The 57,671-nt window shown below is 42.5% G+C and carries 49 protein-coding genes, 3 tRNA genes and 1 pseudogene (2 of these 53 running past the window's edge); 27 read left to right on the top strand and 26 right to left on the bottom strand.

The features are described 5' to 3' along the window. The 6 genes from K1T76_RS02080 to K1T76_RS02055 form a co-directional block, all read right to left on the bottom strand. On the bottom strand, positions 1 to 1,706 hold the 5' portion of the coding sequence (locus tag K1T76_RS02080; RefSeq protein WP_230243981.1) for an ATP-dependent helicase. Its footprint begins 283 nt before the window's first position; the window shows 1,706 of its 1,989 coding nt (coding positions 1-1,706); it begins with the start codon at positions 1,704 to 1,706; its stop codon lies off the left edge, out of view. Positions 1,707 to 1,864: 158 nt separating this feature from the next. Then, positions 1,865 to 2,620: a hypothetical protein gene (locus tag K1T76_RS02075; RefSeq protein ID WP_230243980.1), complete on the bottom strand. Its 756-nt coding sequence runs from the start codon at positions 2,618 to 2,620 to the stop codon at positions 1,865 to 1,867. A gap of 174 nt (positions 2,621 to 2,794) precedes the next feature. Next, positions 2,795 to 5,434, bottom strand: a complete 2,640-nt coding sequence (gene topA / locus K1T76_RS02070; protein ID WP_230243979.1) for a type I DNA topoisomerase — start codon at positions 5,432 to 5,434, stop codon at positions 2,795 to 2,797. A gap of 33 nt (positions 5,435 to 5,467) precedes the next feature. Next, entirely contained in the window at positions 5,468 to 5,917 is a 450-nt protein-coding gene (locus K1T76_RS02065; protein WP_070155373.1) for an ammonium transporter, read from the bottom strand. Positions 5,918 to 6,178: 261 nt separating this feature from the next. After that, complete coding sequence (locus K1T76_RS02060) at positions 6,179 to 7,144, bottom strand: hypothetical protein (protein ID WP_230243978.1); 966 nt, start codon at positions 7,142 to 7,144, stop codon at positions 6,179 to 6,181. 127 nt (positions 7,145 to 7,271) lie between these two features. Continuing rightward, positions 7,272 to 7,514: a SlyX family protein gene (locus tag K1T76_RS02055; protein ID WP_230243977.1), complete on the bottom strand. Its 243-nt coding sequence runs from the start codon at positions 7,512 to 7,514 to the stop codon at positions 7,272 to 7,274. Positions 7,515 to 7,549: 35 nt separating this feature from the next. On the opposite strand from K1T76_RS02055, the gene K1T76_RS02050 reads away from it, so the two are divergent. From K1T76_RS02050 to K1T76_RS02040, 3 genes are all read left to right on the top strand, one after another. Beyond that, entirely contained in the window at positions 7,550 to 9,457 is a 1,908-nt protein-coding gene (locus K1T76_RS02050; protein ID WP_230243976.1) for an ATP-binding cassette domain-containing protein, read from the top strand. A gap of 168 nt (positions 9,458 to 9,625) precedes the next feature. Continuing rightward, positions 9,626 to 10,561 (top strand): LpxL/LpxP family acyltransferase, encoded by a 936-nt coding sequence (locus tag K1T76_RS02045; protein ID WP_230243975.1) that lies wholly within the window; start codon positions 9,626 to 9,628, stop codon positions 10,559 to 10,561. A 24-nt stretch (positions 10,562 to 10,585) separates the two neighbouring features. Beyond that, on the top strand, positions 10,586 to 11,698 hold the full coding sequence (locus K1T76_RS02040; RefSeq protein ID WP_230243974.1) for a glycosyltransferase family 4 protein: 1,113 nt from the start codon (positions 10,586 to 10,588) through the stop codon (positions 11,696 to 11,698). Between the two features lie 337 nt (positions 11,699 to 12,035). On the opposite strand, the gene K1T76_RS02035 is transcribed toward K1T76_RS02040, so the two are convergent. After that, positions 12,036 to 13,163 carry an endonuclease/exonuclease/phosphatase family protein gene (locus tag K1T76_RS02035; RefSeq protein WP_230243973.1) on the bottom strand — a complete coding sequence of 376 codons (1,128 nt, stop codon included), beginning with the start codon at positions 13,161 to 13,163 and terminating at the stop codon, positions 12,036 to 12,038. 189 nt (positions 13,164 to 13,352) lie between these two features. On the opposite strand from K1T76_RS02035, the gene asd reads away from it, so the two are divergent. The 5 genes from asd (at position 13,353) to truA (ending at position 19,268) form a co-directional block, all read left to right on the top strand. Continuing rightward, complete coding sequence (gene asd, locus K1T76_RS02030) at positions 13,353 to 14,471, top strand: aspartate-semialdehyde dehydrogenase (RefSeq protein ID WP_004976115.1); 1,119 nt, start codon at positions 13,353 to 13,355, stop codon at positions 14,469 to 14,471. A gap of 169 nt (positions 14,472 to 14,640) precedes the next feature. Next, positions 14,641 to 16,059, top strand: a complete 1,419-nt coding sequence (locus tag K1T76_RS02025) for a type IV pilus assembly protein FimV (protein ID WP_026438080.1) — start codon at positions 14,641 to 14,643, stop codon at positions 16,057 to 16,059. 66 nt (positions 16,060 to 16,125) lie between these two features. Next, positions 16,126 to 17,430 (top strand): fimbrial protein FimV, encoded by a 1,305-nt coding sequence (locus K1T76_RS02020; RefSeq protein WP_230243972.1) that lies wholly within the window; start codon positions 16,126 to 16,128, stop codon positions 17,428 to 17,430. A gap of 47 nt (positions 17,431 to 17,477) precedes the next feature. Next, entirely contained in the window at positions 17,478 to 18,458 is a 981-nt protein-coding gene (locus K1T76_RS02015) for an asparaginase (protein ID WP_230243971.1), read from the top strand. Positions 18,459 to 18,470: 12 nt separating this feature from the next. Then, on the top strand, positions 18,471 to 19,268 hold the full coding sequence (gene truA, locus K1T76_RS02010) for a tRNA pseudouridine(38-40) synthase TruA (RefSeq protein ID WP_230243970.1): 798 nt from the start codon (positions 18,471 to 18,473) through the stop codon (positions 19,266 to 19,268). 114 nt (positions 19,269 to 19,382) lie between these two features. Here truA and K1T76_RS02005 read toward each other — a convergent pair whose 3' ends face one another. Next, the gene (locus tag K1T76_RS02005; protein ID WP_230243969.1) at positions 19,383 to 20,390 is read right to left on the bottom strand and encodes an AraC family transcriptional regulator; all 1,008 of its coding nucleotides are present in this window, start codon (positions 20,388 to 20,390) and stop codon (positions 19,383 to 19,385) included. 230 nt (positions 20,391 to 20,620) lie between these two features. Between K1T76_RS02005 and infA the strand changes: the two genes are divergently transcribed. Together infA and K1T76_RS01995 are read left to right on the top strand one after the other, a co-directional pair. Beyond that, positions 20,621 to 20,842, top strand: a complete 222-nt coding sequence (gene infA / locus K1T76_RS02000) for a translation initiation factor IF-1 (protein WP_001284370.1) — start codon at positions 20,621 to 20,623, stop codon at positions 20,840 to 20,842. A gap of 160 nt (positions 20,843 to 21,002) precedes the next feature. Next, entirely contained in the window at positions 21,003 to 21,473 is a 471-nt protein-coding gene (locus tag K1T76_RS01995; protein ID WP_230243968.1) for a hypothetical protein, read from the top strand. Here K1T76_RS01995 and tnpC read toward each other — a convergent pair. From tnpC to leuC, 7 genes are all read right to left on the bottom strand, one after another. Continuing rightward, entirely contained in the window at positions 21,384 to 23,051 is a 1,668-nt protein-coding gene (tnpC, locus tag K1T76_RS01990; RefSeq protein ID WP_230243967.1) for an IS66 family transposase, read from the bottom strand. The genes K1T76_RS01995 and tnpC overlap by 90 nt on opposite strands. Positions 23,052 to 23,125: 74 nt before the next feature. After that, positions 23,126 to 23,461: an IS66 family insertion sequence element accessory protein TnpB gene (gene tnpB / locus K1T76_RS01985; RefSeq protein ID WP_004828548.1), complete on the bottom strand. Its 336-nt coding sequence runs from the start codon at positions 23,459 to 23,461 to the stop codon at positions 23,126 to 23,128. Then, positions 23,458 to 23,841: an IS66-like element accessory protein TnpA gene (gene tnpA, locus K1T76_RS01980; protein WP_004828545.1), complete on the bottom strand. Its 384-nt coding sequence runs from the start codon at positions 23,839 to 23,841 to the stop codon at positions 23,458 to 23,460. The genes tnpB and tnpA overlap by 4 nt, the downstream gene beginning before the upstream one ends. A 260-nt stretch (positions 23,842 to 24,101) precedes the next feature. After that, the gene (gene leuB / locus K1T76_RS01975; protein ID WP_019836004.1) at positions 24,102 to 25,181 is read right to left on the bottom strand and encodes a 3-isopropylmalate dehydrogenase; all 1,080 of its coding nucleotides are present in this window, start codon (positions 25,179 to 25,181) and stop codon (positions 24,102 to 24,104) included. Positions 25,182 to 25,220: 39 nt separating this feature from the next. Next, the gene (locus K1T76_RS01970) at positions 25,221 to 25,784 is read right to left on the bottom strand and encodes a hypothetical protein (protein WP_019836005.1); all 564 of its coding nucleotides are present in this window, start codon (positions 25,782 to 25,784) and stop codon (positions 25,221 to 25,223) included. A 102-nt stretch (positions 25,785 to 25,886) separates the two neighbouring features. Then, a complete protein-coding gene (leuD, locus tag K1T76_RS01965) occupies positions 25,887 to 26,537 on the bottom strand; it encodes a 3-isopropylmalate dehydratase small subunit (protein ID WP_019836006.1) in 651 nt (216 codons plus the stop codon). 97 nt (positions 26,538 to 26,634) lie between these two features. After that, positions 26,635 to 28,083, bottom strand: a complete 1,449-nt coding sequence (leuC, locus tag K1T76_RS01960; RefSeq protein WP_019836007.1) for a 3-isopropylmalate dehydratase large subunit — start codon at positions 28,081 to 28,083, stop codon at positions 26,635 to 26,637. A gap of 629 nt (positions 28,084 to 28,712) precedes the next feature. Between leuC and K1T76_RS01955 the strand changes: the two genes are divergently transcribed. Then, the gene (locus K1T76_RS01955; RefSeq protein WP_019836008.1) at positions 28,713 to 28,949 is read left to right on the top strand and encodes a DUF2061 domain-containing protein; all 237 of its coding nucleotides are present in this window, start codon (positions 28,713 to 28,715) and stop codon (positions 28,947 to 28,949) included. Positions 28,950 to 29,155: 206 nt separating this feature from the next. After that, positions 29,156 to 30,016, top strand: a complete 861-nt coding sequence (locus K1T76_RS01950; RefSeq protein ID WP_019836009.1) for a LysR family transcriptional regulator — start codon at positions 29,156 to 29,158, stop codon at positions 30,014 to 30,016. Positions 30,017 to 30,106: 90 nt separating this feature from the next. On the opposite strand, the gene K1T76_RS01945 is transcribed toward K1T76_RS01950, so the two are convergent. After that, entirely contained in the window at positions 30,107 to 30,352 is a 246-nt protein-coding gene (locus K1T76_RS01945) for a DUF2789 domain-containing protein (protein ID WP_070155340.1), read from the bottom strand. A 148-nt stretch (positions 30,353 to 30,500) separates the two neighbouring features. After that, the gene (locus tag K1T76_RS01940) at positions 30,501 to 31,151 is read right to left on the bottom strand and encodes an HAD family hydrolase (protein WP_230243966.1); all 651 of its coding nucleotides are present in this window, start codon (positions 31,149 to 31,151) and stop codon (positions 30,501 to 30,503) included. 183 nt (positions 31,152 to 31,334) lie between these two features. Between K1T76_RS01940 and K1T76_RS01935 the strand changes: the two genes are divergently transcribed. Further along, on the top strand, positions 31,335 to 31,817 hold the full coding sequence (locus K1T76_RS01935; RefSeq protein ID WP_004976084.1) for an RNA pyrophosphohydrolase: 483 nt from the start codon (positions 31,335 to 31,337) through the stop codon (positions 31,815 to 31,817). A 99-nt stretch (positions 31,818 to 31,916) separates the two neighbouring features. Continuing rightward, positions 31,917 to 34,214, top strand: a complete 2,298-nt coding sequence (ptsP, locus tag K1T76_RS01930; RefSeq protein ID WP_230243965.1) for a phosphoenolpyruvate--protein phosphotransferase — start codon at positions 31,917 to 31,919, stop codon at positions 34,212 to 34,214. Positions 34,215 to 34,229: 15 nt separating this feature from the next. On the opposite strand, the gene K1T76_RS01925 is transcribed toward ptsP, so the two are convergent. After that, positions 34,230 to 34,421, bottom strand: coding sequence for a DUF7230 family protein (locus tag K1T76_RS01925; protein WP_004976081.1), 192 nt, complete (start codon positions 34,419 to 34,421; stop codon positions 34,230 to 34,232). 807 nt (positions 34,422 to 35,228) lie between these two features. Between K1T76_RS01925 and K1T76_RS01920 the strand changes: the two genes are divergently transcribed. After that, the gene (locus K1T76_RS01920) at positions 35,229 to 36,749 is read left to right on the top strand and encodes a catalase (protein WP_230243964.1); all 1,521 of its coding nucleotides are present in this window, start codon (positions 35,229 to 35,231) and stop codon (positions 36,747 to 36,749) included. 162 nt (positions 36,750 to 36,911) lie between these two features. Here the strand turns inward: K1T76_RS01920 and K1T76_RS01915 are convergent, their stop codons facing one another. Next, the gene (locus K1T76_RS01915) at positions 36,912 to 37,964 is read right to left on the bottom strand and encodes an MBL fold metallo-hydrolase (RefSeq protein WP_230243963.1); all 1,053 of its coding nucleotides are present in this window, start codon (positions 37,962 to 37,964) and stop codon (positions 36,912 to 36,914) included. Between the two features lie 195 nt (positions 37,965 to 38,159). Next, positions 38,160 to 38,350 (bottom strand): annotated as a pseudogene (locus K1T76_RS15085) (hypothetical protein); the annotation flags it as partial. 398 nt (positions 38,351 to 38,748) lie between these two features. On the opposite strand from K1T76_RS15085, the gene hcaR reads away from it, so the two are divergent. Then, positions 38,749 to 39,651, top strand: a complete 903-nt coding sequence (gene hcaR / locus K1T76_RS01910) for a DNA-binding transcriptional regulator HcaR (RefSeq protein WP_070155332.1) — start codon at positions 38,749 to 38,751, stop codon at positions 39,649 to 39,651. Positions 39,652 to 40,050: 399 nt separating this feature from the next. Here the strand turns inward: hcaR and K1T76_RS01905 are convergent, their stop codons facing one another. Further along, the gene (locus K1T76_RS01905) at positions 40,051 to 40,719 is read right to left on the bottom strand and encodes an HAD-IA family hydrolase (RefSeq protein WP_019836016.1); all 669 of its coding nucleotides are present in this window, start codon (positions 40,717 to 40,719) and stop codon (positions 40,051 to 40,053) included. A 367-nt stretch (positions 40,720 to 41,086) separates the two neighbouring features. Next, positions 41,087 to 42,049 (bottom strand): RluA family pseudouridine synthase, encoded by a 963-nt coding sequence (locus K1T76_RS01900; protein WP_230243962.1) that lies wholly within the window; start codon positions 42,047 to 42,049, stop codon positions 41,087 to 41,089. A 761-nt stretch (positions 42,050 to 42,810) separates the two neighbouring features. On the opposite strand from K1T76_RS01900, the gene K1T76_RS01895 reads away from it, so the two are divergent. The 5 genes from K1T76_RS01895 to K1T76_RS01875 all read left to right on the top strand — a co-directional run bounded on the left by K1T76_RS01895 (position 42,811) and on the right by K1T76_RS01875 (position 48,863). Next, positions 42,811 to 46,245 (top strand): Rne/Rng family ribonuclease, encoded by a 3,435-nt coding sequence (locus K1T76_RS01895; protein WP_230243961.1) that lies wholly within the window; start codon positions 42,811 to 42,813, stop codon positions 46,243 to 46,245. Positions 46,246 to 46,503: 258 nt separating this feature from the next. Further along, positions 46,504 to 48,345, top strand: coding sequence for a long-chain-acyl-CoA synthetase (locus tag K1T76_RS01890; protein ID WP_230243960.1), 1,842 nt, complete (start codon positions 46,504 to 46,506; stop codon positions 48,343 to 48,345). 194 nt (positions 48,346 to 48,539) lie between these two features. Then, positions 48,540 to 48,615: transfer RNA gene (locus tag K1T76_RS01885), tRNA-Lys, on the top strand. A 21-nt stretch (positions 48,616 to 48,636) separates the two neighbouring features. Continuing rightward, positions 48,637 to 48,712: transfer RNA gene (locus tag K1T76_RS01880), tRNA-Lys, on the top strand. Positions 48,713 to 48,787: 75 nt separating this feature from the next. Next, positions 48,788 to 48,863 (top strand) — tRNA-Lys (locus tag K1T76_RS01875). A 259-nt stretch (positions 48,864 to 49,122) separates the two neighbouring features. On the opposite strand, the gene K1T76_RS01870 is transcribed toward K1T76_RS01875, so the two are convergent. After that, a complete protein-coding gene (locus tag K1T76_RS01870; protein ID WP_230243959.1) occupies positions 49,123 to 49,650 on the bottom strand; it encodes a hypothetical protein in 528 nt (175 codons plus the stop codon). Between the two features lie 355 nt (positions 49,651 to 50,005). Between K1T76_RS01870 and K1T76_RS01865 the strand changes: the two genes are divergently transcribed. Beyond that, on the top strand, positions 50,006 to 50,272 hold the full coding sequence (locus K1T76_RS01865; RefSeq protein ID WP_230243958.1) for a PspC domain-containing protein: 267 nt from the start codon (positions 50,006 to 50,008) through the stop codon (positions 50,270 to 50,272). Between the two features lie 235 nt (positions 50,273 to 50,507). Here K1T76_RS01865 and K1T76_RS01860 read toward each other — a convergent pair whose 3' ends face one another. Beyond that, the gene (locus tag K1T76_RS01860) at positions 50,508 to 51,611 is read right to left on the bottom strand and encodes an HPP family protein (protein WP_230243957.1); all 1,104 of its coding nucleotides are present in this window, start codon (positions 51,609 to 51,611) and stop codon (positions 50,508 to 50,510) included. A gap of 201 nt (positions 51,612 to 51,812) precedes the next feature. On the opposite strand from K1T76_RS01860, the gene glyQ reads away from it, so the two are divergent. The 5 genes from glyQ (at position 51,813) to K1T76_RS01835 (ending at position 57,210) form a co-directional block, all read left to right on the top strand. After that, complete coding sequence (gene glyQ, locus K1T76_RS01855) at positions 51,813 to 52,799, top strand: glycine--tRNA ligase subunit alpha (RefSeq protein ID WP_070154438.1); 987 nt, start codon at positions 51,813 to 51,815, stop codon at positions 52,797 to 52,799. Then, positions 52,799 to 54,868, top strand: coding sequence for a glycine--tRNA ligase subunit beta (gene glyS, locus K1T76_RS01850; protein ID WP_230243956.1), 2,070 nt, complete (start codon positions 52,799 to 52,801; stop codon positions 54,866 to 54,868). The genes glyQ and glyS overlap by 1 nt, the downstream gene beginning before the upstream one ends. A gap of 71 nt (positions 54,869 to 54,939) precedes the next feature. Beyond that, positions 54,940 to 55,890: a COG2958 family protein gene (locus tag K1T76_RS01845; protein WP_019836029.1), complete on the top strand. Its 951-nt coding sequence runs from the start codon at positions 54,940 to 54,942 to the stop codon at positions 55,888 to 55,890. 73 nt (positions 55,891 to 55,963) lie between these two features. After that, the gene (locus tag K1T76_RS01840; protein WP_230243955.1) at positions 55,964 to 56,353 is read left to right on the top strand and encodes a hypothetical protein; all 390 of its coding nucleotides are present in this window, start codon (positions 55,964 to 55,966) and stop codon (positions 56,351 to 56,353) included. 341 nt (positions 56,354 to 56,694) lie between these two features. Next, a complete protein-coding gene (locus tag K1T76_RS01835; RefSeq protein ID WP_019836031.1) occupies positions 56,695 to 57,210 on the top strand; it encodes a hypothetical protein in 516 nt (171 codons plus the stop codon). A gap of 65 nt (positions 57,211 to 57,275) precedes the next feature. Here the strand turns inward: K1T76_RS01835 and K1T76_RS01830 are convergent, their stop codons facing one another. Continuing rightward, positions 57,276 to 57,476 (bottom strand): hypothetical protein, encoded by a 201-nt coding sequence (locus tag K1T76_RS01830; protein ID WP_019836032.1) that lies wholly within the window; start codon positions 57,474 to 57,476, stop codon positions 57,276 to 57,278. Positions 57,477 to 57,594: 118 nt separating this feature from the next. Next, positions 57,595 to 57,671 carry the 3' end of a hypothetical protein gene (locus K1T76_RS01825; RefSeq protein WP_230243954.1) on the bottom strand. It continues 1,192 nt past the right edge of the window, so the window shows 77 of its 1,269 coding nt (coding positions 1,193-1,269); the start codon falls outside the window, past its right edge — the gene reads right to left on this strand; it ends in the stop codon at positions 57,595 to 57,597.

Below are 57,671 nucleotides of genomic sequence, written 5' to 3'. Positions count from 1 at the left end.
CGTGCATGTGGATACTGACCTGCAGTCACATTCGCCACATAACAGACTTTTTGCTCGGTGCCTTTGGCAGAATGGATGGTGATTAAAGTGACCACATCGGTATCGGACTGGCGTTCAATTTCAGAAATAGACACAGGATCGAGTACGTATTCTTCTAAAAACTCACTTAACTGCGCATGCTTGCCTGCCAATTGTTGCACCAACTGAAAATCACCCTGACGACGGTTCCAATCTTTTTTGTAGTTCTCTGCCAATTGTTCCTGAATCGCTTCTATGCCTAATCCGACACAAGCCGCAACTTCATGTCGCAATACATCCATTTGCTTCATGATCAATAAAGTTTTTTCTGGCAAGCGTCCAAATTTTTCCAGCTTTTCAATCACCTTATCTATTGTAGGTTCGAGTAACAATTGCTGTGCCAATTTACTCGCACCGACATCACCCACGCCATTCCATAAAGTGAGAAAACGCATCCATGCAATATCATCTAAAGGATTGGCAATAACCCGCAATAAACTGAGCAAGTCTTTCACATGCGCGGTTTCCAAGAGCTTCATGCCACCAATAAAACGATACGGCACACTTGCCGCAATACACGCGGCTTCAATATGTCGTGCTGCAAAACTCGAACGCACCAAAACCATGTGATCTGACCACGGCGCGCCTTGTAAGAAATGTCGCTCTTTAATATCAATCGCAATCCATTTGGCTTCATCAAATTCATTCGGGAAAATATGCATTTTGGGCTTGATGCCATCGCCACGATGCGCCTGCAAATGCTTGTTATAGCGAATTTCACTTTGATCTAATAGCCAGTTAGATAAGTCTAAAATTTCCTGTGTAGAACGGTAATTTTGCTCTAATTTAAAAATTTGGGCGTTGGGTACACGCTCTGTAAAATGATGAATATTTTCAAAATCTGCACCACGGAAACCATAAATCGACTGTGCATCATCGCCCACACAAAACAGACTAACCCGATCTTTTAAGGGTTCAAGCAAAGCCCATTGCAAAGGATTGGTGTCCTGCATTTCATCGACCAAAAGATGCTGACAAATTGACGCGACATAATCGACCAGACCTTCAGACTGTGCCAATGCCGATGCCACCACAGCCAAAATATCGTCATAATCGAGAAAGCCTCGTGCGCGTTTACGGCTTTCATATTCCTGCATAATTTCAGCAATTTGGTCTTTCATTGCCAAATATTCAGGCTGTTGTTTTTCTAATGCCACACTCAATTTTTGGCGGGTATTTCGCGCAAAAGAATATAAGTCACATAATTCTTGAGGCTTGGGTAACTGACTTGGGTTTTTCTTATCATCTTTGCCACGAATTAAACGGAACATCATTAACTGATCATCACGATCAATAATTGAAAACTGCTCTAAGCCAAATGCTTTAGGGATACGGCGCAGCAAATACATACAAAAAGTATGAAAGGTCGAAGCACGTAAGCCTTTGGCTTGCTCACCCAATGCCAACTCCACCCGAGCGACAATTTCACTCGCCGCACGACGAGTAAAAGTCAAAATTTGAATTTGATTGGCTGGAATACCTTGATCAATTAAATACGCTGCACGTGCCACAATGGTTTTGGTTTTGCCACAGCCTGCCCCTGCCAAAACCAGACTATGTTGATGTGCTGTGGTGGCTGCTTGTTTTTGTTGGGGGTTCAATTCATCAATTAGGCTGGCTAAACTCATAGTGACTCATCGTGCTGGGTGGATGAATAGTTTAACAGATCGGTTTAGGAATAAACCCATGAATATAAATGGCTCAATTCATACTCAAGTCATGCTCAAGCACATACTTTTACACAAGTTATATTGTGGAGATGTGGATAAGTGCATGCTTATCCACATTATTTCCAACCCAACTCTATGGCAGTGATTTCGTTAATACGTGTTTGTTGTAGCGATTCTGGCATTTTACTTTTGCTTTGCGAAAGTGGCACATAACCCGCCATTAGTTCAGCCTGTCGTTGTGGATATAACGGTTGCTGATTTGGGTCTGCATAACCAATCGGATAAATCGGCTGACCTGTGCTCAAATCATATTTATCTGTGGCACCAAAAGTATGCAGTAATTCATGCACCATCACCATGGTATTGCGCTCACTGTGCGCAGCAGAAGCAAATAAATTCACCGAGCCAATTTTGCCTTTTTGCAAAGCGGTGGAATGTTTCAAAATTTGAGTTTGACTCGGATCATAATAATTCAGGTACAGTGTCACTGTTGCAGCACCATCACTGCTTTGTCGTTGCTGCCAAGCGTAAAAGCGGAACTTTAAACTCCAAAGTACGGTGCTCAGTAGGGATGCCTGCTCAGGCACTTTTGGTGGCAACTGCTTTAATTCTCGACCCTGTTTGAAATAGAGCGCAATGGGTTGCCCACGGTACTGCAAAGAAGCTTGTTTCAGATAGTCCTGAGCAGAATTTAAATTATTGATATTTAATGTATTGATATAGTTTTGGGTATTTGATCGTCCATCGGCATTGATTGGATGTAACAATACGATGATGGGCTTATTCCAGTCTTGGTTCTGATCACGACAAGCATTGACTGCAACGACCAGTAAAACCAGCAATAAGCATAAAATTCGGATTTTTTTCCACATACTTTAAATATCTTTAGGCAATCACTTTACCGAGTTTAATCTTATTATCTTTAAACTCGCCCCCCCACATCGGATTAAGATTCACAAAACCTCTCTGTTTTTTATTTTTTCACATTTCAAATTATATGATTTAAAAAAATGCTGACCGAAGCCAGCATTTTGTAATTTGGATAATTAAGCCTCAACCCATTTACCATCTTTGTAAACCAATGACCATTTGGTTTGTTTGCCTTCAGGCGTTTCCGAACCAATATATTGCGCTTGATTCTTACGGCTGAATTTCACCAATGTTGGATTACCCTCTGGGTCTGTATCGGGTGCTTGCAAAATAAACTGATATTTCGGATCAAGCTGTTCTGCAACTGTACGCAATTCCGCGACTTTCGGCGCACGGGTTTCACGGACTTTCGGAAACTTGCTGGCTGCCAAGAACAAACCTGCTGCACCATCACGCAACACAAAGAAATCATCGTGTTTGGTTGAGCGTAAATGTTCCATTTTAATTGGATCAACACGCGGTGGCGCAGGCTGACCATTCTTGAGTACTTTACGTGTATTTTCACAACTGGTGCAGGCAAAATAAGGGCCAAAGCGACCTGTTTTCAACTGCATTTCACCATCACACTTGTCGCACGGAATGGTTGGGCCATCATAGCCTTTAATTTTGAACTCGCCTTCCTCTAGCTCAAAACCTGCACAGTCTGGGTTATTCCCGCAAATATGCAGTTTACGACCACCATCAATCACGTAACTATCCATAGCCGTTTCGCAAATTGGGCAGCGTTTTTTAGACATCAAATCTGCAGTTTCAGCGGCATCATCATCCGACAATGCGGCAAGCGACTCGACAGGAGTCAGGTTCAAAGTTCCCTTGCAACGTTCTTTTGGTGGCAAATTATAGCCTGAACATCCCAAGAATACCCCTGTTGTACCTGTACGAATCTGCATTGGACGTGAACATTCTTTACAATGCACTGCATCAACTTCTACAGGGAGATTACGGCGCATGCCTTGTTCGCCCTGTGCATTGGTCAAACGCTGTTTGAAGTCACCATAAAAACTGTTGAGTAAGTCTTTCCAGTCACGTTCACCATCTGCAACCCTATCTAGCTGACCTTCCAAGTCTGCTGTAAAGTCGTAGTTCATCAGATTATTAAAACTTTCATCCAGGCGGTCTGTAACAATCTCGCCCATTTTTTCGGCATAAAGACGACGGTTTTCTAGTTTGACATAACCACGGTCTTGAATGGTCGAAATAATCGCAGCATAGGTCGAAGGACGCCCAATGCCTTTTTTCTCAAGCTCTTTAACCAAGGAAGCTTCAGTAAAACGCGCAGGTGGTTTGGTAAAGTGTTGCGATGGATCAAGCTTTACTAATTTAAGAATTTCACCGACTTTAACTGCTGGCAGTAATACATCATCATCCGATTTGTTTTGCCCACGCACTTTGGTGAAACCATCAAAAACCAGCGTACGACCTTTGGCTTTTAACTCAACACCATTGGCATCCACTAAAATGGTCGATGACAAATATTCGGCTGGTGTCATTTGACAGGCCACGAATTGACGCCAAATCAGATCATATAAACGCTGTGCATCGCGCTCTACACCCACTAAATTGTCGCCTTTAAGTGCAACATTAGATGGACGAATCGCTTCGTGCGCTTCTTGTGCACCTGCTTTATTGCCATATCGATTTGGTTTAGCAGGTAGGTATTTTTGACCAAACTCCGCTTCAATATGTGTACGCACCATATTGACCGCGTCATCACTCAGAAAGGTCGAGTCAGTACGCATATAGGTGATAAAACCTGCTTCATACAAACGCTGTGCCAGCATCATGGTTTTCTTGACTGAAAAACCAAGACGGGTACTCGCTGCCTGTTGCAGTGTTGACGTGATATACGGGGCGCTTGGGTTGACTTTGGTCGGCTTATCTTCACGTGCAGATACGGTGTATTGCGCATCTTTAATCAAGTTCAGTAAAGCATCAGTTTCAGCTTTATTACGTAACTTGAGGGTTTTACCCGCTTGTTTAACTGCTTCTAGGCGAATGTCATCTTTTGCTGATTTAGTATCTGCAAAGACTTGCCAGTATTCTTCAGGTACAAAGGCACGAATTTCACGTTCACGTTCCACTACTAGCTTAACTGCAACTGACTGCACACGTCCTGCCGATAAACCACGGGCAATTTTTTCCCAAAGCAGTGGCGAAATCATAAAACCCACCACGCGGTCTAAGAATCGGCGCGCCTGTTGGGCATTGACTTTGTTGGTATCTAAACGCGCAGGATGCTTAAAGGCTTCTTGAATCGCATTTTTGGTAATTTCGTTAAACACCACACGTTGATAACGTGAGTCATCTCCACCAATGACTTCTTTTAAGTGCCACGCAATCGCTTCCCCTTCACGGTCCAAGTCCGTTGCGAGATAGACTTCATCGACCTGCGATGCCAGTTTTTTTAATTCCGCGACAACATTTTCCTTGCCTGGCAGCACTTCATAATGTGCTTTCCAGTCATGTTCAGGATCAACCCCCATACGGTTGACTAATGCTTGTTGAGCTTTTTCAGCTTTCTGAGCCTCGGTCAGTTTGGTTCGGGTGGCGGTTTTCTTTTCTGTGGTTTTTGCGCTACCACTGGTTGGTAAATCACGAACGTGACCAACCGAAGACTTCACAATGTAGTCCGAACCAAGATATTTATTGATTGTTTTCGCTTTTGCAGGCGACTCCACAATCACTAAGGCACGTTTGTGACCAGCTTCAGATTTGGCTGCAGTGCTTTTGGATGTGGACCGAGGAGCGTTCGCCATAAGTAACCGTATTTCCTATTTAATGGTTTAAAATTAACGTTCAGCCAAGCTATGTAAAAAAGCTTTCATCTCATCTAATTGAGTTGCGCGAAGATCTGCTTCTTCATTCCAATAGATTCCTACACAGTTTGCCTGCATATCAATAGCATAAATACCCTTTAATGCAATGGGTAAATCTTGGAATTTATCATCACCATGTAGCAGCTCTAGCTTTTGATCTTTCACCAAAGCACGCATTAATGGTAAACGTGCATCGGCAATGAGTACGCTGTAATACGCCACCATACTGGCACGTGATTCCGTAGCTTTGGGGATTTTCGTCCAATCAGGTGCAACCACCAAACGTGGATGTAGTCCCATTTTTCGGGCTTTTTCACGCATCAATCCCAAAGCTTTTTCTCTTGGGCTAACGCGCAAACCAAAAATAGAGCCCATCACAAAGATGATGATGGCAACGGCAACCCAAATTCCAGTATTTTCCATAGTACAACCTTTCTATTCTTATATTAGAGTTGCATAAGCACAATATAAAACGCAAGATTAAAATAAGCTGTGATTTATTTATTTCAACTGTTTTAGTCTATCTGCCTACAAACAGCTTAAAATTGTCTTACGTGAAAAGGCATCATTTTCAAAACGTTAAATAGTTGATAAATGATGAATTAAATCAGTCGCATCGATAAAAAACTATCTTGCAGATGGGTTTTAAATCGACTCATGCCATTAATCGAAAAATTCTAAAACTTAGCTTAAAAACATTTCATGACTATATAGAACTTCATGTCCATTCCAATAAATATAGCCTTTTTCAATCAGTTCTTTGAGCAATAAACGAATATCAGATTTTGGAAATAACTGTTCCAGTAAATCACGCAATTCATAAATATCTTTCGGCTTTTCACCTTTTAGCTCACGTAATTTTTTGGCGACTTCCCATTGCACAGGATCAATTTGGCTAAAGTTTTTATATAAACTGTGCTGAGGATGTACCTCTGCAGCTTCAGTTTGCGCCGCGATTGTAGAAGTGACTGTCGCCTCTTGTGCAAATTCTTCCACAGCATCCAAGTCAAGTTGAACCCACTGTTTCAGCACTTTTTTACGAAAGCAAATTTGTTCATCCACCCGCTTTACAATTTTCAGGCTCATCAACATGCCAACCACATGCTGCACTTTGTCTGCCTCAAGTTGCAAAATATTGGCAATCGAGTTTTTTAAAGCTTCTAAGTTGGTTGGCTTGCCTGACATTTTTGCCAACGCATCACAATACTTTTTTACCAACAGCAATTCAGGTTTGCTACGGATTGCCGTTGGACTGGGTAAACGATTTTTGCTTTTTCCAGATTGCGTTTCAGGCTGAATATGAATCAGGTGACAAGCAATTTCAGATGCTTGCAACATTTCCATTAAAATTTGAATACTGTCAGCCGCAGAAATCACTTCAACGTGTGTTTCTGGCTCTAACAGTGCCATCAGTTGCCCCACCACCACCGCATATTCAAACTCTTTAAACTCTGCGCGCGGACTTTCTAAAATCATAAGCTGCCCCGTACTGATCCAACCAGCGAACTCGGTTAGATCCTGCAAGTTATATTCAAATTTTCCTGCACAATTAAACAAATACACACTCGGATGATGTTCAATAATTTCTCGCAACAAAGTCGCGGTAGGCAGATTATTTTCAAGGTCAAGTAATACAACTTTAGAGGACATAAACTTTAGCGAACACAATAGGGTTTAAAGGATTCAGGCACAGCAGCCGAGCATTACAGCGGGAAGTACAGCAAAGGTCAAATTAAATTCAGTACTGAAACCAATATCTTTGATTAAGTACGGTTGATTAATAGTGTGGCGGGCGATTGGTCATTGGGTCAAATGTTGCAATCCCATCCGACAAATCTGCCGACTCCACCCGCTGATATAACAACTGCATTTGTTTCTTTAAATCAGCAATTTCCAAACTTTGATGAACCACTTGTTCATTCAATTGCTCAACTAAATCGTCCAAAAATGCAATTCGCACTTGCAAATCTTCAATGGGTGCGGAAAATGACGCCTGATCATCTATACTTTGTTTAGTCATTTCAAATCCTCATTTGAGATTTTTTAGGAAACACTATGGCCTATATTACTTTAAGGGATGTCCAACTTGCATTTGGTGGACCTGCCTTGCTCGACGGCGCGAATTTTAACCTAGAACGTGGCGAACGAGTGTGTTTGATTGGCCGTAACGGAGAAGGTAAGTCTACTCTACTTAAACTGATTGAAGGAAGTTTACTGCCCGATGCAGGTGAAGTGTCCATTCAAAATGGCATCACGATTGCCATGTTGGCGCAAGATGTACCCATGGATTCAGGCAAAGTCGCCGATATTGTGGCCGATGGTGCAGGTGAAGCTGCTGCAGTATTAAAAGCCTATCACGAAGCCAGCGATGCCTGTGTATTGGGCGATATGGATGCCTGTGACCGTATGGGGAACCTGCAACACAAGCTAGATCAGCTAGATGGCTGGGCACTGGAAAATAAGGTCAATGCCATTTTAAGCAAAATGGGACTTGATCCAAATGCCGACTTAGCCGATTTATCCGGGGGACGTAAACGTCGTGTATTGTTGGCACGTGCCCTGCTCACCCAACCTGACGTGTTGTTGCTGGATGAGCCGACCAACCACTTAGATGTGGAAAGTATTGAATGGCTAGAAAAATTCTTACTCGATCAAAATAATTTAACGCTGCTGTTTATTTCGCATGACCGTGCTTTTGTCGATAGTATCGCCACCCGCATTGTCGAGTTAGATCGTGGTGTATTACGCAGCTACGAAGGTAACTATTCACGTTATTTAGATTTAAAAGCGCAGCAATTAGAAGCTGAAGAAAAACAAAATGCGCTGTTTGATAAAAAACTAGCCGAAGAAGAAGCATGGATTCGTCAAGGCATTAAAGCACGTCGTACCCGCAACGAAGGACGTGTGCGTGCTTTAAAAGCCTTACGCGAAGAATCCAAAGCGCGTCGCTTCCAACAAGGCAAAGTCAATATGGCAACGCAAGAAGCCAATCGCTCAGGTAAACTGGTCTTTGATATTGAACATTTACAAGTGGCCTTTGGCAATCAAGCTCCAATTATTAAAGACTTTTCTACACTGGTATTACGTGGCGACCGTATTGGTTTAGTTGGCGATAACGGTGTCGGTAAAACCACTCTGATTAAAGCCATTTTAGGTGAAATTGAACATGGTGGCTCTGTCAAAACAGGCACACAACTGGAAATTGCCTATTTTGACCAATTACGTAACGTCTTAGATTTGGAAAAGTCAGTCAAAGATAACGTATCTGAAGGTTCAGACTTTGTTGATGTGAACGGACAACGTCGTCATATCTATAGTTATTTGCAAGACTTTTTATTCTCACCAGAACGTGCGCGCACGCCAGTTAAAGCCTTGTCTGGCGGAGAACGCAACCGTATTTTACTGGCCAAATTATTACTCAAACCATCTAACCTGATTGTGATGGATGAGCCGACCAACGACTTAGATATGGTCACTTTAGAATTGCTTGAGGAAATGCTCAGCGACTATAAAGGCACCTTATTGCTGATTTCACACGACCGTGCCTTTATGGACAATGTGGTGACTTCGACTTGGGTATTTGATGGTAAAGGCAATATTGATGAATATATTGGTGGCTATCAGGACTATTTACAGCAGCGTCCAGACCAAACTGTAGTTGATCAAAAAAGTGATGTCAAAAAAGCCGTTGCCAAAGCCGAGGCTGCAGCTGCCGCGCCACAAGCGAAAAAAGTCAAATTGAGCTACAAAGATCAACGTGCTTTAGAACAGCTGCCTGGTGAAATTGAAGCACTGGAACAGGAACAAACCGAATTGGCTGAAAAACTGGCGGATGGCTCTTGGTTTGTAACAGATGCCGATGCAGCCACCAAAGCTTCACAGCGTTTAGCAGAAATTGATGAAGAGTTGCTGGAAAAACTGGAGCGTTGGGACGAACTGGAAAACTTGGCGAATGGTAACTAAGCATATTGGCTTAAGTGATTGTTCCTAACTTTTTAAGCACAGGGCATATTCCTTACACCAAAGCTTTGCAAAAATCGTTTTAAGCATCTTTCCCATTGGACGGATGCTTTTAAATTTTAAAATCGGTTCGTGCTAAACTGCAACGATACAACACTTTACACGGTCATTATGAGTCAACACACTGAATATCAACCAGGCGAATTTCAATGGTCTTTCCTGTTGCCAAAATATTGGGGCAGTTGGATTGGTATTGTCTGCCTAATGATTTTAGCCATTTTACCGTGGGCAATTCAGTATCGTCTGGCACAGTTTTTAGGCAATCTTGCCTTTAACAGCATGAAATCTCGTCGTGTAACAACATTACGCAATTTGGAAGTATGTTTTCCAGAGTGGAGTGAGGCTGAAATTCAAGAGAATGCTCGACAAGTCTTTGTCGATCAGATGCTCGGCGTATTTGAAACCTTAAATGCGTGGTACTGTCCACAGTGGTTTAAAGGACGTACTCAGGTTGAAGGTTTAGAACATATTCAGCAAGCCCAAGCAGCTGGACGTGGAGTTTTATTGTTAGGCACACATTCTACTCTGCTAGATGCAGGCGGCTATGTCTGTGCACAATATTTTGACCCCGATGTGGTCTATCGTCCACAAAATAATCCTTTACTGGACATGCTGATTTACCGTTGTCGCGCCACCATTTACGGTCATCAAATTGACCACGATGACATGCGTGGTTTAATCCGTCACTTAAAAAATGGTCGTGCCATTTGGTATAGTCCAGATCAGGACTTTGGTTTAAAACAAGGTGTTATGGCACAGTTTTTTGGCGTCCCTGCAGCGACAGTTACGGCGCATCGTCGTTTACTTAAAATGACCAAGGCCGCAGCAATTCCGTTATATTTCTACCGTACAGGTGAGCTTTCCAACCCGCAATATAAAGTCTTGATTGAACCTGAACTGCTAGATTTTCCAAGCGCAGATGAAGTCGCAGATGCAACGCGTACCAATTTCATTATTGAGCAGCAATTACGGATCGCCCCTACCCAATATATGTGGTTTCATCGTCGGTTTAAGAGCCGCCCCGAAGGTTATGATAATATTTACTAATCTGCACGGTAGAAGGAAAGACTCATGAAAGTCATGCAGTTATTACCCGAATTAAACAGTGGTGGTGTAGAACGCGGTACGCTCGAAATCGCCCGAGCTTTAGTCGCTCAAGGGCATACGTCATTGGTGGTGTCGAATGGCGGACGGATGGTCAACCAACTTGAGGCTGAAGGTTCCACCCATTTAAAGTTAGCCATCCACAAAAAATCATTATCAAGCTTGTGGCAAATCCGTCCTTTACGCCAACTGATTATGCAACATCAACCTGATATTGTGCATGTACGTTCCCGCGTACCTGCATGGCTGACTCATTTTGCCCTAAAAGGGATGCCAGCCGAAAAGCGCCCACACTTAATTTCAACGGTACATGGTTTTTATTCAGTTAACCGTTACAGTCAAATTATGACTCAAGCGGAAAAAGTGATTGCAGTTTCTGACAGTGTGGTCAAATACATTCGTGATCATTATCAAAACTGCCCACCAGAAGATATTGTCCGCATTTATCGTGGGATTGACCCTGCTGCATTTCCGCATGGGTATCAACCTTCGGCACAATGGATTCAACATACCTATCAAGATTTCCCAGAACTTGAACATAAGTTTTTAATTTGTTTGCCGGGACGTATCACCCGCTTAAAAGGTCATGAAACATTGATTGATCTGATTGCGAAATTAAAAACCCAGCATCCCCAGGTTCATGCTGTAGTAGTAGGTGGTGCAGATGTTAAAAAAGCAGCTTATTTACAGGAACTGGAACGTAATATTCAGGATAAACATTTGACCGAAGCGATAACCTTTGTTGGACACCGTTCTGACATTCGTGAGTGGCTTGCGTTTAGCGATATTGTACTTTCACTTTCCAATCAGGCAGAAACCTTTGGACGCACTGCGCTTGAGGCTTTATCGGTAGGAACACCTGTGATTGGCTGGAACCGTGGTGGTGTGGCTGAAATTCTGTCACAACTGTATCCGCAAGGACTCATCGCGGTAGATGACCAAGTCGCTTTATTCAATGCAGCACAATTGCATCTGGAAACACCGCAAAGTGTCGCCCCTGTTGAATTGTTCAGCTTGGCAGATATGTGTCATCAAACCTTAGATTTATATCAGCAAGTTTTGCAGTCAAAACACACCTAAAGCCTTAAAACTGAATCGAGCTGATTGAAATTTAATATGTATAAAAAAAATGAGAGTGAAAAAAAAGCCCTAAAAAAATCATCGCCCGAGTTCTACATCCTGTAAAACTCGGGCTCATGAGGTTGTGCTTTCAAAACTTATTGTTATTTTGTTGTGTGGCGTTCCTTACCTACATCATATCCTTGATGTTTATCCATCAGCATCGTCTTCCTTAATGGGATATTCCGTTCCCGAGTCCTTGTGCTGATGAATTAATCTTAACCAGATCAGTCAGAATAAAACATGCGTCATGCGCCTAAATCCGTGTAAGCCATTTCGTACACTTTTCGTTTAATTTCTATACTGATTTATTCTGCGCTTTATATGGTTGTGCAATTTCATCTGTCACCAGTTTTTCTTCTCGCTCTGCTTTTTCAATCCCCTCCTGAATCGCCTGTTGAGCTTCTTGCTCATCGACATCGGTTTGCGGTAATTCATCTTGAATTCGATCAAACACCCGTCCAGTTTGCAATACAACATATATAGGAAAATGATCTGAACCGATATGCGCTAAACGCTGCATATCCACCAATGCAAAATCGGTACTATGAAAAACATGGTCTAATGACCAACGCAATAGAGGATAATCGGCATGAAAGGTATTGATATAGTGCCGCCCAACGCGCGGGTCGAGCAAACCACTGATCCGCTGAAACAAGCGTGTCGTCCGCGACCATGCTACATCGTTTAAATCTCCCATCACGATACAGCTTTCATCTAAATCTTTGATTTGATCGCCTACAATTAACAATTCGGCATCTCTTAAAACTGAATCTTTGGCTTCAGTCGGACTCGGAGGTTTGGGATGCAAACAATACAATTGTACAGGTTGCCCAGAACGCAAAATCACACTGGTATGAATAGATGGAATTTCATCACTCAGAATAAATTTGATCTCACTGTTTTGTAACGGCAAACGGCTATATAAATGCATGCCATATAAATTATCTAAAGGCACAGCGACCCGATAAGGATAGTCGGCTTCAATCACAGACAAGGCTTGTTGCCATGCCAAATCAGTTTCTAAAGTCAATACCAAGTCTGGTTTTAAGGCTTGAATATGTTCAATCAACAGATGATATTTCTGATTTGGTGTCAGGACATTGGACACGATTAATGAAATCTGTTTTTCAGGATTTAACTGTTCAGGGCGGACTTGTTTAACCTGTTTTTTCCACAGCAAGGTATAGGGCAAGACCATTTTGAGCTGATAAGCCAAAGCCGCAATCAGTCCAATCAAAATCACTTGGCTAGACATATCCCACTCCTGCTCCCAAATCAGGAGCAAAACAAAGGCAATGATGCCTAAAACCAAGATCTGTAAACGTGGAAAATCTGCGCCCCGAATCCACCATTCATCGCGTGGAATCAGTGACCAAAAACTTAACCAAATGACTAATATTGCAAGCCCTTTTACCCAAATCATCTTGCTTTACTCTTTTGTATTTTTTTTGGTTTTTACATGAAAACCAAAGTTATCAATTTTGTATGTAACACAAACACGAGATTTCACTCAATAATACTCATGTTTTGTTCATGTAATGCTTGCAGTTGTGTCCCCTTTTGATAGACTTACATTCCTTTATTATTTTTTAACGCACCGAGGCAAAGTGACATGAAAGTAGGTCTGGTCGGTTGGCGCGGGATGGTGGGTTCCGTCCTTATGCAACGTATGGTTGAAGAAAATGATTTTGCTCATTTTGAGCCATTCTATTTCTCTACCAGTAATGCTGGCGGTGAAGCACCAGCGTTTGGTGGTAAGACTGCCCCAGCACTTATGGATGCAACAGATATTGAAAGTCTGAAGCAAATGGATGTCATTATTACCTGTCAAGGTGGTGATTACACTTCTGCCGTTTTCCCAAAGCTTAAAGCAGAAGGTTGGAATGGTTACTGGATTGATGCTGCATCTACCCTACGCATGGATGATGAAGCGATTATCGTACTTGATCCAGTCAACATGAATGTCATTAAAGATGGCTTGGTAAATGGCACCAAAACATTTGTGGGTGGCAACTGTACTGTTTCACTCATGTTGATGGGCTTGGGTTCATTATTCCAAAACAATTTGGTGGAATGGGCAACGTCAATGACCTATCAAGCAGCTTCTGGTGCAGGTGCGCAAAACATGCGTGAGCTGATCACAGGCATGGGCTACTTGTACAACAACACCAAAGACTTGTTAGATGATCCTCGTTCACCCATTTTAGACATCGACTCCAAAATTGCCGAATTACAGCGTGGCGAAGGTTTCCCATCGGCAAACTTTGGTGTGCCTTTAGCGGGTTCTCTCATTCCATATATCGACAAACAGCTTGAAAGCGGTCAGTCAAAAGAAGAGTGGAAAGGTCAGGTTGAAACCAACAAGATTTTAGGCAATCAGCAGATCGTTCCAATTGATGGTCATTGTGTGCGTATTGGTGCAATGCGTTGTCACTCTCAAGCAATCACATTGAAGCTGAAAAAAGACGTTCCATTGAACGAAATTGAAGATATGATTCGTCAATCGAGCCAATGGGCAAAAGTGGTACCAAATACACGCGAAGCATCAATGACCGATCTTACCCCAGTTGCCGTTACAGGGACTTTAACAGTACCTGTTGGTCGTTTACGCAAAATGAACATGGGTAAAGAATACCTCGGTGCATTCACTGTAGGTGACCAATTACTTTGGGGTGCAGCAGAGCCATTACGTCGTATGTTACGAATCTTAATTGATTACAAAAATGCTTAAGCCTCGTCTACAACACTGAATCATTTTCGATTCCGTGATCGATCTTAACAAGCCAGTCAAATTAGACTGGCTTTTTTATGTAATCAACATGTTAAAATTTTTCAATCGCCCTACAACTCGCTACTCTATCCTTTTCGCCTTGCGATAAATGACCGAGCTAACAATTAAGATGACTGTATATAACAAATTAAAGATCGCTATTTTATCTATTCTGGCTTCACAGCAAATGTATGCAATGAATGTTGACCCGATTCAAATTCAGTCAACCACTGGGGAATTGCTCTATGCCGAAATCAACTTTCGTCAATCGAATGTTAATGAAGTGATTGATGTCAGTTTAGCTACGGCTGACGATCTGATGTCAATTGGTGCGAGTCACCGCCCACCAGGTCATCTTAACTTTTTTACACGTCGTAACAGTAACGGCACAGGGGTCATCACCATTACTTCATCCCGACCGTTAACTGAGTCTGAGTTGAATATTGTAGTTAAAATTAAAGAAGGCAATGCAACCCGCCTGCAACATATTCGCACACCTTTAAAACGCAGTTCACCTGCTCCATTGGCAGCTATGCAACGCAGCAATGAACAAGCTTTAACGCCTATCATGATTGTCAATGAGCAAGATATTGCTTTAAATTTACCTGTAAGTGCGACCTATCAGGTTGAAACACCCAAAGCAATTGAACAACAAGCCTTCGAAGCACCCTTAACCATTCAACGCAATAGACCACCTGCATTAAACCATCAAGTAGTAACAGTAATCCAAACTGCGCCAAGCCGTAGCGCAGCAAATGAAAATACGATTGTTGCTGCTCCAAAAGCAGCACCAGGACAAAGAAATAACAACCCAACACCAACTGCATCTACAGCTACTACTTCAGTCACCGCACAACAATCGGCTGATCCATTGGTACAAAAATTTGCTGAACAGCAACGCACGAAGCAATTAGCACAAACTCAGCCTGTTGCCGCCGCGGAAAAGCCTGCACAAACAGCGGCTACACAGGCTAAACCAAGCCCTGCCACAGCCAAGCCTGCAGTCAATACCCAACATGTAGTACAATCGAATGAATCATTATGGGCCATTGCCTCACGCATTGCGGGTGAAAACAACCGCCCTGTTGCTGAAGTGATGCAGCAAATTAAAGCCAATAATGAACATGCTTTTATTCAAGGTGATGCCAATCGTTTACGTCGTGGTGCGACCTTAAATTTACATGCACAAGCTAACTCTAAACCAGAGAAAAAAGTCGCGATTCCACAACCAGAAAGAGCCAGCGCACCACAATCAGGCAAAGCCAAATATCGTTTAAATCAAGCAGAAATGAGTCTTGTGGCAGAAAATCAACAGGACTCGACCCATGGTTCTGCCAAGAAGAACACTCAATCCACACAAACTTCGGGCGACTTGTCATTAAAAGTTATGACATCTCGTGAGAAAACCGTTAAATTACAGAGAAACGTAACAGAATTAGAATTGGCATTACGTCAGAAGGATCACAGAATTCAATTACTCAACGCGCGCCTTGCTGAACTGCAACAACAATTGCAAAAACAACAAGCCGCAAATAAGCCAAAACACTAAATGTTACACACAATGATTTTTTTGGGATAAGGTCAAACAAGTACCACATCCTCAAGGGGTATAAACATGCTGATTTATGTGATTCCGTTTATTTTGCTACTGGTGATCGCAATTTTCTTGAAAAAGCGTGAAGCAAGTAAAGAAGCCGAACCAAGCAACAAGAAAACAGCAGCGCCAGCCAAAACTAGTGCCAAGAAAACTGGGACAAGTAAAAAAGTTGCACAGAAATCGGTGGTGGCTGAAGAGGTTGTTCCAACACTACAACACTCTACCCCTGTCCCTGTAAAAATCCAAACCAACATTGAAAACCTGATCAAAGAACGTAATTTCTTTGCTGCAGAAGCGCAAATTAACCAAGCATTAAAACGTGATAACTCATTGCATGGTTTGTATTTGTTATTGCTTGATATTCATTTGCAACAAAAAGATGAATTTGCAATTGAGCAATTGCTGAATCATTTACGTTCTTTAGAGCTTGATGATATTCTGTCACAAGCTGAAGCAAAAAAAGCCATTCATTCACATGAAGATATTGTTGAAAAATCAGCAAATGAAGTGCCGACCACGGCTCCAAGTAGCTTAGATCTTACTACACCTGTAAGCACACCAAATCAAACGGCTTCTTTTGACCAGTTACAGCACGAACTGACTTTAAATAAAACTGCAGAACCTGATGCAGCTTTAGAATTTAATACCTCATCGTTAAATTTGAGTCCTGCAGCTGCGCCTATGGTTGAAAAAGCGGCAGAACCTGCTGCACTGGATTTTAATTTCTCACTAGACTCTGCACCAGCAGAAGCAAAGACTGAAGCACCTGCAATTACAGCTCAACCAAGTGCAAGCCCTGCTGAGGAAGTTAAACCACTCGATTTCACGTTTGATTTAGCATCAAGCCCAACTGAAACCACAGCAGAAACAGCAGCCCCAGAATCAAAAGTCAGTGAAGCCGCTGCAGTCGAAGCCCCAAGTTTGGACTTCAATTTTTCGACACCAGAAAGCGCACCTGTGGTTGAAGCAAAAGCTGAATCTGCACCACCTGATTTTAATTTCACATTTGACAATACGCCTGCTGCAGAAACCAAGCTTCAGCCTGCAATTGAACCTGAAGAAGTCATTGCTGCACCAAGTATTGCGCATGAAGCTGCTGCAACCTTCATCGGTACAGATATTGATCTGAATGATCCTTTGGTGAAATCATTTCCAGACTTATCCCAAGTGGATGAAGTTCAGTTGAACTTAGACTTAGCAAGCCAATATGTTGAATTGGGCGCGTATGATGCAGCGAAAGCTTTGCTTGGTGAACAAGACGCTCATTACTCTGCTGAACAACGCCAACGTGCAGATCAGTTACTGAATCAAATCGCTTCTTAATTCAAATCAGATTAAGATTAAGCAGTCATTCTTGGCTGCTTTTTTTTATGATGAAAAAAATTGCGTTAATCTACATGGGCGGCACTTTTGGCTGTGTCGGTGAACCACTAAGCCCAATGCCTGCCGAGCAATTCCTGCCACGTGTGACACAGGTTTTGCCACTAAATTTAGAGATTGAGTGCTTTGTTGCCCCTGTCATTAAAGACAGTAGCGCATGTACAGCAGCAGACTGGTTACAGCTCATTCAATATATTCAAAAATTACAACAAGATAATTTTCAACATTTCGTCATTATACATGGCACAGACACGCTCAGCTATGCCAGTGCAGTCTTAGCACGTTTTTTAGTCCAAAGTACTCATGTCATTCTCACGGGTAGCCAATATCCCTTACTCAATGCACAAGGTACAGATACCCGTGAATTTAGTGATGCCTTAGACAACCTAAATTTTGCTCTACAACAGATTCATCAAGTGACTCCGGGCGTATATCTTGCTTTCCATCATCAACTGATTCATGCCGCAACGGCACTAAAACAACATACCACAGAGTTAAATGCATTTACAGGACAGTCCGCTTTGGCTTGCACGGAGAGCAAATCGCAGAATGAACCAGCATTCAAGATTAGAACTCAGCATATTGAAAAAGCCCAGCACTTTAACTGCCTGAATTGGATGTTGCAGCCAATTGCCATTTCTGCTTTGGTCGATAATTTAAAAGCCTTACAGCAACAGCCACCACACTGCCTGATTTTACAGAGTTATGGCACTGGCAATATGGCTGTCAATGCCGAAGTGATTGCGTTAATTCAGGCTTTGCAAGCTCAACAATGTGCCGTGATTCTCACCACACAAGTCCCTTTTGGTGGCATGCAGCAACGCTATGCGATCAGCCAGTGGTTACAGGACAGTAAAATTTTAATCAGTGATTGCCAAAGTCACGCAGATCTTTATGCCAAAGCCTTAAAAATGTATTTACAATACGACAGCCTTGCACAGTGGTATGCGCATTGGCAGTCTTCAGTGTGATTTGAGGTGATTATGCAGCGTTTTGCAATCGGAATAGAGTTTTGTGGCATTCGGTATCGGGGTTGGCAAACCCAGCAAGCAGGCGTACCCAGTGTGCAGGAAACCATTGAAAAAGTTCTGAGTAAAATTGCCGATGAGCCCATTATTTTACATGGTGCAGGACGTACCGATGCAGGCGTGCATGCAACAAATATGGTGGCACATTTTGATACGCATGCCATTCGCCCTGAACGCGGTTGGTTAATGGGTGCCAACAGCCAACTCCCCAAAGACATTGCAATTCAATGGATTAAAACGATGGATATGGACTTCCATGCTCGTTTTAAGGCTCAGGCACGGCGTTATCGCTATGTCGTGTATAACAATCCACAACGCCCAGCCTTGCTGCACAAACAAGTCACCCACGCTTATTATCCCTTAGATGTCGATAAAATGATTGCAGCTGCGCAGAAATTTGAAGGGACACATAATTTTGAAAGCTTTCGTGCTGCAGCCTGTCAGTCCAATCAGCCTGTCCGTCATGTCAGCCATTGCCGCTTAATTCGTCACGGCAATTATTTGGTATTAGATATTCAAGCCGATGGATTTTTGCATCACATGGTACGCAATATCATGGGTTGCCTTTTGGAGATTGGGCAAGGTTTGTATGACATTGAGCATATTGACCAAATTTTTGCAGCTCAAGACCGTAAAGCTGCGGGGATTACCGCCCCGCCAGATGGTTTGTATTTTATTCAGGCACATTATCCTGAACAGTTTGATTTACCGAAAGTTCCTTTAGGTCCACATTGGTTAAACATGCCAGAATAATCTCTTTTTAAAATTTTCCTCCCCCTAATCCCGCCTTATAGAAGACAAACCACAGATCTACAAAATTAAAGGAATGAAAAAATCCCTCCTTTTAGGAGGGACTTAAGAGGTAATTTAACGCTGTTTACGTTTTCTATATTCCACTGGGGTTTCATTGGTCCAGCGTTTAAAGGCACGATAAAAAGTACTAGGCTCTGAAAAACCCGTTAAATATACAATCCGCTCCACACTTTCATTGGTATTCGATAATAATCGTTTAGCCAAACGACAACGGTAATCTGACAGAATTTGCTGAAAACTGGTATTGGCTTCGCTCAATTGTGTACGCAAACGGCGTGGTGTGATATTCAATTGCGCCGCTACTGTTTCCAAGGTGGTTTCACCACTTTCTAAGGTTGAACCAATAGCACGGCGCACTTCACCAACCAAGTCATAACGCGCCAGTTCCTGTAGCTTTTCCAATGCCAACTGTTCATTTAATTGCAACAACTCTGGCTCTGCCTGCCACAGCGGATAATCCAAAATACTCGGATCAAAATACAAACGCGTTTCTTTCTGCCCCAAACTCACAGGACATTCAAAGACACGGAAATATTCATCATCAGTAGCGCCTTGACTAAAGTTAAAGTCGATATAAATGGGCTGAAAACGACCTTCAGTAATAAATTTAAAGAATCGTAAAACACCCGACATGGCGCATTCAGAAAAATGACGATTAACGATATTTTCTGCCCCTGGCTGCACACCATTGGTTAAATAGCAGCGACCATCTTCCACTACCAATTTAGCATCAAAAGCATCACTAATTAGGCGTTGATAAGCCAAAGCGCGTTTTAGACCTTCACCAAAGTTTTCTGAAGAAATAAACAAATGTTCAATCACTTGCCCACGGTAAAGTGGCAAATGTTCCCCCAGATGTAAACCAATATCAGGGTCTTTACTGACTTCCTCAGCCGCAACCCAAAACGCATATTGTGCATTTAAAGGCGTTCGCTCATTGGCTTCGACCTGATTTAAGGCCACACCAGCTTTTGTTAAAATTTCTTCGGTTGGCAACCCCGCACGACGAATCGCTTGGTAGCCTAATCGCAATACAACCGATGCATCTGTTAGCTGACCCACGCAAAAACCTTCCTTGTATGTACTTCATTTATACTTAAAAAGATTGAAATTAGATTAACTGCGATTGACCGAACTGACAACCTAAACAGGCCCATTTTTACAGAAAAAGTATAAACCGATGATTCGCTTATTTTACTAACAGATGATCGGCGTATAGGATTAAGCATCTTGATTTTTGCAGATAAATTGCCTATAATTTGCGCCTTTCCAATTTGATACTCAGGTAGGCTATGGCCAATAAAGAGGAACTCATTGAGTTCGAAGGCGTTGTCACCGAAACGCTTCCTAACACTATGTTTCGTGTACGTTTAGAAAACGGTCATGAAGTGATTGCTCACATTTCTGGTAAAATGCGTAAACACTATATTCGTATTTTAACGGGTGACAGTGTGAAAGTTGAAATGACCCCTTACGACTTAACAAAGGGTCGCATCACTTACCGCGCACGCTAAGTTTTAGTGTAAGCAAAGCCACTTTCGGAGTGGCTTTTTTACGTTCACCTCAAAAATTTCTGCCTAGCCTTTCATTCTTGCTTTCCACCACTTATCGAATCACCACATTCTTTTCTTGCATTGCCTTCTACAATAAAGTTTTGAGCAAGGGAGAAAAAGCATGTTATTTCGATCCTGCGTTGCTTGTATAACAGTTCTTTTTGCGCTCAGTTTAGTGGCGTGTAGTAGTAATCCACCGCATTCCACTTTAAACCGCGATGCGTATTTACAGCAATTTATTGGTCAATCTAGCCAATATATCCTGACCCATTTGCAATTAAGCCAAATTGGCTATCAACAGCTTGGTACAGCTCAAGCTACCCCTCAATTGCTACATTACCGTATCATTCGTCCTGTACGTGTTCCGATCCCTATGGCGCAGCATCCCACTACAGGTATTGGTGCTGTTCCGTTAAATATCGGTATCCCGAGTCATGAAAGTTACGATGTTGCACTGACTTGTGATTTGTATTGTAAGCGTCCGCTGAATCCCATACCAATTTTAATTCGATTTAGGTTTCCAGCAGTGTGGCAGCAATTCTTCAATTTGGGTCGCTTTATGCGTCGGCAGCCTTTTCAGCACATCACTTAAATAGGCATACGGATCCAAGCCATTCAGCTTTGCTGACTGGATTAAAGTCATGATGTTTGCCGCTCGCTGACCACTGCGCAGCGAACCTGCAAACAGCCAGTTCTTGCGTCCCAACGCCCAGGGACGCATCTGATTCTCTACCCAATTATTGCATATCGGTAGATTGCCATCATCCAGATAGCGGCTTAAAGCTGGCCAACGCTTCAGAGTGTAATTGATGGCCTTGGCGGTGGGAGAACTCGATGGCACTGTCAGATGATGTTGGTTGAGCCATTCATATAGTTGTTGCATCACTGGTTGACTATGCTGTTGTCGGTATTCGCGGCGGTCTTCCGCTGTACCATCGGTCTTTTTCCTGAGTTCTGCTTCTATCGCATACAGTTTCTGAATCAGCACTAAGGCCTGTTCAGCAACCTGACTTTTCCCAGTTACATGCAGTTCATGGAATTTACGACGTGCATGGGCCATGCACCCTACCTCAATCACCTGGCCTGATTTAAAACGTGCTTTATAACCACTGTAATCATCACAGACTAGATAGCCCTGCCAGCCTTTCAAGAACTCTTCAGCATGCTGGCCTGAACGACTATCCTGAAAGTCATAGATCACCGCCTGAACTGGATTATACTGTGTGGTGGCATAGGCCCAGACATAACCTTTCTTCGGTTTTTTCTCATCATCACCCATCCGCATGATGGTGACCGGCGTTTCATCGGCATGGATCACCCGCTGTTGCAGCACCACCTGTTTTAAGGCATTGGCCAGAGGTTCCAGTTCCACACCGCAGCGACCAATCCAGTCAGATAACGTGGATCTGGACAGATCAATGCCAGCCCGCTGATAGATCAGGCGCTGACGGTACAGCGGCAAATGATCGGCATACTTCGATACCAGCACATGGCTGAGCAGTTCAGGACTGGCAATACCTTTATCAATCACATAGGCGGGCATCGCTTGCTGAGTCAGGGTGTCGCACTGATCACAGACCCATTTGCCACGTACATGCTGTTCCTTATAGAACTGTGCCGGTCTGAAATGCAGTTTTTCACTGATATCTTCGCCGATACGACGTAACTGGCAGCCACAACTGCATTGGGTTGATGCAGGTTCATGCTCAATACGGATGGTGTGTAGATGATCTGGCAGCAGTCGACGTTTAGGTTTGTTGACTGTGGCTTTCTGTGTCGCTGCATGGGTTTTATCTGCATTTAATCGTTCTAATTCCAGATCAACGGCTGCGATATCTTCTTCGACCGCCTCATCCCACAGATGGATTTGTTTTGCGGTGAGATGTTCGTTTTTACTGCCGAATTTATGCTGTTTAAACAGCGCCAGTTCATGCTCGTATTTTTGATTGAGAATAGAAAGATGCTGAACTTTAGAATCTAATTGCTGATTGGTGACTTCAAGATGTTGAACTTTGGTACCTAATTGTTGATTTGATACTTCCAGATGTTGAACTTGAGCATCTAATTGTTGTTTATCTTCTGCGAGTTGTTGATGCTGCATCGCCAACTGCCGGGTGAATTCCAGCAGTTGTTCATGGGTCAGTTGGCTTAAATCTGGCAGCGTATTCATGACCGCAGTATGCCTGAGGTCATGAGAAGAATGAAATAGAACGTTTGGAGGATAGCAGAATAGCCGAGCTTGGTTTAGAGCATCGTGACCACCTGCTGTCGTCCAATGCGCTGCCAAGGCAAACCCTGGATTAATGCCTGTAACTGTTCCGGGTTGAGAGCTACGCTTTCACCCTGGTGAACTTTAGCCCAGTGGAATTTTCCCTGTTCCAGCCGCCGGGCACACAGCCAGATGCCCAGTCCATCATGTACCAGCACTTTCATGCGATGGCCACGTTTATTACAGAACAGGTAAGCACAATGCGGTTTAATGTAGCCAAAGGCTCTCACCACCTGAGCCATGACAGTATCCATCCCTGCTCGCATATCCAGAGGTTGGGTAGAAAGCCAGATTTCATCGATACGGATCATGTTGCCAGCACCTTGAGTAATTCTGCCAAGGCAGGTATTTCTGATACTTGCCATTTCAAGCCAATTTCTGCTTTTGAGTGGGGTAAAGTAATTTGAACTTTTAACATGTCAGTAGGAGTAGGATCTAATGGTGCAGAGCAAGATAAGGCAATAAATGCAGGTTTATTCGGTAGTGGTGAGCGATCACTCCCTGGCTTAGCATCAATTAAGCGAATCCATTTGGATACAAGATTTGTATTCAATCCATGTTGCAAAGCGACTGAAGCAATTGAAACGTCCGGTGCTTTACAAGCCTGAACGATCTGCTGTTTAAATTCAGCACTGTATGTTCTTCGTTTTTTCGCAAGAGATGCGATGGATGTCTGATGATTTGTAGTCATAAATTTAAGTCCCCACTTGTTTCTAAGTGGGGACTAAATTAAGGCTTATAGGATCGCTTGGTAAGGCTGTGTTAGCCGGATGCTTACTTTGTATTTTCGCCTACAGCAGGGTATTGCTACCGCAGTGTATGTTTCGGGACAACGCTGTTAAGTCTCCTAGCTAAAACACTCTGAAAGTACAAAACCAATAAAAAAACGCAGCCCGAAGACTGCGTTTAATGATTTTGAGCTGTAAGCGATAGGTTAAATCGCTTAAATTTTTAGTTGAGTGCCGTAACGACTGCTTGACCCATTTCAACAGTACCAACTTTATTCATGCCTTCAGACATAATATCGGCAGTACGTAAACCTTGATCTAATACATTGCCTACTGCATCTTCAATGGCTTTTGCTGCCGCTTCTTCGCGGAAGGTGTAACGTAACATCATTGCCACAGAAAGAATGGTTGCCAATGGGTTTGCCAAGTTTTGACCTGCGATATCTGGCGCTGAACCATGGCAAGGCTCATACATACCTTTGCCATTTTCGTCTAAAGACGCAGATGGCAACATACCAATAGAACCTGTCAACATCGCCGCTTCATCAGACAAGATGTCACCAAACAAGTTACCTGTCACCAATACGTCAAATTGTTTTGGCGCGCGTACCAATTGCATCGCTGCGTTATCGACATACATGTGCGACAAGTTGATTTCTGGGTACTGTTCTGCATGTAACTGAGTCACAGTTTGCTTCCACAATTCAGTCACTTCTAGTACATTGGCTTTATCCACCGAACATACTTTACCACCACGCAATTTCGCCATTTCAAACGCCACTTTTGCAATGCGTTTGATTTCTGACTCAGCATATACGTCGGTGTTAAAACCTTGTTTTTCACCGTTTTCTAATTCACGAATACCGCGTGGCTGACCGAAATAGATACCACCTGTCAATTCACGCACGATTAAGATATCTAAGCCCGATACGATTTCAGGCTTTAAGCTTGAAGCATCTGCCAATTGTGGATACAAAATTGCAGGACGTAAGTTAGCAAACAAATTGAGTTCTGAACGCAATTTTAACAAGCCACGCTCTGGACGGATTGAGCGTTCAATGTTGTCCCATTTTGGACCACCGACTGCACCCAATAAAATTGCGTCGGCTTTTTTTGCTTGCTCAGATGTCACTTCTGGGTATGGTTCGCCATGTACATCAATTGCAGAGCCACCCAATAAACCTTGTTCCCAAGTCAAACCCAAATTGAATTTTTCATTGACACGTGTCAGCACTTGTTCAGCAGCTTTCACAATTTCTGGACCAATGCCGTCACCAGCTAAAATCAAAATATGTTTTGACATGAGATTTTCCATTGTTCTTGACAGTCAAAGACTGTGGGATTAAATTTTTTGTTCTACAAACTCACCCAAGCCATTTAAGACATTGTAGGGTTTGCAAAAACGTCGAATAGTTGTGCTGTTTTGCACCAAATCTACACATAAAGGATCTGGCGCAGACACATTTAACAAGCTGCCTTTACTACGACTGCGGTCACGATACATTCTAAAAGTATATTTTTGCTTGGCATTAAACTTATGAATCACATGCAATTTTTCTGCACGATCTTTAGAAATGGGATAAAAGCGAATCACCAATTCATGTTGTTTAGGCGGTACAGATAAATACAAGGCATTGGATTTATTTAAGGATGATTCCTGTAAACGCACCAAACCCTCTTGAATGGCAGCACGTGTAACACGATGTTTTTCTGCATCGACAATGGTGACCGTATTTAAACGCTCAAACTCACAATTATCTGTACCCGCACAGTAAATCAGCGCATTGGATTTGCTTTGTTCAGTTTCTTTCACCTGTTTAATGCGTGCTGTATTCCACGTTTGGCATGCGCTTAGCGTAGTGATACATAATCCAATGACAGCAAGCCGACCGAAAATTTTAGTCATTATTCGCCCCTAACCTCACCTGTTAGATACAAAATATAAAAATTATTATGTGCCGATGTTAGCAAGAGTTAGGCAGCGATGCTATGACAAATTTCAGCGAATTTATGCCTGAATTTCGGCAAAAACCCACGGACGCGACTGCTTGGTTTTCTCTTCATAAGCACGAATGTCATCGGCTGCTTGTAATGTTAAGCCAATATCATCCAAACCATTCAATAAACAGTGTTTACGGAATGGATCTACTTCAAACTTAAATGCCGTACCGCTTGGTGTGCGTACTTCTTGCGCTTCCAAGTCGATGGTTAATTGATAACCTTCTGTTGCCGCACATTCTTGAAACAATTGCTCGACCTGCTCTTCAGACAAGATCACAGGCAACATGCCGTTTTTAAAGCAGTTATTGAAGAAAATGTCGGCAAAACTTGGTGCAATAACGGTACGGAAACCATATTCATTCAATGCCCAAGGTGCATGCTCACGGCTTGAACCACAACCAAAGTTGGCACGTGAAATTAAGATTGAAGCACCTTGATAACGTGGCTGATTCAACACAAACTCAGTATTAATCGGACGTTTTGAATTGTCCTGACCCGGATAACCTTCATCTAAATAACGCAATTCATCAAATAAGTTATCGCCAAAACCAGTGCGTTTGATCGATTTCAAAAACTGTTTTGGAATGATTAAGTCTGTATCGACATTGGCACGGTCTAATGGTGCAACGATACCTTGTTCAACGGTATATTTTTTCATGTTTAATTCTCACTGAATCCGTAACCTCTCCCTTGCCCTCTGCTATAGCGAGAGGGAACGCCATCTCTCTGAGAGAAGGCTGGGATGAGGGCATAACTTAGAATGAACGTACGTCTACAAAATGACCTGCGATTGCTGCCGCAGCTGCCATTGCTGGACTCACCAAATGGGTACGACCACCGTTACCTTGACGACCTTCAAAGTTACGGTTTGAAGTCGATGCACAGTGTTCACCCGGTTGCAATTTGTCTGCGTTCATTGCCAAGCACATTGAACAACCTGGTTCACGCCATTCAAAGCCTGCTTCTACAAACACTTTGTCTAAGCCTTCTTGTTCCGCTTGTTGCTTAACTAAACCAGAACCCGGAACCACCATCGCCTGTTTAATGCTTGCTGCAACTTTACGACCTTTAATCACTTCAGCGGCTGCACGAATATCTTCAATACGCGAGTTGGTGCATGAGCCAATAAATACGCGGTCTAATTGAATATCTGCCAAAGACTGACCTGCAGTTAAGCCCATATATTGATAAGCACGCGTCCAGTCATTGCGCTGTACGTCATCTTTCGCCTGTTCTAAAGTTGGTACGGCTTGTGACACTGGAATCACCATTTCAGGTGAAGTTCCCCAAGACACTTGCGGCTCAATTTCTTCACCTTGTAATACCACTACGGTGTCAAAGTGTGCACCTTCGTCTGAATGTAAAGTATTCCAGTAAGCAACTGCAGCATCCCATTGCTCGCCTTTTGGTGCATAGTTACGACCTTTCACGTATTCAATGGTTTTGTCATCCACAGCCACCATACCCACGCGCGCGCCTGCTTCAATCGCCATGTTACATACTGTCATACGGCCTTCAATCGACATATCGCGGAACACTTGACCACCGAACTCAATCGCGTGACCTGTACCGCCTGCAGTACCAATTTTACCAATGATCGCCAAAACGACATCTTTAGGTGTAACACCCTGACCTAATTTGCCATCTACACGCACTAGCATGTTTTTCATTTTCTTTTGAACCAAGCATTGGGTTGCTAATACGTGTTCAACTTCAGACGTCCCAATACCATGCGCCAAACACCCAAATGCACCGTGAGTCGCAGTATGTGAGTCACCACAAACCACGGTCATACCTGGCAAAGTTAAGCCCTGCTCAGGCCCAACCACATGCGCAATCCCCTGACGGATGTCGTTGATGTCAAACTGCACCACATTAAAGGTTTTACAGTTGTCATCTAAAGTTTGTACCTGAATACGTGAAGTATCATCTTCAATACCCGCAATACCGTCCGCACGTTCTTTCTTTGACGTTGGTACGTTATGGTCAGGCGTTGCCACGTTGGCACTTAAACGCCACGGTTTACGTCCTGCAAGTTGCAAACCTTCAAAGGCTTGTGGAGAAGTCACTTCATGCAATAAATGACGGTCGATATACAATAAAGCCGAGCCATCATCACGTTGAGTGACCAAGTGATCATCCCACAATTTGTCATACAAAGTTTTTGCAGTTGGATTTTGTGCTTGTTGGTTTTCGCCTGCCATGTCAGATCTACTCCACTGGACTGGGTAATTTTTTCATTAATTTGATTATAACCGCGAATTTGTATAAATCTAATTTATCATTTTTATTAATTTAAAAACTTTTAGGAATTTTTAGGGTCTATTGACACTTCGTCTATGTTTGCGACAATGCATATTTTTTAGCTGATATAAGGCATGAGGCAGGAAATTTAGTCATTCTAAATGACTGACTCATAACGCAATAGCAGCAAAAAATATGCTTGTCCCCTTGCGCAGCAAACAAAGCAATGCTTTGTTTTTGCTCATGTGGCTAAAACTTTCTCAGATTGCGTTATGAAACTTGGCAATAGTCTCGCTATTCCCTGCATTTCATGCCTGATCTACTCAGTTTTAGCCTACAGCGCAAGCCATTTATGAAATGTCAGCAGACCCTTTATTCTTTCAAGCAAAATAATTTTTATTGATTGATTACAACATGCCTATAAGCAAAACTGAATAGATGCTTAAAATCTTGACCTTGTAATCTTACTATTAAAATCTAATTTTCCAATTAAAATTACAAAATTATTCGCTTTTACAAATTAAATAAGAATGATTATCCTTTAGCTATCCACACAGAAAACGATCAAAGCAGCATAAGGAGTATTCACATGAGTCATATTCAAAAATTTGTCACCAACAATCAACGGATGTTCAAAAAAACTTTAAGCTACTACATCATGCACATCACCGTGGCGATGGTGGTCGGTTATATAGTCACAGGCAATATTTGGATGGCCATTACCTTAAGTTTGGTCGAACCAACAGTACAAGCTGTAGCGTATTTCATTCACGAGCGCATTTGGGAAAAGAAAGCACAAAAACAAGATTCTAAAATTATCGCTTAACGGCTTTAAAGATTCTGTTTGTGAATATTCCATTTCAATTTGAGATCATCATGGTTACGGTCCACGATGATCTTTTTTATCTTTACTGTATATCGATTAGATCATCCCGACAGCATAGTTTCAAAATAAGTAGAATTTGTTTTGATTAATTCTAATTTTTTCTAAATAATAAACACAGTAATAAAAAATCTTTATGGATGGTTCAAATGAATCTTGCAGCCTTTGAAGCCTTTGTAAAAGTCATGGAAACAGGTTCTATTTCTTTGGCAGCAGATCAGTTATTTATTACCCAACCTGCGGTGACCAAACGCATTCACAGCTTAGAAGGCTATTTTGGCGTGAAGCTGTTTGAGTCGGCAGGTCGTGGGGTGCAAGCCACGCATGCAGCACATTCATTATTGCCTAAAGTCAAAAACTGGCTGAATGAACTCGGCGATATTCACCACACCCTCAGTCATGAGCAAGGACAGGTTCAAGGCAAACTGAAAATTGGCACCAGTCACCATATTGGTTTGCATCATTTACCCGATCATTTGCGTGAATATGTACAGGAATTTCCCAACGTCACGCTAGATGTGCATTTTGTCGATTCTGAACAGGCACATGAACAAGTTTTGGCGGGTGATTTAGAACTGGCTTTTCTGACCTTACCACCAAAATTAGATGAACGTCTGTCTTATGTCACCATTTGGAATGATCCATTAGTGTTTGTGGTCGCACCTTTTCATCCGCTTGCACATCAGAAAAACCTGCAATTGACCGATTTACTCGCCTACCCAAGTTTGTTGCCTGCCGCGCAAACTTATACCAGTCAAATCACTTTGGCAGAATTTGAAAAGCAAGGCGTCAAACCCAAAGTTACCATGAGCAACAATCCGTTAGAATCAATTCGGATGTTAGTGTCAATTGGTTTGGGATGGTCTGTTTTACCTAAAACGTTGGTCAATCAGGAGTTACAACAGTTAGATATTGACTTGGAAATGAACCGTCAATTGGGCATGGTATGGCATCCTGGCCGGACGCAATCACGCGCTGTTTTAGAATTGATTGAGATGATGAAACACTAAAAGATTAATCGTTTTTTGGAATGAAAACACCCTCAGATACGATTGTACTGAGGGTGTTTTTTATTGGCTTAATTTAGGGCAAGTGTAATCTTAACGATTCACCGAATCTTCATGCAAAGATTCATTCAATTGATCTACCACTATTGCCCATGAACCATCCGATTTGATTTTTTCGACGATGAACTGACGCTGTGCTTCCGTCCAAAATTCTGCCTCGGCAATTGTTGTTTCTGCATTCAGTTGATGCGTTTCAATAAATTGCTGAATTGCAGCTTCACTGGCATCCAAACCCAGTTGTTCAAATAAATGTGTCATTCTTGGGCGTACACCACTCATTTTTTCACTCCTGATCGTATTTAATTCTTGCCTTACCTTAGCATGCCTATTCTAAAAATGAATGACATAATCCAACATTGCAATAAACAAAAAAACAAATCAATAAGCTAGTAAAAGTCAAAGTAGCAATGCCTCAAAAAATTCAGACTTAAATTGACCAATCCTGCACATCCCACCCTTGCTCTTCCGCCAAAGCCTGTAAACGTGCATCAGGATTTACAGCAATCGCGTGATCTGCATATTCCAACAAGAAACGATCATTAATCGAGTCTGAATATGCCCAAGATTCTGTCACTTCACGCCCTGCAAGCCATTGCTCCAAACGTACCAATTTGCCTTGTTGGTAACATGCGGTATTAATTACCTTGCCTGTATATTTACCATCGACCACTTCCGCATTGGTGGCAATAATTTCAGTAATGCCAAATTCACGAAAAATAGGTGCCGTAATAAAGTCAGAAGTTGCGGTGATGCCCACCAATTCATGTCCTAAAGCCTGATGACGCTGAATCGCTTTAAACCCTTCAGGGCGCATTTGTGGACGAATCACCTTTTGCATAAATAATTCATGCAAATCTGTGAGGTACTGATTGTCGTGCTGGGTTAAAAACTCAAATACAAATTCGTTATATGCAATTGGGTCGAGTTGCCCTGCTTTGTAGTCTTCATAAAACTTGTCGTTCATGGCGCGATGGCGAACAGGATCGACCAAGCCTTCACTTACCAAAAACTCACCCCAAGAATGATCTGAATCAGTATTTAACAAGGTGTGATCGAGATCAAATAGCGCCAATTTCATGAAAATACTCGTAAAAACTGAAATTTAAGAAAAAAATTGTAAATCTATCTCCGCTAGTCGATAGAAATTCGTTAAGATCATAGCAATTTTAACATTATTTACACTTTGCGTTTTCGAGTTGGAGAAAAGAAATCATCATCCCCGAGTGCAAAGTCATAAATTAAACAATATTTAGGTAGCCAAATGATCGACTCAGAAGGTTTCCGACCCAATGTCGGGATCATTTTGGCAAACGAGTTTGGACAAGTTTTATGGGCAAAACGCATTGGTCACAATGCATGGCAATTTCCGCAAGGAGGTATCCAATATGGAGAAACCCCTGAACAGGCACTTTATCGTGAGCTGAGAGAAGAAGTTGGCTTACTGCCCGAACACGTCCAAGTTATCGCGCAAACTAAAGGTTGGCTGCGTTATCGTTTGCCACATCGGTATATACGCACGGATTCGGATCCCGTATGTATTGGTCAAAAACAGAAGTGGTTTTTATTGCAACTGACAGCGTCAGCGCATCATATTCGGCTGAATTTGTCCGACCCACCCGAATTTGATCAATGGCAATGGGTCAGTTACTGGTATCCGCTTGGTCAGGTCGTCAATTTTAAACGTGACGTCTACCGTAAAGCGATGGTGGAATTGTGCAATCAATTGCCCCTGAAAAAACCTTAAAATTTGCATGAAGATGTAGATTTTTTAGCTTATTGTTATAGGGTCATCTGTGGTGTAAAACTGACCTCAAATCATTGATTAGAATATGGAGTAGCGCGTATGTCGAACATGCAACTGGATACCCTTAGACGCATTGTACAAGAAATCAATGCGTCCACCAGTTTGCATGAATCACTCGATATTATGGTAAATCAGGTCGCAGAAGCCATGCATGTGGATGTCTGCTCTATTTACCTATTAGATGAACGCAATCAACGTTACTTGCTCATGGCGTCAAAGGGTTTAAATCCTGAGTCCGTGGGGCATGTGTCATTACATACCAGTGAAGGTTTGGTCGGTTTAGTCGGACAACGTGAAGAAATTGTCAACCTAAACGATGCGCCCAAACACGAACGCTTCATGTATTTACCCGAAACAGGCGAAGAAATTTATAATTCCTTCCTTGGCGTGCCTGTCATGTATCGTCGTAAAGTGATGGGCGTTCTTGTGGTGCAAAACAAGGATAAACAAGACTTTTCTGAAGCGGCAGAGTCTTTTTTAGTGACGCTCTGCGCCCAGCTTTCTGGTGTCATTGCACATGCGCATGCTGTGGGCAATATTGATGTATTCCGCAAACCCAACAATCTACCTGCCTATAAAACCTTTCAGGGCGTATCGGGCTCAGGCGGAATTGCAATCGGCCGCGCGGTAATTCTGTATCCTCCTGCAGATTTAGCCGCTGTACCTGACCGTGAAGCCGATGACATTAGTGAAGAACTGACTTTACTGGACAATGCACTAGATGCAGTACGTCAAGAAATTCAGGCGCTAGATGATAAAATGCAGGATGCTTTAATGGCAGAAGAACGCGCTTTATTCAGTGTGTTCCTGCGTATGCTAGATGAAAATGCCCTGCCTGCAGAAATTAAAGAACTGATTCGTGAAGGTAACTGGGCACAAGGTGCAGTGCGTATTGTGATTGAAAATCACATTGCCCTATTTTCGCAAATGGAAGATGACTATTTACGCGAACGTGTTTCTGACCTGAAAGATTTAGGGCGTCGTATTCTCGCCTCTTTACAAGAAGCCGATGCCAGTCACCGCGAACTGACCGATGAAAGTATTTTAATTGGTGAAGAAATCTCCACCGCAGCTTTGGTAGAACTGCCTGTCGATAAAATTGCTGCAATTGTCACCACCGAAGGCGCGATGAACTCACACATGGTGATTGTGGCACGCGCTTTGGGTATTCCAACTGTAGTTGGCGTGACTGAGTTGCCCATCAACAGCCTAGACGATGTGGAAATGATTGTAGATGCGCATCAAGGGCGGGTGTTTATCAACCCGCCACGTCGCATGCGGACGCGCTATAAAGAAATTCAAAAAGAAGAAGAACAGATTGCCAAAGACCTCAAACAATATGAAACCAAAGATGCCATTACCCCTGACGGCGTAGCGGTAAAATTGTATGTCAATACGGGCTTAATGATTGACGTGGTGCGTGGCGTACAACGCGGTGCCAAAGGCGTTGGTTTATATCGTTCTGAAATTCCATTTATGCTACGTGATCGTTTTCCGGGTGAAGAAGAACAGCGTGCCATTTACCGCCAACAACTCAGTCACTTTGCCAACAAACCTGTGGTAATGCGTACACTAGATATTGGCGCAGACAAGGACTTGCCGTACTTTTCGATTGAAGAAGAAAACTCGGCTTTGGGTTGGCGCGGGATTCGCTTCACGCTAGATCATCCTGAAATTTTTTCTTCGCAAATTCGTGCCATGCTCAAAGCCAGTATTGGTTTGAATAATCTGCATATTTTGCTGCCAATGATCACCAGTGTCAGCGAGGTTGAAGAAGCCTTGTATTTGCTAGATCGTGACTTGCAAGCAGTGCAGGAAGAAGAACAGGTCAAAATCACCAAACCGAAAATTGGTATTATGGTGGAAGTGCCGAGTGTGCTGCTGCAAATTGATGAATTTGCCCCGTTGGTGGATTTTTTCTCGGTGGGGTCAAACGATTTAACCCAGTATTTATTGGCAGTAGATCGTAACAATCCGCGCGTGGCCAATGTCTATTCACACTTTCATCCTGCAGTACTGCGCGCCTTAACCCGCTTGGTGAAAGAATGTCATAAATATGACAAGCCTGTGAGCGTTTGTGGCGAAATGGCGGGAGATCCACTGTCTGCGATAATTCTGATGGCTATGGGCTTTAACACCCTGTCGATGAGCTCAAGTAATATCTTGCGGGTGCGTAAAGCAATTTGTCATGTACCGATGACTGATGCACAGCATTTGTTAGATCAGGCCTTAAAAATGAATAATCCGCTGATGGTAAAAAGTCTGATGGAATATTATTTTAAAACCCATGGCTTGGGCGATATGGTGAAACTGGCGACACGTATCGTATCTCCATAAAACTTAGTTTAAGCCTCAAGCAACACACCATTCACTCCAAAAACAACAAGGGCGATAATCATCGGAATATCGCCCTTGTTTGTGTTTGCTATAGCCTCGTTTGGCATTTTTCTTACGGTCTACAAAAACCTGACTTTTGTTCACCTCGTGCATGTGCTTGGCTACAAAATTATGCTGAATAAGCTCAGGCTGTTTTTTCTTTGCCATTGCGCTGTTCCTTTCGGTTGATCATTGAAATGAGTAGTGTCACTACTCTTTATAAATGGAGATGTTAAGAGAAAATTCAAGCTAATTGATTCTGTAGCACGTCACAACTCTCTCCCCAATGTTGCATATTAAATTGGGAAGCCGATCATAAGCTTTTTTGCACATTTTACAAGCGATTTCTGCTCAATAGGGTTAAGATGAATGGAAGATAAATAAATTATTGGCGCGTTTTTTTATTAATACCTAGCTTTGTTGCATACCCCTATTTCCAAGTTTTTTTCAAAATATAATTTTTCAAATGAATAAGCCTACACCTAAACTTTATCCTACAACCATTGGTTTTGATATAACCGAGCTCTCATTCATCGCGGAAATATCAACACTTGGTTCGATGATGTATGCACGTGTAGCAGTCCTCAACAGATTTGCGTAATTAGATTGATCACTTAACCAAGTTACACCTTAAGTTTGGCTCAGTTCGGGGCGCCTCCCTTTCCAATGTTTGTGCAACTAGGCCTCTGCGTTTCAGACATTTCATGCTGCAAAAAATGATTATTTAATTCACAAAATACAATCGAATATACCAATCATAAGCAACATATTTATCTATTTGTGAAATCAATAAAATCGTTTTACATTAAAATGGTGAGATTTGAAAAGCTTTCATCTACAAAGCCCAATCTGCATGATATTGTGGTGTTGTAGTTGATTTTTTAAACCAACAAAACGGTTCATGGCCGCTTGCTTTATGAAGATAAGTTTCTAATGCAGCCCCCTACATGAGGATCACAATAATGGAGAACAATGATGAGCCAAGAGATAAAAAAATGCCCTGTGACGCATTTAACCACCGATGCAGGCGCACCTGTTGTAGATAACCAAAATAGTATGACCGCAGGTGCACGTGGTCCACTGCTTGCACAAGATTTATGGCTGAATGAAAAACTTGCCAACTTTGTGCGTGAAGTGATTCCTGAGCGACGTATGCATGCCAAAGGTTCAGGTGCATTTGGTACCTTTACGGTCACTCACGATATTAGCCAATATACCCGTGCTAAAATTTTCTCTGAAGTGGGTAAAAAAACTGAAATGTTTGCGCGCTTCTCTACCGTTGCTGGTGAGCGTGGCGCTGCCGATGCAGAGCGCGATATTCGTGGTTTTGCCTTAAAATTCTATACCGAAGAAGGTAACTGGGATTTGGTCGGCAACAACACACCCGTGTTCTTTTTCCGTGACCCGCGTCAGTTCCCTGACCTAAATAAAGCAGTTAAACGTGACCCACGTACCAATCTGCGTGACGCCACCAATAACTGGGATTTCTGGACGTTACTGCCAGAAGCACTCCACCAAGTGACCATTGTCATGTCGGATCGCGGTATTCCAGTCGGTTATCGTCACATGCATGGTTTTGGTAGTCATACCTATAGCTTTATTAATGCCAACAATGAGCGTTTCTGGGTAAAATTCCACTTCCGCACTCAACAAGGCATTCAAAACCTAACCGATGCTGAAGCAGCAGAATTGATTGGTCGTGACCGTGAAAGCAGCCAGACCGACCTTTACAACGCCATTGAACGTGGTGATTTCCCGAAATGGACGCTGTTCGTGCAAATCATGCCTGAACTGGATGCAGAAAAAGTCCCTTATCACCCATTTGACCTTACCAAAGTTTGGCCAAAAGGTGACTATCCACTCATTGAAGTAGGTGAGTTTGAACTCAACCGCAACCCTGAAAACTATTTCCAAGATGTTGAACAGGCTGCCTTTGCACCAAGCAACCTTGTACCGGGGATTAGCTACTCGCCAGACCGCATGTTACAAGCGCGTTTGGTCAACTATGCTGATGCTGCGCGTTACCGTGTTGGTGTGAACCATTCACAAATTCCAGTGAATGCTGCACGCTGCCCTGTGCACTCAAACCGTCGTGATGGTCAGGGTCGTATGGATGGCAACTATGGTAGCTTGCCGCACTATGAGCCAAACAGCTTCCACCAATGGCAAGAGCAACCGCAATACCGCGAACCGCCACTCAAAATTCGTGGCGATGCAGATTTCTGGGATTATCGTGAAGACGATAGCAACTACTTCAGCCAGCCGCGTGCATTGTTAAATTTAATGAATCCTGAGCAAAAACAGGCACTATTTGATAACACGGCACGTGCGATGGGGGATGCATTAGACTTTATTAAGTATCGTCATATTCGCAACTGTTACGCATGTGATCCTGCTTATGGGGAAGGCGTTGCTGCAGCTCTAGGCATGACCGTTGCCGATGCACAAGCAGCTCGTGCCAGCGACCCTGCACTTGGTCAGCCAGGCGTACTGTAATCTTTGTTCTCAAAGATCAATTCAACCTAAACACAAGTATTTCAAATATCAAAACAAAGTCCCTATCTCGATAGGGGCTTTGTGTTCTATATCTGTCGTTGCTACTTTTCAGAACGTGAAAAGTTGCGTGTCATTTTTATTTAAGAGCTAGTTTTTAAAAGACTAAACAATTAATTTTTTGCCTTCACGAATACAATAAAACGGATTCATTAATTTAGATGAACGCTTCATGGCTTGATGCAAATCTGCCTCAGGCTGATCACGTCCTTCATCGGTCAACTCAAAGGTTCGATAGTGAATTGCCAATGAGCATTTGGAATGTAAGTCTTTATGCGCCTGAAAAGCATCTTCAGGATTCATATGCATGTAACGCATTAAATTGCGCGGTTCATAAGCACCAATCGGCAAAAGTGCCACGCGCGGTGCACCAATGCGGGTTTGAATTTCTTTAAAGTGTGGTGAATAACCCGTATCGCCCGCAAAAAAACAATGGTCTTGCCCATGCAAAATAGAAAAACCGCCCCATAACGCCATGTTCTGATCACGTGCACCACGCCCCGAACCATGTTGAGCAGGAGTGTAGATTATTTTCATTTCTTTAAACAAAGCCGATTGCCACCAGTCCATTTCAATCACATGCAAGTCAGGCGGCAAATAACAACCATTACCCAAACCTGTGTAAATAGGCATGGCAAATTGATGATTCAGCCATTTTAAGGTGGCTAAATCCATATGGTCATAATGGTTATGGCTTAACAATACAGCATGAATGGTCGGTAAATCTTCCAGTGCAATCCCTGCAGGACAAGCACGTTTAGGTCCTCGCCCCTGCTTTGGGCTAGCATGCTCTGCCCAGACTGGATCGGTCAAAAAGTTATACGGGCCAATTTGAATGAGTACAGTTGCATGTCCTACAAACCAAACTTGCCAATCGTCTAAACTGGCCTGCGGACGCAATTGAGGTAAAGCACGTGGCGCTGTAAAGAATTGCTGCGCTTCTTGTTGCGGATTAACATTCCAAGTGTTCGATTTGCGTTTGAGCAACCATTTTAATAAATCAATTTGGCTGCACCCCTCGGGACATTCAATCGGATTAAAAAACTGCGCTCCATCATAATGATTTGAAGGCAAAAACTGCAACTTGGGTTTACGCCAAGTATGCGACCAACAGGCTTCCGTTGGCAATTGAAAATGCTTTTGTTCCACGTTGTTCATGTAAGCCCAATCATATATAGCGCATCTGCCATGATGCTTTTTATTCTGAACTGTTCAGAAAAAAACACAGCTTTAGTTCATGTGTTGACTCTATCACGCATAGTAGCGAAATCAAGCAGACAATTTCCTTTATGTTTTTGTTATTTTGAGAAAAATGTCGTATCGATAGCAGGCTAAAGATCGGAAATTTATCTCTCATACCAACGAGGCTTTAGAAAACCTAAACGCAGGTAAATCAATGCGGACATAAGAATTATCAAAATATGGTTCGCGCCATTTTTTCCAGAAATACATTACAACCCTAAACATGACCACGGCAATACCAATTAACGCATTCATGCGATGTATTGATTATTTAAGGTCGCACCTAAAATCAGCGCCATTAAACCTGAGCTTAGACAATTGGCGGCCAAGTAAATAAATAGCTGTGCGCCATAGATGGCGTGATATGTCCATTTTTTGCATCGACTAAAACATCGATTTCGCGCACATCAATTTTCCACTCATGAAAAGCTCTCCTGTGACCAACAATAGTACAAAGTAAATAGACTCAACTTTTGATGGATAATGGTTTTTAGAGATGCTTAGGGAATATCTTTTCCTTCAATTCATAGTTTTTATAGATTAATTCAATGTTGTATTTTGCATTTCAATCGTTGCATCATGATGAAAATTTATTTAATTCGTGAATGACCCACTAATTTTCAGCGCATAGTTGTTTATGGATTATGCTTTTATTAATCTATAGTTAGACATATTTTGAATTAATATTTGGAATGACGCCATGGAATTACGTCACCTTCGCTACTTCATTACGGTAGCTGAAGAGCTCAACTTCAGTAGAGCGGCGCTTAAGCTTTATACCGCTCAACCTTCGCTGAGTCAGCAAATTAAAGATTTAGAAGAAGATATAGGTGTTAAGCTACTCAACCGTACCAAACGTAAAGTCGAGCTCACCGAAGAAGGTGCTGTATTTTTAGAACAGGCGCGTCTAACGTTAGCGCAGGCGGACAAAGCCGTTGCTATGGCACGTCAGGTATCGCAAGCCAAACAGCAAATGCTGCGTATTGGCTTTGTTCCTGTCGCAGAGATGAAAATCTTCCCGTATACCTTGCCACATCTGCGCGTGCAAAACCCGGATTTAAAAATTGAATTGCTGAGTTTAAACAACACTGAGCTAATGAAAAGGATTAAAAAAGGTGAACTCGACATCACCTTTAGTCACCACTATATCAATAGTGATGAAATTGAAAGCCAGTTTGTGCTGCGTGAACCGCTGATTTTTATTTTGCCCAAAGATCATCCATTGGCAAAATACGAACGCATTCCTGTCAAAGCTTTGAATGGTATTGATTTTATTATTCCCTCTGTAGAACAGTCACAGACCCTGCATCATACAATTCTGGATTTTGCCAAAGCCAACGGGATTGAATTTAATATTGTCCAAAAGGCGGACAACATTTTATTTCATATAGACTCGATTGGAATGGGCTTGGGCTGCACTATTTTACCAGACTATATTGCCCCTCTGATCATGAATAATACCGTGGTCCGCCCACTTGATGTAGAACTTCCACACTTAGATTTATACATCAGCTACGGCAAAAACAGCCATTCCGCTGCAGTACATCAATTTATGGTACTGCTTATGCGTGTGTTCTATTCGGACATCAAACGCGAACAATAATTCTAAAACCAATCCCATTGATTCAATCTTTCAAAAGTGTTTACTGCTTGATGTAGCAAGCACTTTGTGTACATTCTAGATGCGATCAGCTATCCGGCTCAGAGGCATGTAAACTGATTAAGAAGCGAAAAAATAACGAGTTTGTGCCAATACTTATTTTCTTTTTCAATCGCTATTCATCTATTTTTGTATTAAACACGCAAAGTTGTTTGTAGGCCAGGTTCATTATTTTCCGAGTCATAGACTCGGTAATTTGCAGCAATCCTAAAATGTCTTAATCCTATCTTTAGACTAAAAGTATTACCTTTTTATGATGTTTCAAAAGCACATAAAAAAGAGTAATCCGGAATTTTTCAAATTACTCTAATTTAAAATTTTTCTTAATTGTTTTTAGTTGATTTAACCCGCCAAATGTAAATGATATTTCTGCACTAAAAATTCATGCAAACTCGGCACATCATGCGCAATGGTTAAAGGCTGATAACGTTGCAATACTTCTACACTGTGCACACCATAACTCACGCCCACACGCGGCATGGCAATGTTTTGTGCCATTTCTAAGTCGTAAGAAGTGTCGCCGACCATAATCGCTTGCCCGACTGGCACATCGGTACTGTTCAAAATTTCCTGCAACATTAAAGGATCAGGTTTAGATTTGGTTTCACTCGCAGCACGTGTCGCTACAAACAAATCCTGACTTTGGGTTTGTGCCAACACTCGATCTAAACCTTTACGGCTTTTGCCTGTTGCTACCGCCAGTTTCAGCCCCAAACCCGACAACTCATCTAGCATATCTGCCACACCCTCAAACCAAGCATCGCTTTTTGAATGTTCGACATAGTGTTCTGAATAGCACTGCAAAATCGCTTGATGCAGCTCTGGCACTTCAGGAAATAAACGCTGTGCCACTTCAGGCAGTCCTAGACCAATAATATCTTTGGCCGCAGCATCGGTCAGTGGTTGCTGAAATTGTTGTGCTGCGAACTGCAAACTCGCCACAATTTGACCGACGGAATTAAATAAGGTGCCATCCCAATCAAAAATGATGAGTTCTACAGGTTTATTCATATTAAGTTCCTAGATTTGATTCAGCTTTTAAATTCCCTCGTTTTACCTACACCCAAAAGAAAAACGACCAAGAATCAGCACATATATCACAACAAATATTCGATACGCGAAGGGCGATAGGGATGTTGCCTTTTCTGTGTGGCACAAGGATGTTCGATCAGCAAAACAAAAGATTTTTGTCTTACGAAGCAGCGCCTCTCATCATCTTTGAAAAGTAAGGCATAGCCTATACAACCAAAATTTTAATTAAAAATTTTTAACTATGGCTGTCAATTACCCCTGAAAACCTAATCTCCTTTTTGCGAAACAATGTTCCTCATCTTTAAAAAGAAGGGAACTGCTATCACACAATAGAGAATTACAGAAATTAAAGCTCAGGTGCTGCTGTCGGCTTATCCGCTTTTTGCGCTCGAAGCTGCGCCACCAAACTCTGCATATCTTCAGGTAAAGGCGCTTCAATCACAGGATAGCCTGGAATTTCCAAACGCATGGCATGTAAGCACAAACGACGTGGTGCTGGACCCCGATATTCAGTTTGATGGCCGTATTTATCATCGCCTACCAACGGATGCCCAATGCTTAAACCATGCACACGAATTTGATGGGTACGTCCAGACAACGGCGAAGCATACACCAAGCTCGCATGCATAAAACGCTCGACCACATTCCACTGGGTTTTAGACGCTTTGCCTTCTTTAGATACACGTACACGACGTTCACCATTCGCCAATTCATAACGATGTAACGGCGCATCAATTAATTGTTTATCCAAACTCACCTGCCCTTTGACAATCGCAGCATAAGTTTTTTGGATTTTATGTTCGCGCAATAAATCTTGCAGGTTTTTTAAAGTACTGCGTTTTTTAGAAATCATCACCAAGCCTGAAGTATCTCGGTCAATACGGTGAATTAATTCCAAATATTTTTTACCTGTGGCAGCACGCAGACCTTCAATCAACCCGTACGCAACGCCACTACCACCATGCACCGCAATGCCCGAAGGTTTATTCACCACCATCAAGCCTTCATCTTCATAAATCACACGTGCCAGCAGGCCTTGCGCGACCTTGTCAGATACTGGTGCAGCAGATTCATCTTTTTGCTCATAACGAATAGGCGCCACACGAATTTGATCACCAATATTCAGTTTGGTTTCTGCTTTAATGCGCTTTTTATTGACCCGCACCTGCCCTTCACGAATCAAACGATAGATGCGACTTTTAGGCACCCCTTTTAAACGACTAAACAAAAAATTATCGATGCGTTGACCCGCTTGATGCTCATCCACTTCAAACCAAGTGACACTTTGCCATTGTTGGGTAGAATTCATACAGTTAAGAGACCTAATAAAATACTAAAATTGATTAAAAACTGATCATTTAGGCTATGCTTTACACAAGAAACATAAGCTTAGCCCATAGGCAGATGATGCAAGGTTTGATATAGTCAGCGCACGGAAACCATCGTCAGTGGGTTCACGTTGAATTTTTTCAGGCTTTTCTGAAATAAAGTAATCAACGAACATCCCACGACACACGAGCAGGTCCCAAAAGAATTATGCCGACGCCGAAGGCTTATTATATCGGCAAAAAAGCAAACTGTTGCGTTTAATTGTACCTCAGGTACATAAATCAGTTTGCCTGAAAAAATATGTCGCCAACTCTAGTTGGTTTTTAAACGTAAACTGATACACATCAGATTAGTCGCACCCTGAAAACCACTTCAGGCTAAAGCGTTTGATGTATTGGATCTGCACAATTTGTAAAGATACGATGATAATTCCGTATCAAGACACTCTATCTATAAAAGAAGGGATGATCTTCGAGCAATGTGACAGTGAAAGTTACACACATCCAATACACCGCTCGTCCGCCAGTGAAGCGATCAGGTGACTTTATCCGTTTAAAGGTTAAAGCCGTATTGCCATCATCAATACGTGAATCATACACCGCAGCCCCACACAAAAAGGCCGGTAAAAAAAGCTCAGACCACAATTGTTTTTTTGAGATCTGAGCAGTTGATCCGTGATGCTTGATGTTCGCTACGTGTCTAGCGATTTTTTGCTGTGTATCACTATTAGGTGTTACACCCATGAAACGTATGTTGATTAATGCAACACATGCCGAAGAAATTCGCGTTGCACTTGTCACTGGTCAGCGTCTTTACGATTTTGATTTAGAAAATCGTACCCGTGAACAAAAAAAATCGAATATCTACAAAGGTCATGTGACTCGTGTAGAACCATCTTTAGAAGCTGTATTTGTTGAATACGGTGCAGGTCGCCAAGGCTTCCTGTCTATGCGTGAAATCGCAAACTCTTATTACAAAGCAGACCCTCGCCAAACTTCCAATATTCGTGAACTGATTACTGAAGGTACTGAGCTTTTAGTACAGGTAGAAAAAGAAGAACGTGGCAACAAAGGTGCTGCACTCTCTACCTTCATTTCATTGGCAGGTCGTTATTTGGTGCTTATGCCAAATAACCCGAAAGGTGGTGGTATCAGCCGTCAAATTTCAGGTTCTGTTCGTGAAGAACTCAAAGAAATGCTGGCTTCTTTAAACGTGCCACGCGGCATGAGCGTGATTGTACGTACTGCGGGCATTGGTCGCTCACAAGAAGAATTACAGCTTGATTTACAACACTTGCTTGACCTTTGGGCGCAAATTCAAAACACCGCAAGCTCTGGCCCATCGCCAATGTTGGTACACCAAGAAGCAGGTGTAGTCACCCGTGCAATTCGTGACTACTTACGTGATGATGTAGCCGAAATTTTAATTGACTCAGAACAAGCTTATAACGAAGCCTATAACTTCGTCAAAGCCGTGATGCCACGTCAGTTAGACAAGCTAAAAACCTATACTTTAAATGAGCCGCTATTCGCGCATTTTGGTATCGAAAGCCAAATTCAAACGGCTTATGAGCGTGAAGTGAAATTGCCTTCTGGCGGTTCAATCGTGATTGACCAAACAGAAGCTTTAGTATCTATTGATATTAACTCTGCAAAATCTACCCGTGGACATGATGTTGAAGATACTGCGCTCAATACCAACCTTGAAGCAGCCGAAGAAATTGCGCGTCAATTACGTTTACGCGACATCGGTGGTTTGGTGGTCATCGACTTCATCGATATGACTAAAGACCGTAACCAACGTATGGTTGAAGCGAAACTGCGTGAAGCAACGCAAAGCGACCGCGCACGTATTCAATTTGGTCAATTATCCCGTTTTGGTTTAATGGAAATGAGCCGTCAGCGCTTACGTCCATCACTTGAAGAAGCGACTGGCTACGTTTGCCCACGCTGTCATGGCACAGGCATGGTGCGTGACCTACGCTCTCTTTCACTTTCTATTATGCGTAAAGTAGAAGAGATTGCCTTACGTGAACGTCATGGTGAAGTTCAAGTCGAAGTACCTGTTGAAATTGCAGCATTCTTACTGAATGAAAAACGTCACAGTTTGGTTTACCTTGAGCAAACTTCAAATGTGCGTGTAACTGTATTACCACACCCACACTTGGAAACACCTCACTACGAAATTTCGTATAACCCTGAAGGTTTCGCACCAACGAGCTATGAACGTACTGAAGCAACTCGTTCAAGCGAAAAAGAGTTGGGTTATGAATCTTCTGAATGGCATTTAGAAGAAGCCGATCAATCGCACAGTCACGCTGCTGCACCTGCGGCAGAAAAAACTTCTGCAAGAAAACCACAAGCAGCTCAGCAAAATAAAGCATCTGCACAACAGCAGCCTGCACCTGCGGCAGCAACAACTGCTGCAAGCCCATGTGCATGGTTAGAAAATCTGTTTGTTCAAAAGCAAGCCAGCACTATTGATCAAGCACGTAGTGCCAACAATGCGGCAGCAGCCATTGAGCAAATGGTAAATAGCGGTGCTGTGAGCCGTGGTCAGTTTGGTCAAATTGCAACTGTATCTGCTGCCCCTGCTGCAAGCAGTCAAAATGTGTACCTTGCACCATCGACAGTGGCACAAAAAACTGAACGTGACTCTGCAGATAAATCTGCTGAACGTGAAGACAAACCAGCTCCACGTCACAACAACAAAAAGCCGCGTCACAGCAACAACAATAACAAGCACAAAGAGCAACGTGAGCCACAAACTCAGCATGACAATCAACAACATCAAGTGCATGAAGAAGTGGTTCAAATGTCGCGTCAGGAGCAACGTCAGGAAGCGCGTGAAAACAAACGCAACTCTCGTCGTCAGCACAACAATGACCAAGCACCGCAGCAGCAAGAAGCTCAAAATAACAATGAGCAGCAGCAAAATGACGTGCCACGTCGTGACCGTCGTAACCAACCTCGCCCAGAACGCCCAAATCGTCACCGCGACCCAAGCGTATTGAATGAGCAAGCAACGACTACGGCAGTGGCTTCTAATCAGCCAAAAGTGGAGTTAATTGACGCACCGCGTCAAGAGTTCAATACGACGGCTTTGGTGATGAATATCGATCAAGCTCAAACTGAAATTGTGGCATTGAATGCTGCACCAGTAGCGGCTGAACCAGTGACAGCAGTAGAAGCAACTGTGCTTGAAACGGTTGCTGAACCAACTCAAGCTGTTACTGTGGTAGAGGCTGCTCCTGTTGTTGCAGAAAAAACAGCTGCACCTGAGGAAGTACAAGCACAGCCGACTGAACCTGCAAGACGTGCCAGCAATGACCCGCGTCAGCGTCGTCGTCAGCAACGTGAAGCTCAAGCACAGCAAGCAGCTGCACCAAAGTTAACACCTTCACAGGTGCCAACTTTAGCGCAATACAGCATTGGTAGCCTGATTCGCCACGTTTATGGTGAAGATTGTTCAGTTTTGATTGAACAGTTTGGTTTAATTCCAACGTTCAATCGCGCTTTGCAAAAGTTCACCGATGAATATGCGGCAACGCTTGCAACAGCTACGCCTGTGGCAGAGAAAAAACCTGTCACACGTGATGTGGAAGTTGCGAAAGCCGCACCAGAAGCAGAACCTGCGCCTGTTTTAGATCTGACACCACCAAAACCTGTGTCAGATAAGCGTGTTGCAAATGATCCCCGTGAACGTCGTCGTTTAGCCAAACAAGCTGCTGAGCAAGCCTTGGAACAAGCCAAGCAAGCACAGGCAGTAGAAAAGGCTGAAGCGGAAAGCACAGTTGCAGCAAAGCCAACGACTGAGGTTGTGGCAACTAACGACGCATCTGTAGAAGCAAACTCTACTGTAGAAACGTCTGTAGCGCTAAGCACAGAAGTCGAAACAACTACAGAAGTAAACCCTGAAGCAGAGGCTACAACTGAAGCTACTCAGCCAGAGTTGAACGCGCACGACGACCTTGTACAAACTGTCACTGAAACTGCAGCAGCGCAAGAAGAAACTGCCGTTGAAGTGGTCGCGCCTGTACAAGTGGAATTGGAAGCTGATGACCCACACGAAACTGCCGAGTCTGAACAGGACAAAGCAGAAAAAGAGAAAACTGCGCGTCCGCGCCGTCCACGTGGCCGTCCACCTAAAAAAGTAACTCCGCCAACTGAGTCGTAATTCGCACTTTTACAGCGGAATAAAAAAATCCAGTCATTTTAATGGCTGGATTTTTTTTGCTACTTTAGAACCAATGCGGTGCTGACTTAAATTTAAGCGAGCTAATTTGGTGTTATGTGTTTTTGATTTTTAACATCTTTTCTAAAAACATCTGACAAAGCTAAAAATTAGGTTGATTGCACTAGGACTAAGGGATTACAAAACAATAAGACGCGATGCTGTGCAGATGCAACGGATGATGACAAAAACAGGATTCTTATGAACCAGATGACAAAAAGCGATTTAATTGGATTAACGGATGTTGCGGCAAAAATTCCGCAGTTTATGACTAAAGTACCCCACCTGATCACAGGGTTAAAGCAAGCCTATTTACGCACACCCAATACGCCTGCAGGCTTAGGTCTCGCGTTTGAAAAAGCCGTGCATCGTAACCCGAATGGTTGTGCCTTGATGTTTGAAGATCAGCAGTACAGCTATTTGCAGCTCAACGCATGGGCTAACCAAATTGCACATTATTATTTAAGCATTGGCGCACGCAAAGGTGATGTCATTGCGGTAATGTTGGAAAATCGCCCTGAACTAATTGCCAGTGTCATTGGCTTGGCAAAAATTGGCGTTATCGCGGCTTTGGTCAATACCGCACAAGTCGCCAAAGTTTTGGCGCACAGCATTAATTTAGTTAAACCAATTGCCGTCATTGTAGGGGAAGAGTGTCGCCAAGCCGTTGCCGATATTCGCCAAGAACTTGAGCTTGCAGAAAACCGCCTGCACTGGTTTGCAGATCAAAATACCCGTATAGATGCTGGCATAGCTCCCCGAGGTTTTCAAAATTTAGCTCAATGTATAGCATCATTCCCAAGCTTTAACCCTGCCACCACACAGTCAGTACAGGGCAAAGATGGGTTGTTTTATATCTATACCTCAGGTACCACAGGCTTGCCTAAAGCAGTGATTTTCACCAATAGCCGCTGGACGCTGGCTTATGGCACCTATGGTCATGTCTTAGGTTTAAAGCAGGATGATGTGATGTACTGTACCCTGCCGCTGTACCATGCCACTGGTATTGTAGTGTGCTGGTGCGGCGTAATTGCAGGCAGTGCCACCTTTGCCATCCGCAGAAAATATTCCACTTCATGCTTTTGGCAAGATGTACACAAATTTAATGCCTCAGCGATTGGCTATGTAGGCGAATTGTGCCGATATTTAATAGATGCACCTGCTTCTGATTTAGAGCAGGGACATCGCGTAACTAAAATGATTGGCAATGGCATGCGCCCTAATATTTGGAGCAAATTCAAAACACGCTTTGGCATTCAAGAAATTCTAGAGCTGTATGCGTCTAGCGAAGGCAATGTAGGCTTTAGCAATGTGTTTAACTTTGACAACACAGTTGGTTTTTCACCGACACCCTATGCCATCATTCAATTTGATAAAGAAAAAAATGAACCTGTACGAGACGCTAAAGGCAACTGCATTAAAGTCAAAAAAGGCGAAGTCGGCTTATTGATTGGAAAAATCACCCGTCGCTCTCCATTTGATGGCTACACTGACTCCGAAAAAAACAAAGCGGTGATGATGCAAAATGTGTTTAAATCAGGTGATGCATATTATAACACTGGTGATTTAGTTCGCGACATTGGCTTTCGTCACGCCCAGTTTGTAGATCGTTTAGGTGATACCTTCCGCTGGAAAGGTGAAAACGTATCTACAACAGAAGTAGAAAATATTGTCAGCGACTATGAAAAAATTGCTGAAGCTGTCGTGTATGGCGTTGAAATTCCACATACCAATGGTCGTGCAGGTATGGCCGCGATAAAATTAAACGATGGCTGCCAGTTAGACGAATACGACTTGCGTCAAATGCTCGTGCAGTTTAAAAAAGCCATGCCTGCTTATGCAGTACCCGTTTTTTTACGCATTCAAAAGCAAATGCAAACCACAGGCACATTTAAATACCAAAAGAACACCCTGAAAACTCAAGGTTTTGATTTAAAACAATGTAATGAAAAAATTCTAGTGTTATTGCCAAACCAATCTGCTTATTGCGAACTGACCCAAGAAATTTACGACAATATTCAACAGTATCAATATCGCTTCTAAGCCACCACGTTGCCTATTTTTTGATTAGATACGATAAATTTGTTGCATTTATAATCAAACATAGGCAACTTTTTTATTTTTTACTTGCGCTCGCTTCATATCTTGCTACAATACGCTCCATCAAACGAAGTGGTGCTTTAAACCCTCAGGTTTTTCTTGCACTTTACAATCAAGCTTGCTTGGTTGCTGGTTCAGGGTCGTTAGCTCAGTCGGTAGAGCAGCGGACTTTTAATCCGTTGGTCCCGCGTTCGAATCGCGGACGACCCACCATTTCCTTGATCAACCTTAGATGGGTCGTTAGCTCAGTCGGTAGAGCAGCGGACTTTTAATCCGTTGGTCCCGCGTTCGAATCGCGGACGACCCACCATCTTCCGAAAGGATCACGTAAAAGTACACTACACTCTTGCGTCATAAAAATGGTCATCATCATTTTTACTCATTTGGGTCGTTAGCTCAGTCGGTAGAGCAGCGGACTTTTAATCCGTTGGTCCCGCGTTCGAATCGCGGACGACCCACCATTCCTTCTAAGACATCTTTAAATTACCAGTCATCACAGCACTGTTCTGTGGATCGTGCAGTTTCGTAATTTACTATAAAATTCCCGTATTCTGCCCTGTTTGACTAACACTTTTTATCCACTACACCTTGCTCAATTCAGTTGTAGAAGATGTGCCATCATTGATAAATCATGCTTTACACATCCCACATAAAAACTTGATGCAAAAACAAAAGCCCAAAAGTTTTCACTCATGGGCTAAGAATTGAATGAGCAAATAATTAACTTGCTCTGATTAAATGATAGTTTTGCGAAGGTAAGGGATTGCTTTTAAAGTATTCACGATTATTTTCTGTTGCAATCGCAATTTTGTTTTTATCCATAATTAAATTATGGTCTTGATCAACATTATAGTAAAAGTTCACCCCAGAGGCGCGTGCCACCACAATTTGATGCGCGTCTTCATCATAGAACCATAAATCTTTGCCGTATTGTTTTTTATTGTCGTAACTGATTTGCCCCGCATTGACAAAAATACGATGCGCTGTCCCATCAGGCAATAAGGTCAGAATATAATCGACTGTTCCGCGTTCACACATAACAAACTTATCTTCACAGCTGATCTGAGTGGTATAGCGTCCCACATAAGACAGATGATTCTCGGGAATATGATGTTCTGGTGCAACCGTTTGCATGGGTGCAGTGGCCTGCCCTGCCACTTCCGTTAGTCTTTTAGTTTCTGCCTGTTCTGTATATTTTTGCCCTGCAGCTTGCTCAAGTTGTGATCCATCACATCCTAGTAATAGCATACCGCTCAGCACAGAGACTACACAAATATATGATTTAGCCAATGACACACTTTCCCTTAAAAATTGAAGCTTTTAGTCGTACTCAAATCAGCTACAGGTAACGTTGAATCTATGTTCAACTCATTCCTTGATGTTGAAATATCATCTAAAACCACCACCGACTTCTAGTGAATATTTTAGGTGGATGCTGGTTTAAGCAACACCAAAAGTTACATAACTTTACTAATTGCTTTGCCACCGCCCTTTAAAAAATCCAAGTGCATCACCATTTTTATTCTATATACAGATGATGTGCTGTGAAGCTAAACATCAGCGTGTATTTGTTTTGAATTTTAGATCTCTCAAGGAGAATTAGATGGCCAATGTTGGTTTATATCGCTCAAACCGCTCAAATATGATTGCTGGGGTTATGGGTGGTATTGCTGAACGTTTTGGTTGGAACGCAAATTTACTGCGCTTAATTTTTGTGATTGTTTCCGTGATGAGTGCTGCCTTTCCAGGCATTTTGGTGTATTTGGTATTGTGGTTGGTAATCCCTAAACAAAACCAGTCGAATACAGCAAACTATACTCAGGGCTACACAAGACCTGTACGCACGGTCAATGCTGATCAAGACCGATAAACGGTATTGAAATTTTAAAGACTGACCACATCTAAGATTTATAGGTTTTAATCGTTCGCTGATTCACTCTTAGATACCCCTTATTTACACAGTTTTTTCTTTTTCGCTACGATTGCTCCCCCAAGCATCGTAGCTTTTTTTTGCCTTTCAACCTGCAATGTATTTTAAAATGTCACAGCAGTTTGGTAGCTTCAGAATTGACACTTTTTGGATACGCATCGACAATACAAATCAATCAATTCGTCTTTACAGCAAGCTGTTGATTTAAGATGGCAATCATATCGGCGCGGCTAATAATCCCGACCAGCTGTTGTTGTTCCACCACCGGAATATAGTTAAACGAGCGTTCCACAAAATACGGGACCAGATCGGCAATACTCTGATGTGGTTTTACCGTCACCACCTTGCGGTTCATAATGTGTTTGACCTGATGCTGCCATGACATCCGCACATCGGTGGCATGTTTAAACCATTCCACCACTTCATATAGCGCCAATGTGCCGACCAGTTGCTGCTCGGCATTTACCACCGGCAAGCTCATTAAATTGACCTGCTTGAACTTGTCCAGCGCGAGCTGGATATCATCATCCTGCTGCAAGGTAATCACATCTTTACTCATAATATCAGCACAAGTCAGTGCTTGAGTTTGTCGTTCACTGGCTTTGTGCTGTGCTTCTAAGATGATTTTTTGTAAGTCGTATTCACTAATATCTAGCAACTGGGTTTGTGCATCTAAAACATCTTGAATATCTTGCGGCTGAATAGTGGCTTTTTGAGTAGGCGTTGGGTCTTGGGTACGTTGATTCAACTGTGGCGTTTGAGGATAAGGCTTGCCAATCATGCGGTTAAATACGATTGCAATCACCAGCAGCAAAACTGAATTGAGCAGCACAGGATAAAAGATAAAGTGATAACCCAGTTCACGTACGGCATCTCCGCCAAGCACTGCGGTAATGGCCACTGCCCCACTCGGTGGATGCAGCGAATCGGTGGTCATCATCAAGAAAATAGATAAAGCCACTGCCACACTAAAGGCTTCTGTTAAATTTGGAATATATAAAGCACAGCTCACGCCCATAATTGCTGCAATGCTGTTCCCAACTACAATATTCCACGGCTGCGCTAAAGGACTGGCAGGCACAGCAAACAACAACACTGAAGATGCACCCATTGGCGCGATATACCATGCGTTAATATCGCCCAATACCCACCAACTGATCAAGGAAGACAATGCCAAACCCAATAATGCGCCCAAACCACAAAGTAGGCGTTCTTTTAACGGCAATACTTTAAAATTGGGTTTCAGCGTATTCAGCCAATCAAGTTGTGAATGAAACACGGGCAGGCAATCCAGTGGTGACAATTGGACAAGATTATAAGGCAATCATTTAGTAAGATGTATTTGTTTTATATCTTTCATTTATCAGTGAATTTGTAAAACCCCAAACCACCAGCCGCTAGTTGTGCTTTAACCTTTGCCAGCACACCTCAAAATCCTTATAATTGAGCACAATTTTTCTCTAATTTTAAGTGGATGACCATGAGTCGCGCCATATCGCATATTGATACCTTTCAAGGCTTAATTCTTGCCTTACAAAACTACTGGGCGGAGCAAGGCTGCGTCGTTTTACAACCTTACGATATGGAAATGGGTGCAGGGACATTCCACACCGCAACCTTCCTACGTGCTTTAGGTCCAGAAACATGGAATGCGGCGTATGTACAACCATCTCGTCGTCCTAAAGATGGTCGTTATGGCGAAAATCCGAACCGCTTACAACACTACTATCAATTTCAGGTAGTGCTGAAACCAAACCCAGACAACATCCAACAGTTGTATTTAGATTCTTTAAAAGCGATTGGAATTGACCCATTGGTGCATGACATTCGCTTTGTAGAAGACAACTGGGAATCTCCAACACTCGGCGCTTGGGGCTTAGGTTGGGAAGTATGGTTAAATGGTATGGAAGTGACTCAGTTCACTTACTTCCAACAAGTCGGTGGTGTTGAATGCTACCCTGTAACAGGCGAAATCACTTACGGTCTTGAGCGTCTTGCAATGTACTTGCAAGGTGTAGACTCAGTTTACGACTTGGTTTGGACTAAAGGACAGTTTGGTATAGTCACTTATGGTGATGTGTTCCATCAAAATGAAGTTGAACAATCGACCTATAACTTTGAATATGCGCCTGTTGATAAAATGTTTGAACTGTTTGACTTCTATGAAGTAGAAGCAAGCCGTTTAATTGCAGCAGAATTACCATTACCTGCGTATGAACAAGTGATTAAAGCATCTCACTGCTTTAACTTGCTCGATGCGCGTGGTGCAATTTCTGTGACTGAGCGTCAGCGTTATATTTTACGTGTACGTACCTTAGCACGTTCTATTGCTCAAAGTTATGTGGCTGCACGTGCAAAATTAGGCTTCCCAATGGCAGAACCGCATTTACGTGATGAAGTCTTGGCGCAGTTAAAAGCACAGGTTGAAGCGGAAGCCAAAGCGCAAAATACTGAGGAAAGCAAATAATGTCTAAACATACAGTTTTATTTGAACTCGGTTGCGAAGAACTCCCACCGAAAAGCTTAAAAACCTTACGCGATGCCTTACTTGCAGAAACTGAAAAAGGTTTAAAAGATGCAGGCTTAGCTTTTGATGCAATTGAAGCCTATGCAGCGCCACGTCGCTTGGCACTTAAAATTGTCAATGTAGATGGTGCGCAAGCAGACACCCAAAAACGTTTTGATGGTCCTGCTGTTCAAGCCGCCTATGATGCCGAAGGCAAACCGACCAAAGCGCTTGAAGGCTTTATGCGCGGTCAAGGTATTACGGTTGATCAGGTTTCTACTTTCCAAGCAGGTAAAGTTGAAAAAGTCTGCTACCTAAAAGATGTGAAAGGTCAAAGCCTTGATGCATTGTTGCCACAAATTCTACAAACTGCGTTGGACAACCTGCCAATTGCAAAACGTATGCGTTCTGCCGCAAGCCGTACTGAATTTGTGCGTCCTGTTAAATGGGTGGTGTTGCTCAAAGACAACACCGTGGTTGAAGCCACGATTCAAGATCATCAGGCAGCTAATGTGACTTATGGTCACCGCTTCCATGCCCCTGAAGCAATCACACTACAACACGCCAATGACTATTTAGATGCGTTACGTGCGGCTAAAGTCATTGCTTCTTTTGAAGAACGTCAAGGAATTATCGACCAACAAGTAAAAGCGTTGGCAGATGAAGTTAATGCAATTGCGATTGTGCCTAGCGACCTACGTGATGAAGTGACTGCATTGGTAGAATGGCCTGTTGCGCTTCGTGCGAGCTTTGAAGAACGCTTCCTTGCTGTGCCTCAAGAAGCATTGATCACCACCATGCAAGACAATCAGAAGTATTTCTGTTTGGTGAATGCTGACAATAAACTTCAACCTTACTTCATTACTGTTTCCAATATTGAGTCTAAAGACCCGACTCAAATTATTGAAGGTAATGAAAAAGTGGTTCGTCCACGTTTGTCTGATGCTGAATTCTTCTTCTTGCAAGACCAAAAACAACCGCTTGCATCACGCAAAGAAAAATTGGCAAACATGGTTTTCCAAGCGCAATTGGGTACGCTGTGGAACAAATCTGAACGTATTGCCAAACTGGCTGTTGCTTTGGCGCCAATTACGGGTGCAAATCCACAAGATGCTGAAAAAGCTGCTTTACTTGCAAAATGCGACTTAACCTCTGAATTAGTGGGTGAATTCCCAGAACTTCAAGGGATTGCGGGAACTTACTACGCTCGTCTTGAAGGTGAAAATGACGAAGTTGCGGAAGCTTTAGGCGAGCAGTATCTTCCGAAATTTGCTGGTGATGTACTTCCTAAAACCAAAACAGGCACGACCATTGCCCTTGCAGACCGTTTAGACACCCTCACAGGTATTTTTGGTATTGGTCAAGCGCCGACAGGTTCTAAAGACCCATTTGCATTGCGTCGTTCTGCGATTGGTATTTTGCGTTTAGTGACTGAAAATAATCTTGATGTTTCAATTGAAGAACTGATCAAGCTTGCTTTGGCAGCTTATGGCGATGTATTGAAAGACCACGACAAGACGTTAGCGGATGCTGTTGCATTCCTTGAAGGTCGTTACCGTGCGAAATATGAAGACCAAGGCGTTGCTGTTGATGTGATTCAAGCAGTTCAAGCACTTTCTCCAAAATCGCCACTTGATTTTGATAAGCGTGTGACTGCGGTGAATCATTTCCGTAGTTTGCCTGAAGCTGCTGCTTTGGCTGCTGCCAACAAACGTGTTGCCAACATTTTAGCCAAAGAAACTGCGCCTGAAGGAAGCGTCATTGAAGCAAACTTGGTGGAAGATGCAGAAAAAGCATTATTCGCTGAACTTGCAAAAATCACACCTGTGGTTGAGCCATTATTGGCAGCGAAAGACTACACCACTGCACTCTCTCAATTGGCTGCATTACGTGCGCCTATTGATGCCTTCTTTGACAGTGTGATGGTGATGGCTGATGATGCTGAGTTGAAAGCCAACCGCTTACGTTTACTCGCGCAGTTACGTGATTTATTTACACGTGTTGCAGATGTAAGTGTGTTGCAGCACTAAAGTCTTAATTGCTTGTAAGTTAAAAGAAACCCCGCTATAAATGAGTGGGGTTTTTTATTTTTCTCAAAAGTATGAAATTATCACAAGCACAAAAAGCATTAGAATTTTTAAAATCTAATCCTAATCAAAAATTTACAGCTAGATTTATTGCTGATAAATTAATTGCTACATATCCTCAAGATTATATCGAGAAAAGAAATAATATTAAATTTGAAAACAATGAGGGTGCTTTTAAACAACAAGTTATTCGAGAGTTATATAGTATTTTCCCAGACTTAATTGAAAATAATCCTTGTGTAAAATATCAAGAAAGACCACGTCCACGCCAATATTGGTATGAACCTCCTTCAAATCTTTCACCAATAACAGGAATTGACTTCGATAATTCATTAATTATTGATGCAGAAGACAATAATCCACCACCAATTCAAGAAAAAATATTTTCAGAGTACGACTTATATCCTATTCTCATCGAATATTTGTCTAAAGAGCTAAACCTCTATAGCCTGAGAATTGATGAAAAAAAGTCTTCAAATAATCGAGGACAAAATGGTAATCAATGGTTACACCCTGATATTGTTGCTATACAGCCAATTGATAAAAAGTGGCATGAACTAGTGAAGACCTGCGTTAAACATGGTTCAGGTCAGAATGTTCGCCTTTGGTCATTCGAGGTAAAAAAAGAACTAAATAACTCAAATATTAGAAGTAGTTTTTTCCAAGCTGTTAGTAATTCAAGTTGGGCAAATGAAGGATATTTAGTTGCGACCTCAATTTCTACCAATGAAGTTGAAGAAGAACTACGTATGCTTTCAGCTTTACATGGTATAGGTGTAATTTTACTCAACCCAGAAAATCCCACTGAAAGTGAAATCTTACTTCCTGCTCGCCGAAGACCCGAAGTGGATTGGCAATCAATAAATCGAATTTTAAATGAAAATTCAGACTTTAAAAATTTTATCGAATTGGTCTCAATTTATTACCAAACTGGCCGTATTCGCACACAAGATTGGAATCGTTAATCACTGAGCTATAGTCATTTTCTAACCAATTCCCTATACTCAACCTAACAACACTCAACAAGAAAACGAGCTTATGAAACTTAAAACACTCATTTTATCGGGTTTAACTTGCCTTTCTCTTAGTGCGTGTACTTCTGCACCTGTTATTCCGCAGCTTACTGCAGGTGTTTTACAAGAAGTGAAAAACATCGAAGTTTACCCAAACACTGTCAATAACAGCGCCAAACTCACAAAATTTATTGATAAATGCGTGATCCAATTTACAGGCACGCTGCAAGCAGGTCGTTCTATTGAACAATGGGCATTTAAAGGCAATAGCTTAATTTCTGCAGGTTCTGCAACATTTGCACAAGATGGAACCAGCACTGCAGAGAATTTTGACTTACACGATGCTACCGTGCAAAAAAACTTCATTAGCTTGCGCAGTCACTTCCATAAAGATGCACTTGCACAATGCAACTAAACTATAATCAGCCTAGAATGTATCATGATGTAGCAAGATTGTTGGACTTTCAATATATATGCAGCATCTCTTGATAATTCAAACTAAGATGACAAAAGCAGTGTAGCCAATATTACCCTGCTTTAAAAACTCTCCAGAGAAACAAGACCCACAATTTTATGTGGGTCTTTTTTTTAAGCCCGCAATGCTGCTATGATTTTAAACACTTTAAATTTCACCTAAAAACACATCATACTTATGAAAAATAAACACTGCAGTTCATCTAGGCTTTATACAATGCAGTACATTCTATTCAAAACCTTTCATCGAACAGAATTCGACATCCAAAGAGGCACAGCACTATGAAAAAGATCAATATCAGCATTTGTATTGGACTATTACTCAGCAGTGCTTCGGTGGGGGCACAAAGCAGTAATGCGCAAACTCAAAGCAATAAACCTATTCAGCCTTATGCAGACAATCCAAACCTTTTGCATGTTTGGGCATACAAAACTCAGGAAGGTGTGATTCATGCTGCACAAAAAGTTGGCGAAGTCACCGAAAAAGGCATTGAAAAAATTCGCCCATCCGCACATCAAGCTTTAGACAATGCCAAACAATTGGGCAGTCAGGGTGCGGCTCAAGCCAAACATACTGGGCAGCAATTAGCTAACAATGTAAATACTAAAATTCAGGAAACCAAAGAAGTGATTACAGGACAAAGTGATCATACCGTGCCTATCTATCAAGTACCATTAAGCGCACCTTCGCAGAATATCGCCCCAACAGCCACTACCACCGCACCTACTCAGGAAGCACAGACGCAGGCTGCCCCAAATGCAGAAACTGAAGAAGAAATTAAAGTGATCAAGCTATAATTTTTTTGATTTATTGATTACTTAAAAAGCACACAAAAACTCAGCACAAATAGAAAAGCCTGCATTTAATCTGCAGGCTTATTCATGTGATAGCGTATCGTTTTTTGAATTTGTCGGAATACATAAGTGCCTAATCCCAACAAAACCAACAAACCTAAAGCAAAAAATAGATAAGCCTTCGGCTCAGGCGCATCTGCAAATAAAGTCGCAGATAAAATTAAACTAGACAGCAAAACAAGCACAGCAGGCATTAACAACTTGGTCATACATACTACCCTTGGAATGATCAACAAAAGCATGTTTTAAGATCATCTTAGCCCAATGGCAAAACAATACAAGTGTCTAAAATTTAAACCATCTAAATAATGGATCAAACTTTGCAGCTTACTGTTCCAGTTCTAGGGTAAATTTGGCAGTATCTGGCAAATCTTCTACAAAATCATTGCCACCGAACTCATCAC

This window comes from Acinetobacter sp. PW68, from assembly GCF_020982655.1.
Taxonomy (GTDB): Bacteria; Pseudomonadota; Gammaproteobacteria; order Pseudomonadales; family Moraxellaceae; genus Acinetobacter; species Acinetobacter towneri_A.
Note: the sequence above shows the minus strand (reverse complement) of the source record. Positions and strands in the feature narration are given on the sequence as shown.

Bases quoted from the DNA above. Each gene is read 5' to 3' on its own strand.
- K1T76_RS02075 (WP_230243980.1), bottom strand. From the start codon at position 2,620: ATGTGGAAAAAAATCCGAATTTTATGCTTATTGCTGGTTTTACTGGTC.
- topA (WP_230243979.1), bottom strand. From the start codon at position 5,434: ATGGCGAACGCTCCTCGGTCCACATCCAAAAGCACTGCAGCCAAATCT.
- K1T76_RS02065 (WP_070155373.1), bottom strand. From the start codon at position 5,917: ATGGAAAATACTGGAATTTGGGTTGCCGTTGCCATCATCATCTTTGTG.
- K1T76_RS02060 (WP_230243978.1), bottom strand. From the start codon at position 7,144: ATGTCCTCTAAAGTTGTATTACTTGACCTTGAAAATAATCTGCCTACC.
- K1T76_RS02055 (WP_230243977.1), bottom strand. From the start codon at position 7,514: ATGACTAAACAAAGTATAGATGATCAGGCGTCATTTTCCGCACCCATT.
- K1T76_RS02050 (WP_230243976.1), top strand. From the start codon at position 7,550: ATGGCCTATATTACTTTAAGGGATGTCCAACTTGCATTTGGTGGACCT.
- K1T76_RS02045 (WP_230243975.1), top strand. From the start codon at position 9,626: ATGAGTCAACACACTGAATATCAACCAGGCGAATTTCAATGGTCTTTC.
- K1T76_RS02040 (WP_230243974.1), top strand. From the start codon at position 10,586: ATGAAAGTCATGCAGTTATTACCCGAATTAAACAGTGGTGGTGTAGAA.
- K1T76_RS02035 (WP_230243973.1), bottom strand. From the start codon at position 13,163: ATGATTTGGGTAAAAGGGCTTGCAATATTAGTCATTTGGTTAAGTTTT.
- asd (WP_004976115.1), top strand. From the start codon at position 13,353: ATGAAAGTAGGTCTGGTCGGTTGGCGCGGGATGGTGGGTTCCGTCCTT.
- K1T76_RS02025 (WP_026438080.1), top strand. From the start codon at position 14,641: ATGACTGTATATAACAAATTAAAGATCGCTATTTTATCTATTCTGGCT.
- K1T76_RS02020 (WP_230243972.1), top strand. From the start codon at position 16,126: ATGCTGATTTATGTGATTCCGTTTATTTTGCTACTGGTGATCGCAATT.
- K1T76_RS02015 (WP_230243971.1), top strand. From the start codon at position 17,478: ATGATGAAAAAAATTGCGTTAATCTACATGGGCGGCACTTTTGGCTGT.
- truA (WP_230243970.1), top strand. From the start codon at position 18,471: ATGCAGCGTTTTGCAATCGGAATAGAGTTTTGTGGCATTCGGTATCGG.
- infA (WP_001284370.1), top strand. From the start codon at position 20,621: ATGGCCAATAAAGAGGAACTCATTGAGTTCGAAGGCGTTGTCACCGAA.
- K1T76_RS01995 (WP_230243968.1), top strand. From the start codon at position 21,003: ATGTTATTTCGATCCTGCGTTGCTTGTATAACAGTTCTTTTTGCGCTC.
- tnpC (WP_230243967.1), bottom strand. From the start codon at position 23,051: ATGAATACGCTGCCAGATTTAAGCCAACTGACCCATGAACAACTGCTG.
- tnpB (WP_004828548.1), bottom strand. From the start codon at position 23,461: ATGATCCGTATCGATGAAATCTGGCTTTCTACCCAACCTCTGGATATG.
- tnpA (WP_004828545.1), bottom strand. From the start codon at position 23,841: ATGACTACAAATCATCAGACATCCATCGCATCTCTTGCGAAAAAACGA.
- leuB (WP_019836004.1), bottom strand. From the start codon at position 25,181: ATGTCAAAACATATTTTGATTTTAGCTGGTGACGGCATTGGTCCAGAA.
- K1T76_RS01970 (WP_019836005.1), bottom strand. From the start codon at position 25,784: ATGACTAAAATTTTCGGTCGGCTTGCTGTCATTGGATTATGTATCACT.
- leuD (WP_019836006.1), bottom strand. From the start codon at position 26,537: ATGAAAAAATATACCGTTGAACAAGGTATCGTTGCACCATTAGACCGT.
- leuC (WP_019836007.1), bottom strand. From the start codon at position 28,083: ATGGCAGGCGAAAACCAACAAGCACAAAATCCAACTGCAAAAACTTTG.
- K1T76_RS01955 (WP_019836008.1), top strand. From the start codon at position 28,713: ATGAGTCATATTCAAAAATTTGTCACCAACAATCAACGGATGTTCAAA.
- K1T76_RS01950 (WP_019836009.1), top strand. From the start codon at position 29,156: ATGAATCTTGCAGCCTTTGAAGCCTTTGTAAAAGTCATGGAAACAGGT.
- K1T76_RS01945 (WP_070155340.1), bottom strand. From the start codon at position 30,352: ATGAGTGGTGTACGCCCAAGAATGACACATTTATTTGAACAACTGGGT.
- K1T76_RS01940 (WP_230243966.1), bottom strand. From the start codon at position 31,151: ATGAAATTGGCGCTATTTGATCTCGATCACACCTTGTTAAATACTGAT.
- K1T76_RS01935 (WP_004976084.1), top strand. From the start codon at position 31,335: ATGATCGACTCAGAAGGTTTCCGACCCAATGTCGGGATCATTTTGGCA.
- ptsP (WP_230243965.1), top strand. From the start codon at position 31,917: ATGTCGAACATGCAACTGGATACCCTTAGACGCATTGTACAAGAAATC.
- K1T76_RS01925 (WP_004976081.1), bottom strand. From the start codon at position 34,421: ATGGCAAAGAAAAAACAGCCTGAGCTTATTCAGCATAATTTTGTAGCC.
- K1T76_RS01920 (WP_230243964.1), top strand. From the start codon at position 35,229: ATGAGCCAAGAGATAAAAAAATGCCCTGTGACGCATTTAACCACCGAT.
- K1T76_RS01915 (WP_230243963.1), bottom strand. From the start codon at position 37,964: ATGAACAACGTGGAACAAAAGCATTTTCAATTGCCAACGGAAGCCTGT.
- hcaR (WP_070155332.1), top strand. From the start codon at position 38,749: ATGGAATTACGTCACCTTCGCTACTTCATTACGGTAGCTGAAGAGCTC.
- K1T76_RS01905 (WP_019836016.1), bottom strand. From the start codon at position 40,719: ATGAATAAACCTGTAGAACTCATCATTTTTGATTGGGATGGCACCTTA.
- K1T76_RS01900 (WP_230243962.1), bottom strand. From the start codon at position 42,049: ATGAATTCTACCCAACAATGGCAAAGTGTCACTTGGTTTGAAGTGGAT.
- K1T76_RS01895 (WP_230243961.1), top strand. From the start codon at position 42,811: ATGAAACGTATGTTGATTAATGCAACACATGCCGAAGAAATTCGCGTT.
- K1T76_RS01890 (WP_230243960.1), top strand. From the start codon at position 46,504: ATGAACCAGATGACAAAAAGCGATTTAATTGGATTAACGGATGTTGCG.
- K1T76_RS01870 (WP_230243959.1), bottom strand. From the start codon at position 49,650: ATGCTATTACTAGGATGTGATGGATCACAACTTGAGCAAGCTGCAGGG.
- K1T76_RS01865 (WP_230243958.1), top strand. From the start codon at position 50,006: ATGGCCAATGTTGGTTTATATCGCTCAAACCGCTCAAATATGATTGCT.
- glyQ (WP_070154438.1), top strand. From the start codon at position 51,813: ATGAGTCGCGCCATATCGCATATTGATACCTTTCAAGGCTTAATTCTT.
- glyS (WP_230243956.1), top strand. From the start codon at position 52,799: ATGTCTAAACATACAGTTTTATTTGAACTCGGTTGCGAAGAACTCCCA.
- K1T76_RS01845 (WP_019836029.1), top strand. From the start codon at position 54,940: ATGAAATTATCACAAGCACAAAAAGCATTAGAATTTTTAAAATCTAAT.
- K1T76_RS01840 (WP_230243955.1), top strand. From the start codon at position 55,964: ATGAAACTTAAAACACTCATTTTATCGGGTTTAACTTGCCTTTCTCTT.
- K1T76_RS01835 (WP_019836031.1), top strand. From the start codon at position 56,695: ATGAAAAAGATCAATATCAGCATTTGTATTGGACTATTACTCAGCAGT.
- K1T76_RS01830 (WP_019836032.1), bottom strand. From the start codon at position 57,476: ATGACCAAGTTGTTAATGCCTGCTGTGCTTGTTTTGCTGTCTAGTTTA.